This window comes from Coleofasciculus sp. G1-WW12-02, from assembly GCF_040219735.1.
Lineage (GTDB): Bacteria > Cyanobacteriota > Cyanobacteriia > Cyanobacteriales > Coleofasciculaceae > Coleofasciculus.
The window spans coordinates 1-57,671 of the sequence record NZ_JAVJRX010000076.1 but is presented as its reverse complement, the minus strand read 5'-3'; the positions used below and the strand labels follow the sequence as shown (position 1 = coordinate 57,671).

General features: G+C 45.1%; 53 protein-coding genes, 1 tRNA gene, 3 pseudogenes and 1 CRISPR repeat array (1 of these 58 running past the window's edge). Of the genes and pseudogenes, 36 read left to right on the top strand and 21 right to left on the bottom strand.

The window, feature by feature from the left end; genetic code table 11:
• A protein-coding gene (locus RID09_RS13270; RefSeq protein WP_446336404.1) for a heavy metal translocating P-type ATPase crosses the window boundary here: on the top strand, positions 1-1,608 show its 3' portion. 300 nt of this gene lie to the left of the window's left edge; only the last 1,608 of its 1,908 coding nucleotides appear in the window; its start codon lies off the left edge, out of view; its stop codon occupies positions 1,606-1,608.
• A gap of 1,261 nt (positions 1,609-2,869) precedes the next feature.
• Here RID09_RS13270 and RID09_RS13265 read toward each other — a convergent pair.
• Together RID09_RS13265 and rsmH are read right to left on the bottom strand one after the other, a co-directional pair.
• Entirely contained in the window at positions 2,870-6,928 is a 4,059-nt protein-coding gene (locus RID09_RS13265; RefSeq protein ID WP_446336403.1) for a PAS domain S-box protein, read from the bottom strand.
• A 485-nt stretch (positions 6,929-7,413) separates the two neighbouring features.
• Positions 7,414-8,289, bottom strand: a complete 876-nt coding sequence (gene rsmH / locus RID09_RS13260) for a 16S rRNA (cytosine(1402)-N(4))-methyltransferase RsmH (protein ID WP_446336402.1) — start codon at positions 8,287-8,289, stop codon at positions 7,414-7,416.
• Between the two features lie 254 nt (positions 8,290-8,543).
• Here rsmH and RID09_RS13255 point away from each other — a divergent pair, with 254 nt between their 5' ends.
• Positions 8,544-9,728, top strand: a complete 1,185-nt coding sequence (locus tag RID09_RS13255) for an NAD(P)H-quinone oxidoreductase subunit H (RefSeq protein ID WP_446336401.1) — start codon at positions 8,544-8,546, stop codon at positions 9,726-9,728.
• 177 nt (positions 9,729-9,905) lie between these two features.
• Here the strand turns inward: RID09_RS13255 and RID09_RS13250 are convergent, their stop codons facing one another.
• From RID09_RS13250 to RID09_RS13240, 3 genes are all read right to left on the bottom strand, one after another.
• Positions 9,906-10,325, bottom strand: a complete 420-nt coding sequence (locus RID09_RS13250; protein ID WP_446336400.1) for a NirD/YgiW/YdeI family stress tolerance protein — start codon at positions 10,323-10,325, stop codon at positions 9,906-9,908.
• Between the two features lie 80 nt (positions 10,326-10,405).
• Positions 10,406-11,698 carry a sensor histidine kinase gene (locus tag RID09_RS13245; RefSeq protein WP_446336399.1) on the bottom strand — a complete coding sequence of 431 codons (1,293 nt, stop codon included), beginning with the start codon at positions 11,696-11,698 and terminating at the stop codon, positions 10,406-10,408.
• Positions 11,699-12,385 (bottom strand): response regulator transcription factor, encoded by a 687-nt coding sequence (locus RID09_RS13240; protein ID WP_446336398.1) that lies wholly within the window; start codon positions 12,383-12,385, stop codon positions 11,699-11,701. It abuts the gene before it with no gap.
• 68 nt (positions 12,386-12,453) lie between these two features.
• On the opposite strand from RID09_RS13240, the gene RID09_RS13235 reads away from it, so the two are divergent.
• Positions 12,454-12,846 carry a hypothetical protein gene (locus RID09_RS13235; protein ID WP_446336397.1) on the top strand — a complete coding sequence of 131 codons (393 nt, stop codon included), beginning with the start codon at positions 12,454-12,456 and terminating at the stop codon, positions 12,844-12,846.
• Positions 12,847-12,910: 64 nt separating this feature from the next.
• Here the strand turns inward: RID09_RS13235 and RID09_RS13230 are convergent.
• A pseudogene (locus RID09_RS13230) lies at positions 12,911-14,237 on the bottom strand (RNA-guided endonuclease InsQ/TnpB family protein).
• A 67-nt stretch (positions 14,238-14,304) separates the two neighbouring features.
• Here RID09_RS13230 and tnpA point away from each other — a divergent pair.
• The gene (gene tnpA, locus RID09_RS13225; RefSeq protein ID WP_446336396.1) at positions 14,305-14,709 is read left to right on the top strand and encodes an IS200/IS605 family transposase; all 405 of its coding nucleotides are present in this window, start codon (positions 14,305-14,307) and stop codon (positions 14,707-14,709) included.
• A gap of 114 nt (positions 14,710-14,823) precedes the next feature.
• Complete coding sequence (gene fabD / locus RID09_RS13220; RefSeq protein WP_446336395.1) at positions 14,824-15,705, top strand: ACP S-malonyltransferase; 882 nt, start codon at positions 14,824-14,826, stop codon at positions 15,703-15,705.
• A gap of 171 nt (positions 15,706-15,876) precedes the next feature.
• Here fabD and RID09_RS13215 read toward each other — a convergent pair whose 3' ends face one another.
• Positions 15,877-16,002, bottom strand: coding sequence for a hypothetical protein (locus tag RID09_RS13215; RefSeq protein WP_446336394.1), 126 nt, complete (start codon positions 16,000-16,002; stop codon positions 15,877-15,879).
• 77 nt (positions 16,003-16,079) lie between these two features.
• On the opposite strand from RID09_RS13215, the gene RID09_RS13210 reads away from it, so the two are divergent.
• Positions 16,080-16,718: a lysophospholipid acyltransferase family protein gene (locus RID09_RS13210; RefSeq protein WP_446336393.1), complete on the top strand. Its 639-nt coding sequence runs from the start codon at positions 16,080-16,082 to the stop codon at positions 16,716-16,718.
• Positions 16,719-16,760: 42 nt separating this feature from the next.
• Here the strand turns inward: RID09_RS13210 and RID09_RS13205 are convergent, their stop codons facing one another.
• A complete protein-coding gene (locus tag RID09_RS13205) occupies positions 16,761-17,264 on the bottom strand; it encodes a DNA recombination-mediator protein A (RefSeq protein WP_446336392.1) in 504 nt (167 codons plus the stop codon).
• Between the two features lie 189 nt (positions 17,265-17,453).
• On the opposite strand from RID09_RS13205, the gene RID09_RS13200 reads away from it, so the two are divergent.
• Positions 17,454-17,527, top strand: a tRNA-Val gene (locus RID09_RS13200).
• Positions 17,528-17,620: 93 nt separating this feature from the next.
• On the opposite strand, the gene RID09_RS13195 is transcribed toward RID09_RS13200, so the two are convergent.
• The 3 genes from RID09_RS13195 to RID09_RS13185 form a co-directional block, all read right to left on the bottom strand.
• Entirely contained in the window at positions 17,621-17,827 is a 207-nt protein-coding gene (locus RID09_RS13195; protein WP_446336391.1) for a hypothetical protein, read from the bottom strand.
• Positions 17,820-18,146, bottom strand: a complete 327-nt coding sequence (locus RID09_RS13190; protein ID WP_446336390.1) for a hypothetical protein — start codon at positions 18,144-18,146, stop codon at positions 17,820-17,822. Before RID09_RS13190 ends, RID09_RS13195 begins: the two co-directional genes overlap by 8 nt.
• 326 nt (positions 18,147-18,472) lie before the next feature.
• Positions 18,473-18,700, bottom strand: coding sequence for a hypothetical protein (locus RID09_RS13185; RefSeq protein WP_446336389.1), 228 nt, complete (start codon positions 18,698-18,700; stop codon positions 18,473-18,475).
• A 1,055-nt stretch (positions 18,701-19,755) separates the two neighbouring features.
• Between RID09_RS13185 and crn3 the strand changes: the two genes are divergently transcribed.
• The 20 genes and pseudogenes from crn3 to RID09_RS13085 all read left to right on the top strand — a co-directional run bounded on the left by crn3 (position 19,756) and on the right by RID09_RS13085 (position 39,629).
• Positions 19,756-20,094 carry a CRISPR-associated ring nuclease Crn3/Csx3 gene (gene crn3 / locus RID09_RS13180; RefSeq protein ID WP_446336388.1) on the top strand — a complete coding sequence of 113 codons (339 nt, stop codon included), beginning with the start codon at positions 19,756-19,758 and terminating at the stop codon, positions 20,092-20,094.
• Between the two features lie 254 nt (positions 20,095-20,348).
• Complete coding sequence (gene cas10, locus RID09_RS13175; RefSeq protein ID WP_446336387.1) at positions 20,349-22,595, top strand: type III-B CRISPR-associated protein Cas10/Cmr2; 2,247 nt, start codon at positions 20,349-20,351, stop codon at positions 22,593-22,595.
• A complete protein-coding gene (locus tag RID09_RS13170; RefSeq protein ID WP_446336386.1) occupies positions 22,592-23,344 on the top strand; it encodes an RAMP superfamily CRISPR-associated protein in 753 nt (250 codons plus the stop codon). The genes cas10 and RID09_RS13170 overlap by 4 nt, the downstream gene beginning before the upstream one ends.
• Entirely contained in the window at positions 23,319-24,587 is a 1,269-nt protein-coding gene (csx10, locus tag RID09_RS13165) for a type III-D CRISPR-associated RAMP protein Csx10 (RefSeq protein WP_446336385.1), read from the top strand. Before RID09_RS13170 ends, csx10 begins: the two co-directional genes overlap by 26 nt.
• Positions 24,588-24,589: 2 nt before the next feature.
• Entirely contained in the window at positions 24,590-25,108 is a 519-nt protein-coding gene (locus RID09_RS13160; protein ID WP_446336384.1) for a hypothetical protein, read from the top strand.
• 32 nt (positions 25,109-25,140) lie between these two features.
• Positions 25,141-26,286 carry a putative CRISPR-associated protein gene (locus tag RID09_RS13155; RefSeq protein ID WP_446336424.1) on the top strand — a complete coding sequence of 382 codons (1,146 nt, stop codon included), beginning with the start codon at positions 25,141-25,143 and terminating at the stop codon, positions 26,284-26,286.
• 351 nt (positions 26,287-26,637) lie between these two features.
• Positions 26,638-27,585, top strand: coding sequence for a type III CRISPR-associated RAMP protein Csx7 (gene csx7, locus RID09_RS13150; protein ID WP_446336383.1), 948 nt, complete (start codon positions 26,638-26,640; stop codon positions 27,583-27,585).
• Positions 27,586-27,947: 362 nt separating this feature from the next.
• Positions 27,948-28,568 (top strand): hypothetical protein, encoded by a 621-nt coding sequence (locus RID09_RS13145; protein WP_446336382.1) that lies wholly within the window; start codon positions 27,948-27,950, stop codon positions 28,566-28,568.
• A gap of 30 nt (positions 28,569-28,598) precedes the next feature.
• Positions 28,599-29,561, top strand: a complete 963-nt coding sequence (locus tag RID09_RS13140) for an RAMP superfamily CRISPR-associated protein (RefSeq protein WP_446336381.1) — start codon at positions 28,599-28,601, stop codon at positions 29,559-29,561.
• Positions 29,562-29,709: 148 nt separating this feature from the next.
• Positions 29,710-30,219, top strand: coding sequence for a hypothetical protein (locus RID09_RS13135; protein ID WP_446336380.1), 510 nt, complete (start codon positions 29,710-29,712; stop codon positions 30,217-30,219).
• Positions 30,216-31,241 (top strand): RAMP superfamily CRISPR-associated protein, encoded by a 1,026-nt coding sequence (locus RID09_RS13130; protein WP_446336379.1) that lies wholly within the window; start codon positions 30,216-30,218, stop codon positions 31,239-31,241. Before RID09_RS13135 ends, RID09_RS13130 begins: the two co-directional genes overlap by 4 nt.
• Positions 31,242-31,346: 105 nt before the next feature.
• Complete coding sequence (locus RID09_RS13125; protein ID WP_446336378.1) at positions 31,347-31,982, top strand: hypothetical protein; 636 nt, start codon at positions 31,347-31,349, stop codon at positions 31,980-31,982.
• A 271-nt stretch (positions 31,983-32,253) separates the two neighbouring features.
• Entirely contained in the window at positions 32,254-32,586 is a 333-nt protein-coding gene (locus RID09_RS13120; protein ID WP_446336423.1) for an ArsR/SmtB family transcription factor, read from the top strand.
• A 192-nt stretch (positions 32,587-32,778) separates the two neighbouring features.
• Positions 32,779-33,807: a PstS family phosphate ABC transporter substrate-binding protein gene (locus tag RID09_RS13115; protein ID WP_446336377.1), complete on the top strand. Its 1,029-nt coding sequence runs from the start codon at positions 32,779-32,781 to the stop codon at positions 33,805-33,807.
• 30 nt (positions 33,808-33,837) lie between these two features.
• Entirely contained in the window at positions 33,838-34,986 is a 1,149-nt protein-coding gene (gene arsB, locus RID09_RS13110) for an ACR3 family arsenite efflux transporter (RefSeq protein WP_446336376.1), read from the top strand.
• Positions 34,987-35,107: 121 nt separating this feature from the next.
• Positions 35,108-35,503: an arsenate reductase, glutathione/glutaredoxin type gene (arsC, locus tag RID09_RS13105; RefSeq protein ID WP_446336375.1), complete on the top strand. Its 396-nt coding sequence runs from the start codon at positions 35,108-35,110 to the stop codon at positions 35,501-35,503.
• A 282-nt stretch (positions 35,504-35,785) separates the two neighbouring features.
• Positions 35,786-36,094: pseudogene (locus RID09_RS13100) on the top strand (heavy metal-responsive transcriptional regulator); the annotation flags it as partial.
• A gap of 153 nt (positions 36,095-36,247) precedes the next feature.
• Positions 36,248-36,490, top strand: coding sequence for a thioredoxin family protein (locus RID09_RS13095; RefSeq protein ID WP_446336422.1), 243 nt, complete (start codon positions 36,248-36,250; stop codon positions 36,488-36,490).
• Positions 36,491-36,560: 70 nt separating this feature from the next.
• Complete coding sequence (locus RID09_RS13090; protein WP_446336374.1) at positions 36,561-37,556, top strand: permease; 996 nt, start codon at positions 36,561-36,563, stop codon at positions 37,554-37,556.
• 603 nt (positions 37,557-38,159) lie between these two features.
• Positions 38,160-38,987: a CRISPR direct-repeat array (repeat unit 37 nt; unit sequence GTTTCAATCCCTGATAGGGATTCAGGGGAATTCCAAG).
• A gap of 357 nt (positions 38,988-39,344) precedes the next feature.
• Positions 39,345-39,629 (top strand): hypothetical protein, encoded by a 285-nt coding sequence (locus RID09_RS13085; protein WP_446336373.1) that lies wholly within the window; start codon positions 39,345-39,347, stop codon positions 39,627-39,629.
• On the opposite strand, the gene RID09_RS13080 is transcribed toward RID09_RS13085, so the two are convergent.
• A complete protein-coding gene (locus tag RID09_RS13080; RefSeq protein WP_446336372.1) occupies positions 39,618-39,830 on the bottom strand; it encodes a hypothetical protein in 213 nt (70 codons plus the stop codon). The genes RID09_RS13085 and RID09_RS13080 overlap by 12 nt on opposite strands.
• Positions 39,811-40,260, bottom strand: a complete 450-nt coding sequence (locus RID09_RS13075; protein WP_446336371.1) for a PIN domain-containing protein — start codon at positions 40,258-40,260, stop codon at positions 39,811-39,813. The genes RID09_RS13080 and RID09_RS13075 overlap by 20 nt, the downstream gene beginning before the upstream one ends.
• Before the next feature lie 286 nt (positions 40,261-40,546).
• Here RID09_RS13075 and RID09_RS13070 point away from each other — a divergent pair, with 286 nt between their 5' ends.
• Positions 40,547-41,332, top strand: a complete 786-nt coding sequence (locus RID09_RS13070) for a DUF6816 family protein (protein WP_446336370.1) — start codon at positions 40,547-40,549, stop codon at positions 41,330-41,332.
• 56 nt (positions 41,333-41,388) lie between these two features.
• Here the strand turns inward: RID09_RS13070 and RID09_RS13065 are convergent, their stop codons facing one another.
• On the bottom strand, positions 41,389-41,559 hold the full coding sequence (locus RID09_RS13065) for a hypothetical protein (RefSeq protein ID WP_446336369.1): 171 nt from the start codon (positions 41,557-41,559) through the stop codon (positions 41,389-41,391).
• Positions 41,560-41,999: 440 nt separating this feature from the next.
• Between RID09_RS13065 and arsS the strand changes: the two genes are divergently transcribed.
• The 3 genes from arsS to RID09_RS13050 all read left to right on the top strand — a co-directional run bounded on the left by arsS (position 42,000) and on the right by RID09_RS13050 (position 46,697).
• The gene (gene arsS / locus RID09_RS13060; RefSeq protein WP_446336368.1) at positions 42,000-42,995 is read left to right on the top strand and encodes an arsenosugar biosynthesis radical SAM (seleno)protein ArsS; all 996 of its coding nucleotides are present in this window, start codon (positions 42,000-42,002) and stop codon (positions 42,993-42,995) included.
• 433 nt (positions 42,996-43,428) lie between these two features.
• Positions 43,429-44,181 carry a TVP38/TMEM64 family protein gene (locus RID09_RS13055; RefSeq protein WP_446336367.1) on the top strand — a complete coding sequence of 251 codons (753 nt, stop codon included), beginning with the start codon at positions 43,429-43,431 and terminating at the stop codon, positions 44,179-44,181.
• A gap of 119 nt (positions 44,182-44,300) precedes the next feature.
• Complete coding sequence (locus tag RID09_RS13050) at positions 44,301-46,697, top strand: CPBP family glutamic-type intramembrane protease (RefSeq protein WP_446336366.1); 2,397 nt, start codon at positions 44,301-44,303, stop codon at positions 46,695-46,697.
• Positions 46,698-46,736: 39 nt separating this feature from the next.
• Here the strand turns inward: RID09_RS13050 and RID09_RS13045 are convergent, their stop codons facing one another.
• Complete coding sequence (locus RID09_RS13045; protein WP_446336365.1) at positions 46,737-47,627, bottom strand: DNA cytosine methyltransferase; 891 nt, start codon at positions 47,625-47,627, stop codon at positions 46,737-46,739.
• A gap of 128 nt (positions 47,628-47,755) precedes the next feature.
• Here RID09_RS13045 and RID09_RS13040 point away from each other — a divergent pair, with 128 nt between their 5' ends.
• Complete coding sequence (locus tag RID09_RS13040) at positions 47,756-47,998, top strand: helix-turn-helix domain-containing protein (RefSeq protein ID WP_446336364.1); 243 nt, start codon at positions 47,756-47,758, stop codon at positions 47,996-47,998.
• A complete protein-coding gene (locus RID09_RS13035) occupies positions 47,998-48,792 on the top strand; it encodes an HNH endonuclease (RefSeq protein WP_446336363.1) in 795 nt (264 codons plus the stop codon). Before RID09_RS13040 ends, RID09_RS13035 begins: the two co-directional genes overlap by 1 nt.
• A 238-nt stretch (positions 48,793-49,030) precedes the next feature.
• On the opposite strand, the gene RID09_RS13030 is transcribed toward RID09_RS13035, so the two are convergent.
• The 6 genes and pseudogenes from RID09_RS13030 to RID09_RS13005 form a co-directional block, all read right to left on the bottom strand.
• Positions 49,031-51,115, bottom strand: coding sequence for a thioredoxin domain-containing protein (locus RID09_RS13030; RefSeq protein WP_446336362.1), 2,085 nt, complete (start codon positions 51,113-51,115; stop codon positions 49,031-49,033).
• A 446-nt stretch (positions 51,116-51,561) separates the two neighbouring features.
• Entirely contained in the window at positions 51,562-51,903 is a 342-nt protein-coding gene (locus RID09_RS13025) for a DUF5615 family PIN-like protein (protein ID WP_446336361.1), read from the bottom strand.
• A 3-nt stretch (positions 51,904-51,906) separates the two neighbouring features.
• Positions 51,907-52,233 (bottom strand): DUF433 domain-containing protein, encoded by a 327-nt coding sequence (locus RID09_RS13020; RefSeq protein WP_446336360.1) that lies wholly within the window; start codon positions 52,231-52,233, stop codon positions 51,907-51,909.
• 170 nt (positions 52,234-52,403) lie between these two features.
• Positions 52,404-52,898: pseudogene (gene mutT, locus RID09_RS13015) on the bottom strand (8-oxo-dGTP diphosphatase MutT); the annotation flags it as partial.
• Positions 52,899-53,047: 149 nt separating this feature from the next.
• Positions 53,048-53,383, bottom strand: coding sequence for a DUF760 domain-containing protein (locus RID09_RS13010; protein ID WP_446336359.1), 336 nt, complete (start codon positions 53,381-53,383; stop codon positions 53,048-53,050).
• Between the two features lie 125 nt (positions 53,384-53,508).
• Positions 53,509-54,468, bottom strand: coding sequence for an RNA polymerase sigma factor, RpoD/SigA family (locus RID09_RS13005; RefSeq protein ID WP_446336358.1), 960 nt, complete (start codon positions 54,466-54,468; stop codon positions 53,509-53,511).
• 487 nt (positions 54,469-54,955) lie between these two features.
• Between RID09_RS13005 and RID09_RS13000 the strand changes: the two genes are divergently transcribed.
• The 3 genes from RID09_RS13000 (at position 54,956) to cysC (ending at position 57,478) form a co-directional block, all read left to right on the top strand.
• Positions 54,956-55,594 carry a histidine phosphatase family protein gene (locus RID09_RS13000; protein ID WP_446336357.1) on the top strand — a complete coding sequence of 213 codons (639 nt, stop codon included), beginning with the start codon at positions 54,956-54,958 and terminating at the stop codon, positions 55,592-55,594.
• 12 nt (positions 55,595-55,606) lie between these two features.
• Positions 55,607-56,647: a glucokinase gene (locus RID09_RS12995; RefSeq protein WP_446336356.1), complete on the top strand. Its 1,041-nt coding sequence runs from the start codon at positions 55,607-55,609 to the stop codon at positions 56,645-56,647.
• Between the two features lie 276 nt (positions 56,648-56,923).
• Entirely contained in the window at positions 56,924-57,478 is a 555-nt protein-coding gene (cysC, locus tag RID09_RS12990; RefSeq protein WP_446336355.1) for an adenylyl-sulfate kinase, read from the top strand.
• Positions 57,479-57,671 lie beyond the last annotated feature (193 nt).

Sequence of the window (57,671 nt, the reverse complement as noted above, 5' to 3'; positions counted from 1 at the left end):
TTTGCCATCAGTGGTGCATTAGAAGATTACGCCATGAAACGAACCAGCCGTGCGATTAGCGGCTTGATGGGATTGACACCCGATACAGCACGGGTTATCCTCCAGGGTCAAAACTGTCAGATTCCGATTCAAGACTTAAAAATCGATGACAAAATTTTAGTGAAGCCCGGAGAATTAATCCCCACCGACGCCTTGATTATTGAAGGTGCAAGTAGTCTCAATGAAGCCTCTATCACTGGAGAGTCGCTACCCAGAGAAAAAACCGTAGGAGATGAAGTTTTTGCTGGCACAATTAATGGGGCTGGGGCGTTAATTCTGCGAGTGCATCAACCCCCTGAAAGCAGTTTGATTCAACGGGTTATTCGTTTGGTCAAGCAAGCTCAAACGGAAGCGCCGCCATCTCAACTATTCATTGAACGCTTAGAACGCGGTTATGCGAAAGTGATTGTAGTTTGTGGTATCCTGCTGGCGATTCTCCCCCCTTTTGTTTTTAATTGGGATTGGGAAACGACAATTTATCAGGCTTTGGTTTTTTTAGTCGTCGCGTCTCCCTGTGCATTAATGGCGGCAATTATGCCGACGCTGCTATCAGGAATGACGAATGGGGCGCGACAGGGTATTTTATTTAAAAGTGGCGCTCAGTTAGAGGTAATCGGCAAAATACGAGCGATTGCCTTTGACAAAACGGGAACCCTGACGACTGGAGAACCAAAAGTTATCCAAATTATCAGTGTTGACCGAAACGATGAAGATAAGGTTTTGTTAAAAGCGGCGGCTGTGGAAGCCTATTCCGAACACCCTATTGCCAAGGCAATTGTGCAAGCCGCTATGGATAAATCCTGGACGTTAGCGTTGGCTACGAATGTATTGTCTCACACAGGTTTTGGGATCAGTGGTGATGTTGACGGGGAAGGGATAAAAGTTGGTACAGCTAAATTTATTCAATCCGAAATTGCTCACTTCCCCACAACTCTAATCGCAGAAAGCGAACGCCTCAAACAAGACGGTAAAACCATCGTTTGGGTGGCGGTGGCGGGTAAACTATTGGGAATTATCGCGGTTGCTGATACAGTACGTCCGGCGGCTGCAACTGTGATAAAAGAGTTGAAAAAACTGGGCATCGAACAGGTTATTATGCTGAGTGGTGATAGCCAAAGCACGGCAGGTTACATCGCCCATCAGCTAGGAATTGATCATGTTTATGCCGAACTTTTACCAGAAGATAAAGTTAAGGTGATCCAAAGGTTGAAAAAATACCATGAAACCGTAGCTATGGTTGGTGATGGTATTAATGACGCCCCAGCTTTGGCAACTGCATCTGTGGGAATTGCCATGGGAACTGCTGGGAGTGATGTGGCTTTGGAAACCGCCGATGTTGTATTAATGGCAGATCGTTTAGAAAAGTTAACGGCTGCGATTCGTTTAGGTCGTCGTGTGACTCAGGTTGTTACCCAAAATATTGGGTTTGCTTTGTGTAGTATTGGTTTGTTATTAGTGGCTAATTTTACGATTGGCATTAGTCTTCCCCTCGGTGTTATTGGACATGAAGGTTCTACCATATTGGTGATTTTGAGTGGTTTACGGTTGCTCAGAAATAATACCAACTGAAGTTTAGACTACGATGCGCGACAGAGGGGGTTTCACCACAATAAGGGGAGTGTGAGGGGTGAGATGGATGTCCTCGACAAAGAACACCTTTTTATCAATGGATAATTAATAATTGATAATTGATAATTGATTAATTGGGTCTAAGACCTCTTCGTTTACGAATAAATTAAAAAAGATTTTCCTTAATTTCAATCCTCTTCTTTTAAGGAGAGGTCATTATCCATTGTCAATTTGTGAAGGTTTTCGTCTCACGGCTAACCTCCCCCTTGGACGCATGTATTTTGTTAAACTTATGATAAAAATCATTACTAAGTATTGACAAAAACACAGATGACACAGATTCCAGTTGAAAACTTCCCGGTAGATAGAAAATAAAGCCTTTGGCAAAAATAATCGGGAGTTGAGGTATTGACAAGTTCAGTAGTTCTATGGGAGACTTACTTCATAATGGGAAAATGTGCCTGCCTATAGGGTCGCTTTTTCGTCCAATGGAAAAGAAATCCCCGATTAATCCCTAGTTAGCGCTTATCCCTTCCTTCACGCCCAAAATAGTCCTAAATAGAAGCTAAATATCCCCATCAGTTAAATAAGTCCACACCCGCTAAAGAAGTAGAAGCGATCGCGTATTAGTTACCAAATGCAGATAACCTCCAATGCAGGGGACTTCCAGTTGAAAACGTCTCACTCAGATAGAAAATAAAGCCTTTGGCAAAAATAATCGGGAGTTGAGGTATTGACAAGTTCAGTGGTTCTATGGGAGACTTACTTCATAATGGGAAAATGTGCCTGCCTATAGGGTCGCTTTTTCGTCCAATGGAACAGAAATCCTCACTTAATCCCTAGTTAGTGCTTATCCCTTCCTTCACCCCGAAAATAGTTTCAAAGAGAAGCTAAATATCCCCATCAGTTAAATAAGTCCACACCCGCTAAAGAAGTAGAAGCGATCGCGTATTAGTACCAAATGCAGATAACCTCCAATGCAGGGGACTTCCAGTTGAAAACGTCTCACTCAGATAGAAAATAAAGCCTTTGGCAAAAATAATCGAGAGTTGAGGTATTGACAAGTTCGCTGGTTCTATGGGAGACTTACTTCATAATGGGAAAATGTGCCTGCCTATAGGGTCGCTTTTTCGTCCAATGGAACAGAAATCCTCACTTAATCTCCGGTTGGTTATTATTCCTTCCCTAACCCCGAAAATGCGATACATCCTTTGAGGAGATCGGGGAATGGAGTCAATAGCCATCCCCATCTCTTGATCCTTTACCACTGGGGTAAATTAATCATTAACTGTTCTGCGGCTTGCCGATTTAATGGTTTAGAGAAAAAGTATCCCTGACCATATTCACATCGCCGCCCTCTCAGTTGGGCTAACTGCATATTTGTTTCTATCCCTTCAGCCACAACATCCATGCCTAAATTGTGAGCTAAGGTCACAATCGCTTGCACAATCTCCCCGTTTTCTCCCGCATCCCCCATGCGACTGACAAAGGAACGGTCAATTTTCAAGGCATCAATGGGAAACTGATGTAAGCGACTTAACGAAGAATAGCCGGTGCCAAAATCATCAATGTACAACTGAATATTCAATGCCTTAAGTCGCTCCAGTAAAGCAGCAGCAGAGTCTGAATGTTCCATAATGCCGCTTTCAGTAATTTCCAACTTGAGAGTGCTGGGATTGACCTCTGTCTCTTGAATAATTTGGGCAATTTGCTCAATTAAATTCGTTTGAGAAAACTGTTTCCCCGACAAATTAACGCTCATGGTTAACGGGGGATAGTGGGGAAACTGTCGTTGCCATTGGCGTAGCTGATAGCAGGATGTTCGCAACACCCACTGACCAATGGGAATAATTAAACCCGTTTCCTCGGCTAAGGGAATAAACTCCCCTGGTGAAATCATTCCCTGTTCTGGATGCTGCCAACGCACCAATGCTTCAAACCCAGTAATCTTACCTGTAGCCAGGGAAATAATCGGTTGGTAATAAACCTCAAGTTCTTGACGTTCAATTGCCCATCGCAGTTCGGTTTCCAAGCGTAACTGGGCAAGGGCGCGACCAGACATGGCGGTATCAAACATGACATAACAAGCGGTTCCCTGAAGCTTTGCCCGATGCATGGCGGTATCGGCATCTCGTAGTAAGTCTTCCGCTCGGTTATACCCCATACCACTCAGGGCAATCCCGATACTGGCGGTGGCAAACACCTCATACCCATCTAAATTAAATGAGGATGCCAACGTTTGGTGAATCGATTTTGCTATATCAGTAGCTGCCCCCGTATTGGCGATATCATCGAGTAGAATCGTAAATTCGTCCCCCCCTAACCGGGCTAACGTATCACTAGGACGTAAGCACCCTTCTAGTCGGTGGGCGATCGCAGTCAGTAGTCGATCACCGACCAGATGCCCTAAACTATCATTGATGACCTTGAAACGGTCTAAATCCAAGACAATCACCGCACATAAATAATCCCAGCGTTGCCTTGCCCGTCGCAAAGCATACTCCAGCCTATCCATGAATAATGCCCGATTCGGTAATCCGGTCAATACATCGTGGAAAGCATCGTGGAGTAACTGTTCCTCCATGCGTTTGCGATCGCTAATATCGACCACCTGACTAATGTAGTGCAGGGGTTGACTTTGAGAGTCTCTGACCAACACAACTTTCAAAATGGCATTGACAATCCTGCCATATTTTGATACATAACGACGTTCAGTTTGCAGATGGGAGAGTTCCCCCCGCAACAACGATTGGTGTTGGGTAAAGTCGAGTGTCCGTTCAGTCGGGTGGCTAATTTCCGTAAACGTGAGGGCAAGCAGTTCCTGAGCCGTATAACCCAAAGCTTCACACAATGCCTGATTAACCTTGAGGAATTTACCATCAAGGGATGTCATTGCCATGCCAATGGGAGCCAGTTCAAAGGTAAGGCGAAATTGCTCCTCACTCTTGAGTAAAGCCGCCTCTGCCTGCTTGCGTTTAGTAATATCGGTAGCAATTCCATCCATACGAATGGCAGTACCCCTTTGGTCATAAATCAGGCGGGCGCGATCGCGCAGCCAACGCACTTCGCCATCCGGTCGTACAACCCTATATTCTAGATCTTTACTCCCCTTATGCATCATCGTTTGAGATGCCATCTCTACCCGTTGGCGATCATCAGGATGAACAACGAACTGCCAGAGACTCGGATGAGCGACAAAGTCGGATACAGGGCGACCATAAACCCGTTCTGTCGCCGGATTCAGGTAAATGAACTGTTGATTCTCCAGGGAAGCCGACCAAACCACATCGTCTAGGGAACTGAGAATACTCTCCAGCTTTTCCTCACTCTGTCGTAGGGCTTCCTCTGCCTGTTTCCGTTGAGTAATATCGCTTTGAATCCCGACAAAATGGGTTAAATAACCGTCCCCATCAAAGACGGGCGAAACATAGAGTTCATTCCAGAAGAGGCTGCCATCTTTGCGATAGTTCTGTAAAATGACATGGCATTCTCGTTGCTCTTGAATCGCTGTCGCCAACTGAGTCACCCCGATTTGATTATAATCAGGTTCTTGCCAGAAACGGCAGTTGCGTCCAATCACCTCCGGTGCGGTATAACCGGTCATCGACTCGAAGGCGGGGTTGACGTAAATAACCGGGCTATCCGGTTGATTGGGGTCAGTAATAATCACCCCATTATTACTTGCCGCGATCGCTCGCTGCATCAGATACAGATTCGCCTCTGACTGCTTATGTCCAATCGCCAAGGCTAAAACATTGGCAATCGCCTGGAGAAAGTTAATGTCATCTTCACTAAAGCGGCGCTTGCTGGTAGTATGTGTCCCTAAAACCCCAAATGGTTGCTCTTGACCCGGAATTACCACACTCACACCACTGACAACGCGATGATTGTAGAGTAAAGGAGGTCCACTAAAGCGAGTTTCAACCCGTAGATCTTCGACCACGACAGGTTCTTGAGAGACCAGAGTATAACCGGCTTGGGAATTCCTGTGGGCACCGACTAAGGCATACCCAACCAATCCCGGCGACCAACCCACACCCGCTTTGAGTAAAAACACATTACCATTGGGCAGCAGTTCTAAGATTTTACAATACTCAACCTCTAAGGTTTGAGCAATTGTACTCACCGCTTCGTTCATCAGGGTATTCAAATCAAGTCCCGAAAGCGCCCGTTGGCTCAATTTGGCGACGGCTGCTTGTTGACGCGCTCGTACTCTCAGTTCTCGGTCTGGCTGTTCTTTCGGGGTCTGATCTCGAATAACCAGTTGGGTTGCCCCTTGACCTTGATAAATGGCAGGTAAACGGGCAATCTCAACATCAATAATCTGACCGTCTAACTGCACGAGTTGTTCATCCACTTGAGAGATAAAATCTGACCAAGGTTTACCGATAACTTGGTTTTGACTAACGCCTCCCAATAGTTTGACACCTGCAGGATTGATGTAAACCAGTTTTCCCTGACTGTCGAGGGCAATGGCATTAGGAGACTGTTCGACCAAAGTCCGATAGCAGGCTTCACTATCGATGATAGCGGCTTTTGTTTGCTGGAATTGGGTAATTTGCTGATAGGTATCGCTGATATCATTGAATATACTCAGAATCGCTTTTTCTTGATTTAAGGTCAAAACCTGCATCGATACAGTTACCCACAAAGGTGTATCATTGATTTTATGAATACGAACTTGAGTATTCTGTACAGAGCCATTTTTTGCTAACGTTGCTAACAGGGTTTGCCAGTCAGTAGGGTTTTCATAAAAATCTGGCATTGAGCAACTGAGAAACTCTGAGGTGGCGACACCAAACATTAAGCTGGCGTGGGAATTGCAGTAAACAATTTTGCCATCGGAAATTCGTGCGATCGCGACAGGTACAGGAAGGGCTTGCACGATCGCCCGAAACTGTTCTTGGCTCTGTTGCAGTTCGCCTTGAGTTTGTAGACACTTAGCTATCTCTTGCTTCAGTTCATTCGACTGGGCGATCGTACTGACTTGATCGTACAGTTTACAGGTATGGTCGTCATTCCAGTTATTGTATTGATGAGAAACAACCTCTAGCTTCTTGAGTTTGGCAACAAAAGGTAACCATTGGCACAAGCCGATAAACAGCAGTCCAAATCCAACCAGGTAGACTAGCGTCACTGGAATGAGTGTATCGATTGGATTTGGGTTTATTGTGGTCAAACCAATAGTACGGTTGACTAAATCCATGAACCCATCCAGACAAATTAAGGCATAGCCCGCCAGCATATAGAACCAGCCCGGTTGCCGTTCAATCTGTGATTTTGAACCGATCCACCACAAATAACCAAAAATAGGCATCATTAGGGACACCCTGAGGCTCCCAATTACAATTTCCCTCATAATTCATTTAGGGCAAGCGTGAGTCATCAACAAAAGGAACAGTCTATTTTGGAAGATCCAAAAGTTTGCCAAATGTTTTCTTAAAAACGAAATAACACCAAACATCCACCTGAAGCCGGATAAGGGTAGCACTCCCTGTTGTAAGATTAAGTTTGGTCTGATGCATCTGCCCTGATATTTCTTCGCCAGAGTGGCATGTTCAGCAATTTTTCCGCAACATCTGCTTATGGACACCAACTTGGGGATAAAAAGGAACAGTTGATTGGTGACGACAATTACGTCGCCATCTGTTTGTATCTTAGAACACTAACCCAGTCTTAGGAGTTGACAAATTAGCCATCATCTGCATCGACGAAAAAGTTAGTATTCTATTGTTAGTTTTCCTGATCCAACACCAGCGAAAGAGGATGACTCGACTGACTCTAGCCCTGTAGTCTATTATCCCTTCAAAGACGCTCAGCCAATCTCAACTTGGCAGAACGAGCGCGGGGATTTTCATCCCGTTCCGTGGATTGTGGAGTTATAGGTTTTTTGGTAAGCACCCGCAAAATTGGAGAATCCCGCAAGTGGTGTTTAACCAGACGGTCTTCCAAGCTGTGAAAACTAATAATACCAATTCTGGCTCCTGGCTTTAACCAAGTTGGCGCACAATTGAGAAATTTTTCGAGAGCGGATAATTCTTGGTTAACGGCAATGCGGAGAGCTTGAAATGTGCGAGTGGCGGGATGAATTCTACCATAGCGGTATTTTTTGGGAACGACCCGCGCGATCGCATCGGCTAATTGGGTGGTTGTCTCAAAAGGACGGCGTTCTACAATTGCCCGAGCAATCCGCCGGGATAAGCGTTCTTCACCATACTCATAAATAATCTTTGCCAGTTGGGTTTCATCCCAATGATTGACCACCTGTGCGGCTGTTAGTGACTGGCTCTGATCCATCCGCATATCTAGATTAGCCGGATGGCGAAAACTAAAGCCGCGCGAGGGAACATCCAGTTGAGCTGAACTGACGCCTAAATCGGCAATAATGCCATCAAATAAAGAGTCCGGCGGTTGATAGTAAGCAAAATTCCCCTGCCAAAATTGTATGCGATCGCGATAGGGCGCTAACTTCGCTTCAGCCGCCGCGATCGCGATCGCATCTTGATCTATGGCTGTGACACGGACATCAGGAGCAGCTAATAGGATTAATTCGCTGTGTCCACCCCCACCCACTGTCGCGTCTAAATAATGCCCACCCGGACGAATCGTCAATTCGGCAATTAACTCCTGACTTAACACCGAGCGATGAAAAAACTGCTCCGTTTGCGCCTCAGACTCCATCTGACATTCTCCCCCACTAAATCAAAGATTGCCGAAAAACCTGTGGTTTGGACTGTAGGGGCGACCTGCTTGGTCTAATCAACAACACCACTCCACTCAATTTAATCGGGTCGCCCTCTACTTAATTGGCTATCACTAAACGCGCTATCTGGGGCATAATACTATCGTACCCTGACCCCGGAACCTAACCTGAATGTCTATGGTAAATAAATAGGCGTCATCGCTAAAAGTTGGGTAAACCAAATACATTACTTATGGCACAACTCGAAACCAGAACTGACCCAATGGTTCTCAACTTGGGTCCTCACCATCCCTCCATGCACGGCGTTCTCCGCTTAATCGTCACCTTAGACGGGGAGGATGTAATCGATTGCGAACCGGTTCTCGGTTACCTGCATCGCGGCATGGAGAAAATAGCTGAGAACCGCACGAATATTATGTATGTCCCCTATGTGAGTCGGTGGGACTATGCAGCGGGCATGTTTAACGAAGCGATTACAGTCAATGCCCCAGAAAAATTGGCGGATGTTCCAGTACCCAAACGCGCCAGCTATATCCGCGTGATTATGCTGGAGTTGAATCGAATCGCCAATCACCTGCTTTGGTTAGGACCATTTCTCGCGGATGTCGGGGCGCAAACTCCTTTCTTCTACATCTTTCGGGAAAGGGAATTGATTTACGACTTGTGGGAAGCCGCAAGCGGACAACGACTGGTTAATAATAACTACTTCCGCATTGGTGGAGTAGCGGTTGATCTTCCTTATGGGTGGGTTGACAAATGTGAAGACTTTTGCGACTATTTTGACCCCAAAGTCGATGAATACGAACGCTTAATTACCAACAACCCAATTTTCCGCCGTCGCGTCGAAGGCGTGGGTACGATTACCCGTGAAGAAGCGATAAACTGGGGACTTTCTGGTCCAATGTTGCGGGGTTCTGGCGTGAAGTGGGACTTGCGAAAAGTTGACCACTATGAATGTTACGACGACTTTGATTGGGAAGTCCACTGGGAAACTGCAGGGGATTGTCTTGCTCGGTATTTAATTCGGATTCGGGAAATGCGGGAATCCCTGAAAATTATTCGTCAGGCATTAAAAGGATTACCAGGCGGTCCCTACGAAAATCTGGAAGCCAAACGCATGGCTGAAGGAAAGAAATCTCAGTGGAATGATTTTGATTACCAGTATATTGGCAAGAAAATCGCTCCAACCTTTAAGATTCCTCAGGGTGAACACTATGTTCGCCTCGAAAGTGGTAAAGGAGAACTGGGAATTTTCATTATTGGGGATGATAATGTCTTCCCGTGGCGTTGGAAGATTCGTCCACCAGATTTCAACAACTTGCAAATTCTGCCCCATATTTTGCGGGGAGTCAAGGTGGCAGATATTATGGCAATTCTCGGTAGTATTGACGTGATCATGGGTTCAGTAGACCGCTGATTGATCAACAGATATTGAGAGAAAGTGGTACGCCAAACAACGTACCACTTTTTTATTGTCTGTCCAATTGTTTATACCAAATTCGCTTCAATAAACCCCTTGATCACTGGCGTACTTTTGCCTCTTGCCTTTTGCCTTTTCTCGACCAAAAAGGGGGTAATTAACCCGGATTTGATATTAGTCATCGAAAATGTAGATGGCTTCTCCACCAGAGGGTGTAATGCTATAGGCTTCAAAATCGTTGTCGTCATCGTATGTACCTGCAACGGTTACCCGATCGCCCGGGTTGAGGTTCGCCTGACGGATGGGGCGCGATTCTGCCTCGACTAAAATTTGCCCTGTACCATCATTGAGAATGAAATCGTCCCCCTGTATTCGCACGACTTCTCCAGATAGAATAATGCTATTCGCCCTCTGCAAATCGGCAATCGTAGTTTGAGCGATCGCATCATCCCTCTGTACTCCCATGACTTCTCCCGTTAGGGTAACGGTATTTGCACCCTGCAAATAGGCAAGTCCAGTTTGCGCGATCGCCAGGAGCGGAAAAGTCACAACAGAGGCAAACACCAGGGTGGGTAGTAATTTAAACTTCATCATTGATCTCCAGACTAGAGAGAGTTGTTGTCCTGATCTCTAGAATGCAAGGAAAAAGTAACATGAAGGTTTCAACGCACCTTTTATCGCCGAGGTAATTTGATTTCAAAGGTAGAACCCTTGCCAACCGTGCTTACAACCGTAAGTTCTCCACCCTGTGCTTCGACAATTTGACGGGCAATCGCCAGCCCCAATCCAAATCCGCCGGTTTGTCGTGAACGCACGCGATCGGCTCGGTAGAAGCGATTAAAGATATAAGGTAAATCTTGTGAGCTAATACCAATACCGTTATCCCTAACCTGAATCACTGCCCAGTGAGATTGAGGCAGCAAACAAAGTTCAATCATGCCGCCTGCTGGTGTATATCGACAAGCATTGCTGAGTAAATTGACAATCGCCTGCCGCAGGAGATCGGGTTCGGCTTGCACCAACAGAGGTTCCTTGGGTAAAGCATTTAAAAATGTTTGTTGGTTTTGAGTGGCATTAACGGTATGTTCCTCAACCAACGGGTGGAGCAACTGCACCAAATCCACTGTCTTGAGCATATCTGGCGAGAGTTTCCCCTGATGACGTGCGAGAAACAAGAGTTGGCTGACTAGCAAACTCATCGACTCAGCCACCTGTGCAATAATTTGCAGCCGGGTATGCTGCTCCTGGGGATCGACAGGTTCCATCAATCCCACCTGAGCATGGCTTAAGATCCCAGCCAGAGGTGTCCGCAACTCATGAGACGCATCGGCGGTAAACTGCTGGAGCTGGTTATAAGACTGGCGAATCGGCTCCATGGCTTTACCGCCCAGAACCCAACCCGTTAAGGCGATCACTCCTAGTGCTAGGGGAACACCAACCACCAAAAACCACCGGAGTTGTTGCAAGGGTTCTTCCAAGGGAGCTAGTGAAGCCGCAATCTGGAGATATCCGATTAAACGTTTTTCTTGATAAACGGGTAGCGTGAGTTGTCGTAATTGAATGGGAGTAGAGGTGAGTTGAGTATTCACAGTGAAGGTTTGAAAACCAGACGGCGTTGCTAGCTGTTGAGGTGGCACCGCTCCAATAAACTGAAGCAGTTGCTTGTGTGGTGTGTACCAGCGGGCAAAAAACAAGTCAGTGCTAAGGGGTAACGTATCGCTGCCTAAGACAGGAACATTCTCTAAATCAGTGTGCTGCTGTCCTTCATAGATATAGTCTTCTACACCGGCTGCCATGATCCGGCTGGTGTTGTAGAGGATTTGATCAAAACTATGCATGCGATCGCGGGCTTCCCGCCAATACAGGATTCCGGCAAAGATGACCAGAATACTTCCCATTGAGAGCGTAAACCAGGTGGCTAAATTGCTACGACTGCGGTTAAACATGACAATCAAAATCCAACCCATTCACGGTTTTGACGGTTCTGGAGTGCTAAGGCAATATCCCATACCATACACGGTCTGTAGCCAATCCTCTGCTCCTACTGCCTGCAATCGCTGACGCAACCGATGAATCAAAATCGTTACCGCTTTACTTTCCGGTATCCTATCCCATTCCCACAATGCCTGTTCAATTTGGTCACGAGATAAGATCTGACGGGGATGACGCATGAGATATTCCATCAGCTGAAATTCTCGTCCTGAAAGTTGAATCTCCTGGTTCTGTCGCTTCAGAATGAGGGTTGTCAAGTGCAATTGCAAATCCTTCAGTGTTAAGATATCTCCTTGCCAGAGGGGCAATCGCCGTCCTAATGCCCGTACCCGTGCCAACAATTCCGTCAAATTAACGGGTTTGACCAGATAATCATCGGCTCCCACATCTAGCCCAATAATTTTGTCTTGAATGGTATCTTTTGCCGTCAAAAAGAGAACAGGCGCACTCTTGCCCAACTGGCGATACTGCTGACACAACTGAATACCGCTCACCTTGGGCAACATCCAGTCAAGGATGAGCAAGTCGTAACTCCGTTCGGTAATCAGCTTCTGTGCTGTTTCTCCATCCGGCACGGCATCAACCCCATGCCCAGATTTAGTCAGTGCTGTTTTTAGAGGTTCTAGTTGAATTAGGTCATCCTCGACTAACAAAATCTTCATATCAGTGTACAGTTAAAGCTGATTAGTGTTTAGAATAGTCAGGAGTTCTCATTGTACTGTGGTTGGCTATGCCTCCTCGTTGGACTGCTGATTGGTTAAAACTAGGCTGGAAGATTGGTCTGTTACTCCCATTCGTCGGGACAGCCTTTTGGGTTATGACAGGATGGATTGATCAGCGTGTTTTGAGTCAAACCCACTCAACAACCGCTCAACTGCAAGCACAAGGACAATATCAAGTCCAACTCTCTTTCAACCTAACGATTGTGTCAATCGATGCAGAAATCAATCGACAGACTCAATTAACTGAAGTCAGCATCCGCACTGTTGGCTCTTCCCTGGAGGAAATGGAATTTAAGTTTCCAGTGACTGAGTTTGTAGCAGTGGAAAGGGCGATCGCTCAAGAATTAGGTCTGTTACCAAACGACATTACTAAATTGATTAGATATCGAATTGACGAATAGATTATCTGAAATGTTGTCATGATGCATTCGGTACATATCTGCTGAGATATTGACGCTCCCCGGTCTAAAGACGCGGGGATTCTGCTGACAAAGTAGATTGTGGCAATGTCCAAAATCTGACTCTCGCTACGGTCGTCAAACACCGTCTACCCAGTCGGTTTAAGTCGATGCCTAACTTTCTGGCTTCTTTTCTTAAAATATTGGCACTGCCGTTTAAATCGGCATTTACAATTGAAACATCGCAACTACGATACAAACCACGCTTTATTCGTCTTCCTGATGCTTTCTACCCATCTGGCTTTTCACCAAACTTAGGCAGGGAGTCTCCATCAAGGTAGCTAGCCTTGCTCGTGTAGGCTTCTTCGGTGATTACCATCTGGATACCGTAAATTTCACACAATTGCTGCAATCGGTCTTTAAGCTTACCCAAGGGCATTTGAACAAATTTCTGATTGTTCAACCTACCCATATTGGCGTTGTCCTTGAAGCTTTCGTTCCACCCCAGAACAATCGTGCTTATGCCGTATTTAAGGCAATGGTTAACAATTAATCTTGCCGCCTTGTTAATACCGTCCCTCATCCGGTGATTGTGCTTGCGGGTTACTCGGTCAAGAAAGGCATCCCAGTATCCTTGCGGCTTTCCTTCCTTTGTGGTAGATACCTGCTTATTCCAATACTGATTAAATGCTTTCATGGCACGGGCATCAATCAGGAAAGAGTTGCCCAAAGTATCAACACAAGCAGCTAGATTATCGGCTGTACCCAGGTCAATCGCTAATGCTTGGTCATCAATACCTACGAATGTTTCCTGTTTGGGTACTTCGTAGGAAGCTTCTAGGTAGAAAACACCATTTTTAGGCAAAATCGTCCATTCTTTGACCTTGGCAATATCAAGGTTACTTGGAACAGGCAGCCTGAAGCTGTCAAGGTCAAACCAACGCCTAACGGTTAAACAAGCGTGAAAACTGAAGTTGACCATCAATCAGCTTAGGCTTTTGCCCTCCTGAATTGGGATAAGCTACCTTGAATAGCTTTGACCCTTTTAGATAAGCGGGTGGCTTGGGTTTATTCGGTAATTGCCCTTTAAACCAAAGCTTACGCAATCCCTTGTAGGATTTGAACGCTTCAGCGACACCTAATAGTGTTTGTTGTGCTGGTGTTGAAGGTAGAGACTGGGCGATTTGACTCTTTCCTATGCTGGGTTCGTAAATCAAGTCGAACTTTCCAGTTAGGATTTTGCCTGTTTTGAAAAATGTCTGACGGGCAAAGTACACACCCATGTTGTAGAGTTTTCCTGATTGCTCACACAGATACTCTAAAATCGCTTTTGTTTCTTTGCTGGGATGTAACAGCATTTGCTGTACACCCCTAGGCTTTTTGTTTTTAGCCATAATTTGACTGGGGTGTTGATTGCTCTATTGTAATCTACAATGGTAACAACAGTCAATCTGGAAATAAATGCGAAAAAATGCATACGAGTATAGGCACTACTACCACGCTATCGGATTGTGTGTGGTTCACCTTCTCTGGATACCTAAGCGGCGCAAGAAAGTGCTACCATCCAGGATTCGTGATAGAATATTTGAGATATTCAGCGAATTAGCTACAGAAAAAGGTTGGCACATTAGATCGCTTGAGGTCGCGCCAGACCCTGTTCACTTGTTTGTTGAGATTCATCCAACAGATGCGATCTACCAAGTAGCAAAAGCTTTCAAGGGACGGAGTGCCAACTATCTCAGAAAGGAGTTTCCAGAACTCAAGAAACTTCCTTCTTTGTGGACAAATAGCTATTTCTTTTCAACCGCAGGTAACGTCAGTGCAGCAACCATTCAAAGATACATCAACGACCCCCATCATGGTTAAAAGCGACAAGCGCTTAAAACCGCTGCCGTGCGTTCCTCCCCGGTCTGAAGACACGGGGTTTCCCGCAGCGGAGGAGTTTTGATGAATACCCTGATCAACGTTAAGGCATAACAAATGACTAAAACCGCATGGGTGTTTCCCGGACAGGGTTCTCAAGCTGTCGGTATGGGAGCGGATTTAGCCGATTTACCCATTGCTCAAGCTAAATTCACACAAGCCCAGCAAATTTTAGGCTGGGACGTACTAGAACTGTGCCAAAGTTCTGAAGAGAAACTGTCTCGCACTCTGTATACTCAACCCTGTCTCTATGTCATCGAAAGCATCTTAGCTGACATCATCCAAGAACAAGGACATCAACCGAACCTTGTCGCGGGTCACAGTTTGGGCGAATATGTGGCACTCTACATGGCTGGTGTTTTCGACTTTGAGGCGGGGTTAAATCTGGTCAAACGTCGTGCGGAACTGATGGATAGTGCATCAGGGGGCATGATGGCGGCTTTAATTGGATTTAACCAGGAACAGCTTGACCAACAAATCCAGCAGCATGATGATGTGGTATTAGCCAATGATAATAGTCCGACGCAAGTCGTGATTTCCGGAACCCCCGATGCCGTGGAAGCGGTATTGAGTCAGGTTAAAGCTAAGCGAGTGGTGCGGTTAAATGTCTCTGGGGCGTTTCACTCACCGTTCATGGCATCAGCCGCCGCCGAGTTTCAGACGGTGTTGGAGTCTGTTCCCTTTGCTGATGCTAAAATTCCTGTTTTTTCCAATGTAGAACCCATACCCGCCACAGAAGCGGCTGTCCTCAAGGAACGCCTCCAACGTCAAATGACGGGAAGTGTGCGCTGGCGAGAAATTTCCTTACACCTGTCAGAGGAAGGGATTGAGAAGGTGTTAGAAATTGGTCCTGGGAAAGTTCTCACGGGTTTGATTAAACGGATGTGTCGGGATATAGTCTTGGAAAATATAGGTAGCTTATCAGATTTGCCCGGTTAACCTATTAACCTATCGTTAACCTCAGGAATCTACTGTAGGTTATATATTTTCCATTTCCCTGTTATATCGCACTACGGGGATATGTTAGGACATTATTCGACATCATTTGTTTAGCAAGTTTGAGAGTGTCGTCAACGCCCTCGACTATGATCAGATCACACCAGATTCGTTTCAGTCGTTCACCTTCACCTGGGAAGCCGCGATCGCTGCGTTACGCGATCGCAGAAGTACTCTCATGGCTAAACCCACCCCAATCTCGAAGTCAACACAGGTAAAGTAAAGTATGAAACCCGACAAAATCCTCAAATTGGTTGTCTCCAACTGATAGTCTAATACAACAGCCCCATCAGGGGGGATTATGTTTAAGATGTTCTGTGACTAGAAACCGCGAACCCTTTGCTAGCCTAATCCTCTACCACGCCTTCAAATGGTCGGTAGTCAGCCCAGTGCTTAACATTTACCTACGAGGTCACATTCATGGTGCTGAACATGTGCCGATGGATGGTCCACTGGTTGTCGTCAGTAACCACGCCAGTGACTTTGACCCGCCCATTGTGTCCAATTGTGTGCGGCGTCCGGTGGCATTTATGGCAAAAGAGGAATTATTTCGCGTACCAGGACTCAAGCAAGCCATTCAGTTGTATGGCGCTTACCCAGTGAAGCGGGGTGCAGCAGACCGGAGTGCCATTCGTGCGGCGATTGAGTGTTTATCACAGGGGTGGGCTGTGGGTGTATTTTTACAAGGAACGCGCACGCCGGATGGTCGTATTCCTGAACCCAAGCTTGGTGCTGCCTTAATTGCAGCTAAAGTAAACGCCCCTCTACTGCCCGTAAGTTTATGGGGGACTCATACCATTTTCCCAAAAGGTTCACCGATACCGCGTCCTGTACCTGTAACCGTGCGAATTGGTCAACCCATTGACCCCCCGGCTTCGACGAAACGACCTGATTTAGCCGTAGTGACCCAGAAGTGTCAAGCAGCTATTCATGCTTTACATGATTTAGGACGATGAATCATATCGACCTATCGCATCGGGTACAGGACGTGCTTGTGCTTAATCAAAATAGAAAATTGTCACAACCTTGCGTTGTTCTTCTGCCTCCTCACAGGTTTTCAGCAAGGTTTTGCTGTCATGAAAGGCGAAGCAGATAAGCTGTTGACATCGGGAAATGATTTCGGAGTTACACAACGCACTAGCTTCTGCCAGAGACAGATGATCATTTTCTGGGTTTTCTACTAAGTGCATGACTTGTTGGAGTTGAACTTGCGACTCCCGTGGCTGACGTTCTAAGCTTTGGGGTAAAATGACCGTCAGCAAATTAGCGTCAGCACGCATTGCACCGCGAATCGCGGCTGAGTTCGTACCTGTGGCGCCAGAGGTCATCAGACGATTGCCAGCTAGAACCAAGGCATAACTCATCATCTCGATCAGATGTTGATGGGTAATGGGTACATGACGCGATCCTAACAGGGCAATCCGCTTAGAACCCGTTTGCTGGATTGTCGCAAGTTCTTGCGCTAAGGTATCTACACCGGAGATTTCTACTGATTGATTCAAAGATGCTGGTTTAAGCTGAACAACCTAGGTATTTTAGCAAAACCAGCGACAGTTAGGACTATTAGCTCGCAAAAAGGTGGGGGAGGGGTACAAGTGCAGGGGGGCGGGGAGAGAAAAACTATTTTGGCTTGATCTGACTTGCTTGCCACTTTTCTAATAGTCGTGCTACATTAAGATACTGTTTGGTTCGGACGCATAGCTCAGTTGGTTAGAGCACCACGTTGACATCGTGGGGGTCACTGGTTCGAGTCCAGTTGTGTCCATTTAATTGTTAATTGCGAGTAGTATCGTGTATCTGGGGAAAAGGACAGACGCGATCGCAAGCCTCACCCATCCCCAAACGCGATCGCACCTTCTCAACTCGCTTTGTTCGCAGCTAATTTTTTTGCTTCTAGGACTTCCATTCGCGCTAGCGTAGTTGCAGCTTCTGCTAGATACAGTGCAGTCACGGCTCGAATTGATGGGTCATTCTCCCGACGCAGTTCTTGGGAGAGGGTAAAAACTCTTGTTCTATAGGCTTCGATAGATTCTGAATCGATCGCGTATTTCATCGGTTTAACCATCCAGGCTATGTGATGTGACTTGGATTCTCAAAAATTGACGCTCGGCTTCTGAATAAATATATCGTACTTCTAAAAGTTCTCTAGCTAAGAGTTCCACTTCCTGTTCGGCTTCAGGTGGATTTAGTGCTGGATGTTTGGCAACAGCTATATAGTTGCCTAATGGCAAGTTATAGAAATGAGCATCAGCAAACCGAAGATTGACAGACTGTTCGTCGTAAATCAGTCCGTCTTTTTTGACAAGTGCGATAACTGCTACACCGTCAATTGAGGTCATGGCGACTCCTGCCTCATTGCGAATCACAATTAATATATCTGACATATCCCCATTTTACAGGCAGGTAGCGCTCTCAATCCATTTCCCAGGTGATTGCACTTTTACTGAATCCCGATCACGCGATCGCACCTTTTCATTAAACAGCTTCTATTCCTGGTGAGATGGTGTATCTGAGGAAAGAGGGAGGCGCACGCTGGGAGACTATCACCTTTAATTCGGGTGTAGGGGCGACGCGCTTGCATTAATTAACAACGGTGTCCGCTTAATTTGATCGGGTCGCCCTTTATTCAATTGGCGGTGTCAAACGGTGTTTTTTGAGCGTTATATGCGTTCCTGGATAGGCTTCCATCCCACTTTGGTGGGGAACGCTTCTATTCCTGGTGAGATGGTGTATCTGGGGAAAGCAGGGAGGCACGATCACAATCCTCACCATCCCCAAATGCGATCGCCCTAGTGCAGCCAGGAACCTTTGCTGCCATAAAAGCATTAGAAGGAATGTGGTGAGGTGTTAGATTATCCCCTCTACGTCCAGTTTTGAGTAAGTCAGCATAGCGTCCAACCGCACCTTCTCCTGGTAGTAATCCCTCTCTATTTAACAAGGTTACACCCCTATTCTCCCCGTAATCCCCGAAAATACAAAGGTTATCATCTTTTTACCGAATCCGTGCGATCGCCTTCCTCTATTCCTGGGCTTATCCAGCATACCGGGTAAATTTTTCAAGTTGTAGGGTGGGCATTGCCCACCTTACTGATACCAGAGTTTTCATCCCCTTTGGGGGAAGTGAGTTTGTCAAGCTACTAACTCCGCTAAGCCTGCGGATGTCTAGGTCTTGCTGTAGGGTGAAATTGTTTCAATCCCCTTGCGGGGAGTAAGTTAGCGGAAACCCTGGAGATCCTCGACGCCGATACAAATACAAAATCTGTTTCAATCCCCTTGCGGGGAGTAAGTTAGCGGAAACCCATGCTATTCTCCATTTTCCCCTGTACCCAATTTTTCCGTTTCAATCCCCTTGCGGGGAGTAAGTTAGCGGAAACCGCGCCGGAAACATCTTTAAGCACCAAGATCTAGCCTGTTTCAATCCCCTTGCGGGGAGTAAGTTAGCTGAAACTCTTATGAGTGCTATGAGTATGGGGCTTATACAGAAGTTTCAATCCCCTTGCGGGGAGTAAGTTAGCGGAAACGAAAGTACACAAGTTATATTAAACGATATTTATGTGCGTTTCAATCCCCTTGCGGGGAGTAAGTTAGCGGAAACCCCGCCATCTGAAACACTTACAGAGAGAGGATTCTACCGAGGATTTTGACGGGACTCTTTTTTAGCCTCATTTCAGCCCCGCTTATTGAAACCAATTCGCAATTACGGCACATTCTCAAACGCTGAAACTATTTAATTGTCAAGGTTATGGAGTTTTTGACGGGAGTCCCGGGAAATCGACCCCGCTTTTAGCCGTCAAAAATGAATTCTTATATACTATAACCCGATGCTCTGAATCATAGCAAGATATCTGACTCACTTGCCCAAGGGAATCCCGACACCAACTCAACTCTCCCCGACGCCAACCCCCTTGTCTTCATCGTCCCTTACTTTTGCTGGAAAAGGGTCTTTCCCAGGGGGTGCTACATTAGCCTCGTACTCACAGAACAGCAAAAACCATGAACGCGATTCAACTTCAACTGCTTCCCCATCAAACCCAAACCGGTTTACCCTATCAACACCTGCATTTCCAGATTACAACAGATGACGGCATTATTTCCCCCCCAGATATTAAAGGACTAAAACTACCAGAAGGAATACCCTTCAACCAAGGTATCGTCATCGAAGGAAAAGGTCCGATTTGGCTGTACAGTTACCTGGTTCACGAATGTCATCCCGCCGCTTGGGTGGGATGTTATGACCCCCGTTTAGGCGTTGTCGTCGTCGCGACTCACACTCACGATGTCTCCGTGGGTGAAGTATTTCCCGTGGAATTACCCGCCGCGCTTTCTCGGTAATCCAGCCATCTAGCGAGGGGGATAATCCGGTTCACGTTGATATAGCTTTCGGCAATGATTAGCTAAGACAATTTTTATCCTTGTCCCCCTTTTTGTCAGTAACAATAGTTACTAAATCACCCGACTGAGGAACCCTAAACCTAGATGCTGTGTGGATTGGGAGTCACAGAGAAAGGAAGGATAGCACAACCTAGACATTCCCCTATCTATTCTCTCTAGTATTTGGATACAATAACTTAAAAGCACGCTCAATTATGACTCATTCTCTACACCCCCTAACTATTGGAATCGCCTGGTGTCTCGCTTGGGGCGAGAGGCGTGAACACCAGTTTCATTTAAGTATCTTGCAGCAAATGCGAGAGGCGTTGCTTCAAGGAAAAAATGTTCCAGAGGAAGTGCGATCGCACGTTGAAGCTGTTGAGCAACTACAAGGGATTCCCAAAGACTATTTTCCCGATAAAATTACTGATCTTAAAGATAATTATCCCAATTTGTGGGAGCAAACCACCCGAATCGGTTTAGTCTACGGCGGTGCAACAAAGATTAAAGGCTATGTATTTGAATCCGCTAAACTTCCAGAAATTCGGGGCGCGTCAGCCTTACTTGACCGAATTAACTTGATTGATATCCCAGCGTTTTTTGACGAAGGAAAAAGAACCGATTCAATTAAGGATTTTTTAAAATATTTCCCCGACTTAGAATCTGCTTTAATCCCAGAACTGATTGTTCGCTCCTCTGGTGCTGTGACTATAGCATTTTGTCCGGCGGCACTGGTTGATGATTTAGCTGACGCAATGGAAAAACGCTACACCAAGGAAACGTTAACTGCTAACTCCTGTGTGGTTGGGGATACATTTAGACTGTTGGAAATTCGTTTTGGGTTGTTGCAAAATAAAATTGACGACACCCCGTGGTTAGAATGGTATCGGCAGAATCAAGACAACCCTTTAGTTAAAGCCTATTTCGATCGCACCGATGTTAACACACCGGAGGAGAAATTTCAGAAACGCAAGAATTTTAACGAAATAATCGGCAAGTTAACAGTTCAATTTAATCAACGACGCAATGGTAACGATAAACCTGGAAGTAATCGCCCCAGCCGCCGTTACCCACCCATGTTTGAAACCCATCCTTATTTACTCCGGGATGATAATACTGGCGCTTTAGCTGCGGTACAAGCCAATACGATTCCGAGTCAACCTTGGTTATCTGAACCTTTAGCGCGGAAGCGAGTTGTGGGATTATTAGCAAAGCGTGCTGTTGAGCCAGACAAGTTACCCAAATGGTACACCGAACACTTTACCTGGAAACCGGAATCTATTGAAGACTGGGTAACGAAGTTCAATGATGAATTCTTAGAAATAAATCACCACTATAAAGAAAAGTACTACCGAAATAAATCGTCTATAACAGTTGAAGCCGCCCAAACCTTGACAGAAATTGGGGATGCTAGTGATGGCTTTGTGGGTTACATTTATGCTGATGGCAATAATATGGGAGGTTACATCCAAAAATCAATTCAAAGTTCTGAGCAATATAGAAAATTTAGTGCAGATATTTTTGAGGCAACGAAAAACTCCGTTTATATTGCATTAGCCAAACACCTAGAACCTCATCAATTGAAAAACTTAGACCCGGATGATGAATCAACCCATAAAAATGGGGAGTGGATTCACCCTTTTGAGATTTTGCTGCTGGGTGGAGATGATGTGTTAATCGTTGTCCCGGCTAACAAAGCCCTGAAAATAGCTCAAACCATTGGCGATGAGTTTGAATCTATACTTTTAGAAATGGGTTACCAGTCATTGCCGAGTCAACAAGAAGCCCATCGATATAAAGGTAAAGTCCCACCCCAAAGCCATTGTGAACTGAGTACGTCTATCGGAGTTTTAATTACCGCTTATAATACCCCCATATACTATGCCAAAAGATTCTATGATCAATTACTCAAATCAGCAAAGAAGAAGGCAAAGGACTTAAAAAAATATTATAACTATCACGGCGGTACAGTTGACTTTCTCACCCTGAAATCAGTAACCATGATTTCCTCAGATATTGCAAAGTTTCGCCAAGAGGGTTTAACTATGCAGGAACAAGAAAAAAGTAAACCAACTCTTAAACTCTATGGCGCACCTTATACCCTACACGAACTCGGCGGATTGATTGAAACCGGGGAGAAAATAAAGCAGTCAGAATTTCCGCGATCGCAACTTTACCAAATCCGCCGTTTACTTGAACAAGGCAAACAGACAGCTATGCTAAATTATCGCTATTTCCGCGTTCGCTTAAAACCAGAAAACCAAAAACTATTGGAGGAGTATTTTGAAAAAGCCTGGTGTGATGCCAAGACTAATAAGGGTAATTTAGCACCCTGGATGTCGTTACCGGAAAAGGATGGTACGACTACTTATGAAACCATCTGGCGGGAATTGGTCGAACTTTATCCTTTTATTGTCGAAACCGCTGAACAACCTAGCCAGACGGAGGCGCGATTACCATGATTTATCTACAAGAATTATTATCCAATCCAGTCGAAACAATCTCCCTAACGGCTATCATTGATACTGCTTTATGCGTGGGTGCGGGAGGTTCTTCGGGTTCTCTAGCCGATAAGCCAATTGTGCGTATTGCGGACAACAAACTTTTGATTCCTGCATCTCAACTTAAAGGGCGTTTGCGCCATGAATGTGAGAAACTAGCACGGGGGTTAGGGTGGGCAATTTGTCAAGCACCCAATCCTCAAACTATGTGTCCCCAGCGTGCAGATTTTCCCGCAGAGGAGGTGAGGCGTTTTCAACGAGACGAGGATTATCGAGTATCTGGAGATCACCGATATCATTGTTTAATTTGTCAGATGTTTGGGAATCCCGCCTTACCGTCACGAGTCATTTTTGATGATTTAATTTGCCAAGAAGAACCCGAAAATCTTCCCTCAGAGGTTCTCCGCCCTGGTGTGACTATTAACCGCCGTCGTCATACTGCTGAAGAGAAAAAACTCTACTTCCTAGAAACCTCACCCGCAAATGTCCAGCTTAAGTTTACTGGAGACATTCATCTTCAACCCAATTATCCTTTCTATGCCAAAGCCTTAATTTTAGCCGGGTTACACCATATTAATGCTTTGGGGGGTTCTAAATCCACAGGATTGGGATGGTTAAAGTGGGAACTTCCCCCAATTCAGGTGGATGAGTCAGTGTGGAATTATTTAGCTAAAGGAGGAGTAAATGAAGCGCATTCAACTGGAAATTAAGGTGTTATCTCCTCTGGCGATTGGGCGGAAAAAACCAGGGGGTTCAGTCAGTGAAGCGGCAGACTATATTCCGGGTTCAGTAATTCGGGGTGCGATGGCTGCTCAGATTCTGCGACAGTCGGGACATCAGTCAACTAATTTTGCAGAAAATGGGGGTGATTTTAAAGCTGTATTTCTGGGCGACAATCCAGCAATTTTTTACAATGCGTATCCAGCAACCATTGAGGGACAAAAACAAACTAGAGTTCAGTCAGACGTTAGAGTTGTACCTGCTACGGCTCTAAGTTCCAAAACTCAGCGCGGTTTTAAATCTAAACCTAACGATTCTGAGCATAATGGTGTTTTTGACACCTTAATCGATCGCTTTTGTGCTGATGGATATGGTCATTTATATGACCCGACTTGTCCTCAAGATGGTGATAGAGTGGATACTTTTACTGGATTTTTCAGTAAAATTGGTAGCAAGCACTACAGCCATTCTGCCAATACCCGCTTGCTAACACGAGTTGGCATCAATCGACGCCGAGCAACTGCACAGGAAGGAGTTCTCTATAGCATTGAAGTTTTGAATGAGTCTCAAATTGTAGGAAAGAAAGAAAAGCCTGTGATTTATACAGGAGCTATTCTAGTCGCCGATGAACTAGCCGAATCCTTACAAAGCTTTATCACTAATCATCAGCAAGATTTCCGCTTGGGTGGTTCAACTTCACGGGGATTAGGAAAAGTAAAAATCACGGCTAATTCACCTGTAGATACCACAGCCGTTAACCCATCCGTAGAGGAGCGAATCAAGATGTTTCAGCACAAACTACATAAGCGTTGGCAGGATTGGCAAATTTTTGGTCAGCCGCAACAAGATTTGCTGCAAAATCGCACGTATTTTACTATTGATTTACAGTCAGATACGATTTTGAATGAAAACTGGCAACGTACCACGGTAATTTCACCAGAAATGCTACAGCATTTTGCAGGTGTTACAGATTCATCCCTGCAACTACACGCGGCATACAGCAGCTATGACTACCTATCAGGTTGGAATTCTGCTTGGGGATTGATGAAAGATGTAGAGTTGATTACTAATAAGGGAGCTGTTTATCTTTTCAGTACGATTCAACCCAATCTCTGGATGGAGAGGTTAGAATATTTGGAAGTCAAGGGAGTAGGCGATCGCACCTGCGAGGGCTTTGGTCAAGTGCAAATTTGCAATGAATTTCATTTAATTTTACGTGAGGAGGCAGTTTAGACATGGATAAATCACTTGATCCATTACTCCAAGAACAACTAACCTTGAGAACAGATGTACAAATAAGTAGGCAAATGGATGATATTATTATTAATGTTAAAACCATAGCCAAAAATTTTTCTATTGCCAGCGAAGATCCCAAATCTCCTTTTAAGAATGTTCTTGCTGCTGCAACTGAATCGAATGCTTCTATTGAATCAATCAAAAACTATATTCGTTATCAAGTGGGTCGTAGTGGAGCGAGTCGAATATGGAAAGTCTCTAAAGATAAAAATCTCTTTGCAACCGCAGTTGTTGAACAGATTGACAGTTTAAAGCAGGATGCACAAGAAATACTGGATAGAGTGAGACGACCAATACCCAAAGACAATCCATTGGAACAGTATCTGACGGATACTCAAAATAAAGCCCAATTTATCAAAAATATTCATCTCAAACTAACTCGCCTGTATCTGGGATATTTGGCAAGAGAACATACAGCTCTGGTAGGAGAGAGTCAAGCTCGTAAAAATAACTATTAAAGACTAAAACAATGAATGATTCTATGAAAACTATGCCTCGTTTAGTAATTTCAACGGTTGGAACAAGTTTGCTAACCAATCAGATTGATGATGAATTTGACTCAGGCTGGAATGAAGAATTGCAAAAGTATGCGAATCTAACCCGTGATCAGGTTAATCAATCTCATCCGGAACTTGTCAATAAAATTGCGGAATTAAAAGAGAAGGCTGAAAAAGTATTATCTACGGGTAATACATTGGGAATCAGAGAAGCTAGTGCAGAACTAAACGGAATTTATGGATTATATGAAGAAGATTTGAGCCAAGGGCAAAAAGATATTCACTGGTTAATTACTACTGACACTGAACAAGGGAGAACTACAGCGGAAATTGTTAAATCATTTTTAGTTGATCAGGGGATAGTTAATACAAATATTTATCCTGAGCCAGGGTCTGGACTTTCCACGGCAAATACTCACAATTTTTCCAAAGGAATTGCTCAATTAATACCTTGGATACAACAAGTCACTGAAGGATATAAAAAGCAAGCCAAAATTTGCTTTAATTTAGTGGGAGGGTTTAAGGCTATCCAAGGTTACATGAATACGATCGGTATGTTTTATGCTGATGAAATAATTTATGTTTTTGAAGGCTCAAATAAATTGATTAAAATTCCCAGGCTACCTATTGAAGTTAATAAATCTGAAGTTGAACCCTACAAAGTTCCACTAGCAATGATGGACTTCGATAGAGAATTATTAACATCTTGGGAAGAAACTAAAAAAGTTACTTCAAACTGGGTTTTAGTCGTTGAACCAGACATGACTTTATCAACTTGGGGACAATTAATTTGGAATCAGTGTAAAGAATATTTTTTATCTCAAGATAAACCCCTTAAATTCCCTAAAATTGAATATACGCACAGCTTTTTAGATGACTATAAAAGTAAACCATCCGATGAAAAAGTGATTTTACAAGAGAATTTAGCTAGAGCAGCTTGCCTGCTGAATAATCATACAGATGGTATCAGCGCTATGAAGCAAGATGGTATTTTTCGGCTCCGTCGATACGAGGGTAAGCATAAAGATATTGATCATTTCGATCTCCCCAAAGCTCGGCGTGTAAGTTGTCTCGCCAAGGATGGTCAGTTATACCTGCGTCATTATGGAGAGCATGATTATGTCAATAATAACCCCTGATATTATGCTCTTTATCAGGTTGTCAAAACTTTTGGATTCAAACTTAAATGAATATGACATCAACTTTTGAGTCTCTGACCCAACTTTCTCTAGCAGATTTCTTCCAATTACCAGCACAGAAATTAGCTGGTTTATTGATTCGCAGTGGCGCAACGAAGGAAGGTAAGTTTTGAGTGGGAGATTGTGTAGGGGCGGGTTTCACTACTATCTTTTCGGTTGCATCCGGATGTAACTAAACCCGCCCCGACGCAGGTTTATAGATTTCCTGTTAAAAGTTAGAGTCAGGGTTGGTGGTGGGGAGGCGAAGGTTTAGGGCGAAGATAGCGCAACTACAAAATGGGAGATAATCTTATGTTTGATCGTTTTAAGAATCGTTTGGAAATTAGCGGAACCTTAACTACAGTAACTGCACTACGAATTAGTTCAGGGCGTTCCACGGAACCGATTGGTTCGGATTTACCGGTGATTAAAGATGCGTTGGGTAAACCGTTGATACCCGGAGCTAGTTTTAAGGGGGCGTTGCGATCGCGCCTGGAAAGCTTCCTCCGTGGTATCGATCCGAGTCTTGCGGCTAATCCAACCCTAGAAGCAGAATCATCTATTCCGGCTAAATCAATACGGGATAGCGATAATCGTATTCTCAGAAGAGGGCTAGAGCAAATAAAGCAAGACATTGAAGAAGAACTTAAAGATGATCCAGAAAAACAATTTAAAATGGACAAAAAATTGACAAAAATTATTATTGATATTTTAAAACACGAGGATTTGACATCTCATCTATTTGGTTCGCCTTGGCTGGCGAGTAAGTTTCAAGTTCGAGATTTGATGGTACTGTCAAATTATTGGTTTGGGCAATATCAAGAACGAGATGGAGTGGCGATTGATAGGGATACGGAAACGGCGGCTGATGGGAAATTGTATGATTTCCAAGTGGTTCCAGCAGGAACTCCGTTTGAGTTTAAAGCGGTGGTGGAAAATGCTGATGATTGGGAGTTGGGGTTGTTAATGATTGGGTTACATCAGTTTGAAACGGAACAAATTCTACTGGGGGGAGGGCGTTCGCGGGGTTTAGGTGTGGTTAAATTAGAGATTGATAAAATGCACTGGTTTGACGCCAGAGATGAAAATGACCCGGATAAGATTGATGCTAATAAGTTACTGGATTATCTCAAAAAAACGGTTAATAATGAGGATTCGGTTTATGAGGATAGTAAAGGGTATAAAGACCAGTGGGTACAATCATTGATTGACCATCTTAAAAAATTGGAAAATCAAAACGCTGAGGTGAATGCGAGGTGATGATGTATCAATTTATTGTCGGAGTGGGTTGAGGGATTTAATTGGGCTGGTTACTGATAATTGAACAACACCACTTTTGTTCAACGGTGCGTTACGCTCCGCTAACGCACGATGGCGGACTGACACAGCTAAAATGGTGGAATAGGTTGTAGGTTGGGTTGACGACAGGAAACCCAACAGAATATAAGAACCAAGGTTCCCTACTACAAGCCGAATCTAATCTATCAAATTAGATGTGCTACGCCACTACTGGCTTGACCCAGCTAAAATAGGGCTTTGTTTGTAGTGAACACTTTAGTGTTCTAACGCCTAGCTGGAGAGGGCTTTAGCCCTCACTACGAACGAAATGTTGTGAGGTGATTATGTCATTTAGCAAGTACACAAGTATCGCGGATGTTATCCAAGAGTTTCAAGTTATTTATACTGAAGCGAATTTTATTGTTGAATCTCCCTTTGAGATTCCGGACTATTTCCGCGAAGATCTCCAGATGGTGATGCGGGAAGGGGTGGTTAATAATTCAGAGTTTGCTATTTGTGAGAATCTCATTTATCCGGTGCTTAAAGAAGTCTGGAAATGTTATTCGAGTAAGTTTATTTTATGGAGTCATGAATCCCTGAATTACGATGAGAATCTTTCTGGATTTCCAGAGTATATTTTAGCTAAACGCTCTCCCCTGGGAAAGGTTGTTTTTGACCAACCCTATTTCTTACTGGTTGAGGCAAAACAAGATAAGTTTAAGGAAGGGTGGGGTCAGTGTGCAGCAGAAATGGTGGCGGCTCAACGCCTGAATCAACATCCTCAGATTCCTGTATTTGGGATTGTTTCTAATGGTGATTGTTGGCAGTTTGGTAAACTAGAAGGCAATGTATTTACTAAAAATATTACGTTTTACAGTATTCAAGAACTCGATTCCCTATTTGCTGCTGTCAATTCTATTTTTCAACACTGTGAAGCCCAACTCGATACCTTAGTTGCGGCTTAAACGATAGGTTTTTTCAGATAAAGTTAGATTATGCACAAACGATTGGTTAATCAATGTACGATTGATTTTAGTTTAATCCCCTGTAGTCCGATTCTGATTAAGTCAGGGCGGGAAGGTGCTGATCCCACTAAGCCGGATATGGAATTTGTGGAAACCTATCATGGGGGAGGGCGTTCGGTTTATTTACCTGGAAGTTCTCTAAAAGGGGCAATTCGCGCCCATGCGGAACGAATTGTGAGAACGGTGGGACGCGATAATCGGAATTCCGATAATCCGAATATGCTTTGGGCAAATGATCCGTTAAATGATACATATCACTATCTGAAAGATAAGTCAGCTTCTGATATCTATAAATTATCCTCTTTTACGGATCAAATGTTTGGTAATACGTCAATTGCTAGTCGGGTGAGAATTGAGGATGCTTATCCCGTTGAATCTCAACCTGTGAAACTGGAAGAACGGAATGGTGTGGCGATTGACCGCGTGTTTGGTTCGGTGGCGGTGGGACCTTTTAATTACCAAGTTTGTACGGCTGGGGAGTTTCGTACTAAACTCCATCTGAAAAACTTCTCATTAGCCCAATTAGGATTAATTGGCTTGGTGTTGCGCGATTTAGATGAGGGATGGTTTGGTTTGGGGTTTGCTAAGTCTCGCGGTTTGGGAATTGTCGAGGTAAAATTAAACGAGGCGGTTGTTCAATATCCAGGTTGTGTTGTTGAAAATCAACGGATTCGTAGTCTGGGAGGTGGCGGTGAATGGGAAGATAATCAACTTTTGGGGGCTGGTATGTTTTTGGTGGAAGAGGAACGAAATCGTTATGGTTTTCCGGCTAATGATATGCAAGATACTCCTCTCCGGGCGGAATCAATGGCGCTGGGGTTTGGAGTACAGTTAAAATGGCAAGGAAAGGAACAAGTTGAGGATTTATTTATGCGGGCGGTTCGGGCTTGGTGTCAGAGAGTGGAAGCCGACTTTTCAGGGTATGTGGCGTAACGTGAGTGTGAATTGTGTAGGGGCGGGTTTCACCACTATCTTTTCGGTTACAACCAGATGTAACTAAACCCGCCCAGACGCGCCATGGCGCGTCTCTACAATAGTTTCTAGACTTCCCGTGAAGAGTCACAGTAGAAGGAGTTGCAGCATGAATCCTTTTGTTGGTGTTTATGAAAAGTTGCTCACCGAAACCCAGTTAAGAGAATTATTGCAACAGCAAGCCACGACGCCGAGTTATTATTTTCTGCGTTGGAGTCATCAAGTGAGTGGAATTGTGGAACAATTACCTGATAATTTTCCCTCTCCCGAAGGACAGATGTTTAATTGCGATCGCGAGTTACGTTGGAAACGCCAAAATGACCGTTATAGCTTACTTGTGTTATCGAATACGGGTGAAGTTCCGCGCTTCACGTCGATTGTAAAAGACACAGAAAATCAGGGAAAATCGGAAGAAAAATCCTATTGGAAAACCGAACAACGCCCCGCTTATGGGTATCCTACAAATGAAACCCGATTCCCGCGATCGCGAATTTACCCTGAAAGTCTGGATGTGAGAAATAGTGCCAACAATAAGCCCAAACTAGCCCAGCGTTATTTTATCGCTAAACCCACCGCAACGGTGCATTTTGTTGCCTTAACTGTGGATATGCCAACATGAGTTATAATAAACCCCGTCCCCACCCTCAGCAATCCCAAATAATTGCCCCTAAACCCTATCACCTCATCCCTTTACCCAAAGAAAAGCCGCAATTACAACATCCCAAAGGGCAAGATCAATATTATCGCGATCGCATCCATGGAACGTTACATCTAAAATTAACCGTTCAAACCGGATTACATGTTTCTACGGGAGTTGTCGCCCTGGGAACGGATGTGGGAGAAAAGTCGATTCCCTTGATTAAAACCATGATTCAGGGAAGCGAAGGACAGTTAATGATTCCCGGTAGTTCTCTCAAAGGCGTGGTACGTTCCACCTATGAAGCGATTACCCGTAGCTGCTTGTGCAAAACGAAGGCAAAACCCAATCAAATTCCCGAAGGCTATCAGGAATGTCGCAACAAAACCCAACTTTGTCCGGCTTGTCGCGTATTTGGGGCGCTCAATTGGCAAGGGTTAATTCAGTTTAGTGATGCTGAGTGTGAATCAACCGAATTTCGTCCCGGATTTATGCCGTCTCTCTATCGTCCTCGTCCTCATGAATATCCAGGTTATTTTAACCAGGGAAAGGTCACTGGGCGCAAATTTTATTATCACACAATTCGGGCTGTAGATAAAGGGCAACAGCAGGGAATATCAGTACAACAAGCGGCGAAAACTTTTGTATTTACCACATCGTTACCCTATCGAAACTTAACCCAAGGGGAACTGGGAACCCTACTTATTGTACTCGGACAAGATAAACTGAATGCGATCGCACTTAAAGTTGGTGGCGGTAAACCGATTGGGATGGGGACAATGACAGTTGAGGTAAGGAGTTTAGAACCTGCCAATAATATACGCGATCGCTATTTATCCTACCAAACCCAATCCCAACCCCTCACCGGAAAACCATTGCAACAGTTGATACAACAGGCGATTCAGGCGGCGCATCGAGAATTAGTGCAATCCCAGCCATTGCAGGAATTAGTCAAGGTGTTGGGATATCCTACTGAGAGAGAACCGCCGGAGGGAATGTATTAGCACCAATGTAGAGACGTTGCATGCAACGTCTCTACAATGCATGCAACGTCTCTACATTGCATGCAACGTCTCTAATAACCTGGAAGAACCAAGGATAAAATCTCTATGGTAATAACAGAAGACTTAACCGAACTCCAGTGGCAAATTGCCGACGCGATCGCGCAAACCTTGGTTCAAGCAGATACAGACGCCAATGAACTAGGAAAAGCGATCGCCTATCTTCGCAATTACGCCAACCAAGATGGAACAAAATTGTTTGATTATCTCAAAACATTGGTCAGAAATGGCAGACAAATTGGACATAGTAAGCGAACCTCTGACTATTACCAAGCGATTGACAATACTTGTAACCAATACCTAAAAGCCTATCAAGATAATCCCCCAGTCATGTTACATATTTTAGGATGGTCTTATCGGCTAATGCGCTATTACCAAAACGCTGAACCCGTTGGCGAAATTAGCGCCCCCGTTGTTGAGTCAGCGCGTCAAGCTGAAATTGCTGAGGTGGTTAGCACTCATGACTTTCGGGTGGGTCAAATCTTGGACGCAACGGTTACAGGCGTTAAAGGAAATAAAGTAACATATACGATTCTGGGAACGATTAAATTAACGGAAAAAGAGCCAAAAAAGGCAAAATCGCTCTCTGAAGGGCAAACGGTTAAGGTTGAAATTGTGGATCTTAAGGAAGATGGAAGTCTCAAAAAGGTTAAATGCGTCGCCAAAAGCGCTGTAAAATCGTAGGGGCGCACGTCGGTGCGCCCAGAAAACGTGAGCGAGTAACCGCAATGGGGAGCTAAATAAACCTCGCCAAGACACTGCGATCGCTCAATAACAAAATCAGCCTGAAGTTTCAACCTACTTAATCCCCGCAAGGATACTCAAACACGAGACGACTTCCGCGATCGCCTTCAGCAATGATGTAAACGTAGGTGTTTAACCCTATTTTAAGCCAATTAAGGGGACGGTACCTTGCACCCCCATTACAATTAAGGGGATGTTTCAAGAAAAGTTGATGCAAGCCACCGCCTCTCCTGCCAATCTGAGCCTGATTACCTCCAGCTTCCATGCTCTATCTGACCCAATTCGGATTAAGCTAGTTGAACTGTTGCGAGAACAGGAACTCTGTGTGTGCGAACTCTGTGAAGTGCTGGAGGTGAGTCAGTCGAAGTTATCGTTTCACTTGAAAACTCTCAAAGAAGCCAGCTTGGTTCGCGCTCGTCAGGAGAGGCGTTGGGTGTATTACAGCCTGAATTTACCTCAGTTTGTCCTGTTAGAACAATATTTGGCAGAATACCGCCGCTTTAGTCCGATTTTACCTGCTCGTCCTTGTTCGGATCAGTCTTAATGCCTATAGAGGTTTTCTAGAATTCCCTTTTCCCCTGCTCCCAGGGCGGGTTTAGTCCTAACATCCTTGGCGGTTGCTATATAAACTTTCTTTGGAGTACATCCCCTCTATCCGGGATATAAGGGCTTGACAAATCAACTTTTTTTGATACGTTAAAAGGAACCCCATAGTTTCCGTCAGGGGTTGAGGTCTATGAACGTTATCCCCAAACCCAAAATCCTGCCAGGGACAAAATTGGCGCTAATTGCCACGGCTACGGCACTGTTGGGCGCATGTTCCCAAGTCCAGTCGCAGTCACCCCAACCGATTCAAATCGATGGTTCGAGTACGGTTTACCCGATTACGAAAACTGTTGCTGAGGCATTTAATGCCACGACAAAAGCGCCCGTCAATGTCACCGTGGGCTTTTCGGGTACAGGGGGTGGGTTTAAAAAGTTCTGTGCTGGCGAAACCAATATTAATAATGCCTCTCGCCCGATTCAAGCCGATGAGATGGCAGCCTGCAAACAAGCCGGGGTGGCTTACATTGAACTCCCCGTTGCCTTTGATGCGATTACTGTTGTAGTCAATCCCGAAAATGATTGGGTAGAGAGTCTCACGGTGGCAGAATTGCAAAAAATCTGGGCACCCGAAGCTCAACGCCAAATCACTCAATGGAATCAGGTACGGGAGTCTTTTCCCCAGAAACCGTTAACTTTATATGGTCCGGGGACAGATTCTGGCACCTTTGATTATTTTACCGAAGCCATCGTCGGTGAAGCTGGGTCAAGTCGTAGCGATTATACCGCCAGTGAGGATGATGAAATTCTGGCACAGGCGGTGAATCAAGACCCCAATGCGTTGGGCTATTTTGGTTTAGCCTATTACGAAACCCATCAAGATACATTAAACGCGATCGCGGTTGATAGTGGCAAGGGGGCTGTATTGCCTTCACGTCAAACCGTTGAGGATGCTGAATATCAACCCCTAACTCGACCCTTGTTTATCTACGTTAACGCGGCGGCTGCCCAGAAAAACCCAGCGTTACAAGAATTTGTGGCGTTTTACCTGGAGAACGCCCCAGAAATCGTCAGTTCGGTTGGCTATATACCGCTACCGGAAGAGGGGTATCACCTGATTAATGTGCATTTCTTTCAAAACAAAGTAGGTACAGTCTTTGACGGCAAATCTGAATTTAATCTCACCATCGGTGAGTTGTTACGCAAACAGAAAAAGTTTTAACCATTAGCGGTTGCAGTTTGATTCATTCCTATGAGTACTAATTCATCTCACGCCACACCATCACCACCCCAAGTTGGGGGTCAACTTAGTTTCTTTGAAAAATATCTCACCGTTTGGGTAGTACTCTGCATCATTGTGGGTATCGCCTTGGGCAAATTATTTCCCGGTGTGGCAGTAACACTGGATGCCATGAGTGTTTATCAGGTATCCATTCCTATCGCCATCTGCCTGTTTTTCATGATGTATCCGATTATGGTGAAAATTGATTTCACCCAAGCGAAGCGGGCAGTGCGTGCGCCAAAACCCGTGATTTTAACTCTGGTGGTGAATTGGTTAATTAAACCCTTCACCATGGTTGCCTTTGCCCAGTTTTTCCTGGGTTGGCTATTTCAGCCTTTGCTATCGGAAACTGAGATCATTCGCGGGGCGGAAGTTACTTGGGCAAATTCTTACATTGCTGGGGCAATTTTATTAGGAATTGCCCCTTGTACGGCGATGGTATTGATGTGGGGGTATTTGTCTTATAGTAATCAAGGACATACCTTGGTGATGGTGGCGGTGAATTCACTTGCCATGTTGTTTCTGTATGCGCCGTTAGGACGGTGGTTATTAGCGGCGAATGATTTAACGGTACCGTGGCAAACGATTGTGTTATCGGTATTGATTTATGTGGGGTTGCCTTTAGCGGCGGGGATGTATAGTCGGTATTGGATTTTTAAACACAAAGGCAAGGAGTGGTTTGAACGGAGATTTCTTAAGTATTTGAGTCCGATTTCGATTACGGCGCTTTTAATTACGTTGGTGCTGTTATTTGCCTTTAAGGGAGAACTGATTATTAATAACCCGCTGCACATTTTGCTGATTGCTGTACCGCTGTTTATTCAGACGAATTTTATCTTTTTTATCACCTATGTGGCGGCGTTGAAGATGAATTTAGCTTATGAAGATGCGGCACCTGCGGCGTTAATTGGGGCGAGTAATCATTTTGAGGTGGCAATTGCGACGGCGGTGATGTTGTTTGGTTTGAATTCGGGGGCGGCGTTGGCGACGGTTGTCGGGGTGTTAATTGAAGTTCCTGTGATGTTGATGTTGGTGGAGTTTTGTAAACGAACGGCGATGTGGTTTCCACGGGAACCGGAAAAGGCAACATTGCGTGATCCGCGTTGTGTTGCGCCTTGATTGGGGGGTTGGGGAGTTGGGTTTTTTAACGCAGAGGACGCAGAGGTTTACGCAGAGGTACGCAGAGGAATTGAGTAGTGTTGAATGAGAGTTTTATGGGGAGAAATATGGGAGTATGGTGATGAAATCTATTATGTTTGTTTGTAAGCAAAATTCTTGTCGTTCCCAAATGGCAGAAGGATTTGCTCGCACATTAGGAGCGGGAAAAATTGCGGTGACGAGTTCGGGTTTGCAGGGGTCTGAGGTGAATCCTACGGCGGTTGAGGTGATGGCGGAAGTTGGGATTGATATTAGTGAGCAAGTGTCTCAGCCGTTAAGTGATTTTAAGGCTGAAGATTATAATGCGGTGATTTCTCTGTGTGGGTGTGGGGTAAATTTGCCTGAATCTTGGGTATTGCGGGAGGTGTTTCAGGATTGGCAATTGGATGATCCGGCGGGTGAACCGATAGAGACGTTTCGGCGAGTACGAGATGAGATTAAGGAGCGAGTTGTTCAGTTAATTGATGCATTGGGTTAAGTCACTCCCTTTTTGTTTGCCATGGCGACTAGAAGTCACTGCTACACAAACAAAGTCCGCCTGCGCGGACTGAATTACAGCGCGATGGCGCGTAAGTGAGGCTGTACCTCATCAACCACCAAATCTGCTGTATCAAAGGGGTAGTTAATCCGGATGGGTTATGAACCCTCCCCGATGCGGGGATGGGCTTTTTGGGGCAATATTTTCTGACTAGGGCTTGACCTTATACCTAGGTATAAGGTTTATGATTAAGGCAGTGGATTCTGAATGAGTTGAGGCAATATGCTTCAAGTTGGTGAAGTGGCGCGTAAGTTGGGACTTAATCCCCAAACCCTTTACTTTTATGAACGGATTGGATTGATTCCGAGTCCGAAACGTACAGAGGCTGGATATCGCTTGTTTGATAACCAGGATATTGAACGGTTGTCCTTTATTAGTCGGGCTAAGGCGTTAGGTTTAAGCTTAGACGAAATTAAAGAATTACTGGTATTGCAAGATGGAGAGTCTCTGTCTTGTGGTGAAGTTTATCAGATGTTGCTGAAAAAAGTTCAGCAAATTGAAGACAATATCCAGCAGTTACAACGGCTACGAACAGAATTATTGCCTTTGCTCAATCGTTGTCAAGAAAATGCTCAACGGTTGGGGGAAGAACGCCAGTGTATTGTCTTCAAGGATGTTGGTTTTAAGGGTGAAGACAATTCTGATAAATTTGAGTACGATGCAAACTATGATGAGGCTTTAATTATGGATACGCTTACGGTAGAAATTCTGGGAACGGGTTGTAAAAAATGCCATCAATTAGAGGAAAATGCCCGAAGTGCGATCGCGTCTTTGGGTATTGAGGCTGAAGTCCTCCATATTACTGACCCTGTGGAGATTGCGAAACGGAGTGTTATGTCTACTCCAGCCTTAGCTGTCAATGGCAAAGTGGTGAGTAAGGGAAAGGTGATGTCGCCAGAACAAATTAAACCGTTGTTGCAGTTTTAGAGGGGTTTTGGCAGGGGTCAATTTAAGTTAATACCTTCTCCGTTTCTCGTTTCCAGCTAAAGGATAAGTTATGTTTGATGTATTTTATCCCTTTGATTGGTTAGCTGCCCAAATTGTTACTAAAGTTTTGGGGTTATCGTTGCATTCGTCTCTGGGGTCAGCGCTACATTTCTTTTTCTACGATGTCCCTAAAGTGCTGACTCTATTAATCGTGATTAGTTTTATAGTGGGAACGGTGCAAACCTTTCTCGACCCGCAAAAGATTCGCTACTGGATTAGTGGCAAGCGGACGATTTTTGGCAATGGTTTAGCGGCAACAATTGGCATTGTCACGCCTTTTTGTTCCTGTTCCGCCGTGCCCTTATTTATTGGGTTTTTAGAGGCGGGTGTGCCTTTGGGAGTCACGTTTTCCTATCTGATTGCGGCACCGATGGTGAATGAAGTCGCGGTTATTTTATTATGGGGACTGTTTGGGCTAAAGGCAACGGTGATCTATATAGCCTTTGGGGTGGGATTAGCGATCGCGGCGGGTTATATTATTGGGATGCTACACCTGGAAAAGTGGGTGGAACCCTTTGTCTGGGCGTTGCAGAAGTCTCGCCAAGGGTCAGATTGTGATCGGGATCAGGGCGATGATATGGAACTGACTTGGAAAGAACGATGGGAACAGGGTTATTATTCGGCGAGTGAAATTGTTAAGTCTGTCTGGCTTTATGTGGTGGGTGGAATTGCGATTGGGGCGGGAATTCATGGGTATGTTCCTGCCGATATTATTACACAGTGGGCGGGGGCGGGGAATCCTTTGGCGGTGCCGATCGCGGTGGTGATGGGGGTGCCGCTGTATGCTAATATTGCTGGGGTTTTACCGATTACTGAGGCGTTGGTGAATAAAGGGTTGCCTTTGGGGACGGTTCTATCGTTTACAATGGCGGTTACGGCGTTATCGTTGCCAGAAATGGTGATTCTCAGGAAGGTGTTGCAGCCTGAGTTATTGGCTGTCTTTATTGCGTTGATGACGATGGGAATTATTGGGGTTGGCTATCTTTTTAATGTTTTGTTGATGTGAATTTAGGCGATAGGGGATTGTTCACTTGATTAATGTATTCGGTTAAGGGTATTTGTAGGGGCTCTTTCATTGCCCATCCGTGTCAACTTAAGGTAAAAAGCACGACTGGCAAGCATTTCACCCTCATCCCCTAACCCCTTCTCCCACCCCCCTCGTTCCCCCCTACGAAGAGGGGGGATGACAGAGGATGCTTCGCTTTTTTTTCATGGGAGAAGGGGAATTGGAACAATCAAGGATGAAAAATGTAGGTGGCTACGCCTGCAATATAACACCTTTCTTGCTCCCCTCTCCCCTCATTCCCCCCTTTCAAAGGGGGGCTAGGGGGGATGGAGAGGGGCTGGGGGTGAGGGGTTTTCCGCTTAAGTTGACACCAATGGGCAATGAAAGAGCCCTTACCATTAATCTGAAGTTCCCCCATTCAGATGTACTACACCCAGGCTAAAGCCTTACACCATAAGGGTTTGAGCGCTCAATACCCTCAAATCGTACCCATGTAGGGCGCGTCAAAAATCGCTGAAAGCCGCACGGTGAGGCAGTTTTGATTTTTTGGTTGGGGGAACTTCAGATTAATTAATTGGGAATTTTGATTTGTCATGGATAAGGGGTTCAATCCCTGATAGGGATTCAGGGGAATTCCAAGCAACCGATCCATCAGCAGATCGTTGGGCTTCCATGTTTCAATCCCTGATAGGGATTCAGGGGAATTCCAAGTTGCCCATGAACAACCACGCGATCGCCCGATAGCAGGCGGTTTCAATCCCTGATAGGGATTCAGGGGAATTCCAAGTTCCCTTGCAAGTAAAGAGATATGATCTTTTTTTCTGTTTCAATCCCTGATAGGGATTCAGGGGAATTCCAAGCAAGGCAAAAGCCATAAAGCCTAACCCTGAATACGTTTCAATCCCTGATAGGGATTCAGGGGAATTCCAAGTTACGATCCTTCATGCCCCAGGAGGGGGATTCAAGTTTCAATCCCTGATAGGGATTCAGGGGAATTCCAAGATTAGGGTGCAAATCTTTATAGTTGATCCCTAACTGTTTCAATCCCTGATAGGGATTCAGGGGAATTCCAAGGTTGGCGATCGCGTTTGTCGTACCAATAGCAAGGGTGTTTCAATCCCTGATAGGGATTCAGGGGAATTCCAAGCAAAGACTTGAAGGGGAAGCCTTTCCATCGTCTGTTTCAATCCCTGATAGGGATTCAGGGGAATTCCAAGTCTCTATCCTCATCTACTTCAGCAAAAAATTGCTGTTTCAATCCCTGATAGGGATTCAGGGGAATTCCAAGGCCAGTTTCAATAGAGTTTGTGCGTCCCAATTTAGTTTCAATCCCTGATAGGGATTCAGGGGAATTCCAAGACTAGAATCATTCCGCTGCGATCGGGCACCCATTCGTTTCAATCCCTGATAGGGATTCAGGGGAATTCCAAGGGCAGCCTCTCAGAACCTATACTGTATTTAGTTTTCAAGGTACAATGGCGACTGGCTGATATAACTATAGCATTTCAGCCATCGCCTTTGACAAGTCCCCTGGAACAAAATAGGCTCAAATCCTTTATCCATAAGCCTTTCAGACTTGGCGACCGCCCCTAAATAATAAAATAGGCGGCAAACCCTGACGGGATTTGGGATACAGCCTCAAATTTTGACTCGTCGGAAAAAACACCCACAGGTGGTCGCATCTAGACCGAGAAATTGGCATGATTGGGTAAAGGTTCACTGGCGAGGTATCCTACTGTGAGAGCGTTCTCTCTTGTTAACCTACACCCCTCGAAGGTCAATTCAGTTGTGGCGATTCTTCCCAGACTCATAGGATTGGGCTTAATCCTAGTCTACTGCTTTTGCACAAATCCAGCACAAGCCGGACAATTATCCGATCGCGTGGCGCAATTCCCCAATTGGCAAACTAAACCCCCGGTGATAGCGGCGACTGGGGATTTGGTTTACCCCGAGAGGACGAATTTGTTCATGTTAATAATACGCAAACGCACACTGGGGGGTTATTTTTGCCGCGCTGGTCTAGAATGTTCCCAACCAATACTTTCGCCGGATCAAGCCACCCTATTTCAATGAATCTTGATAGGCTTTTATTTTTTCGTATAAACTAGCAACAGTTTCTTGTTCAAAAAGCTTGTCTTTGTGCTTAAGATAATTTCCTTCTCCTAGTTTGCAAGCTGCTACGAAACGCGCTAACTTAGCGGGTTCTAGATGTGAAATCAATACGTCTAAGCCATCTTGCAAAGCTTGTTGATCGTTAATTACCTTGATTGTCATCTTCTATTTCCAAAATAAAGTCAACTGGATTAAGAGTTTTTAGGGGTAATCCCTGACAGCGATTAATTAATCGCTTGTCACAGGTGATAAAGTAATCGCTATTGGCGGCTTCTGCACAGGCAACATGGAGCGAATCAATCGCTTTAATTACTTGCTGTTCTAGTTGTTCTGCTCTTTGCCGGATTGTTTCATCAACCTGTTGTCGGGTTGTCGCCATTTGTAGATACCGATTCATGGCTTGCTGTTTAATCTGAAAAGGATTAAGGCTATTTTCATAGTCTAGAACTGAAGAACTAACCAAGTTTATTAATTGGGCTTCCGCCATTTGCAAAATGAGAATAACAGCTTGTGTCTCTAAAAAAATCTTGGGTTGTGTTTGGTCATCGAAGGGGCGATTGTAAACGCTTGTGTCTAGGTAAACCCTGTTCATGAGACAATATCTAACAGTTTCTCTAATTGTTTGACTCTAGTTTCACCGGATAAGAATTTTTGGAGTAGGGTATCGCAGATCGTGGCGAAGGTGCGATTGTCGGCAACCTAATCATATTAAGTGTAGCATTTCAGCCTTCGCTTTTAACTCGTCGGAAAAAACACCCACAGGTAGTCGCATCTAGACCGAGAAATTGACAGGATTGGGTAGAGGTTCACTGACGAGGTATCCTACTGTGAGAGCGTTCTCTCTTGTTAACCGATACCGAGCAAAGGTCAATTCAGTTGTGGCGATTCTTCCCAGACTCATAGGATTGGGCTTAATCCTAGTCTACTGCTTTTGGACAAATCCAGCACAAGCCGGACAATTAGCCGATCGCGTGGCGCAATTCCCCAATTGGCAAACTAAACCCCCGGTGATGGCGGCGACTGGGGATTTAGTTTATCCCGATTGGATGGAGGGAACCTGGAATGTTACCAGCACCCTCGTCGAACAAATTGCACCCTTAGCGCCAGAAGTGATAACACCGGGGATGAAGAGTAATCGCCGCTATTTAAATCAGCCGATGCAGTTTCGGGTACGGTTTGAACGGGTTGATCAGGTGCAATCTAAATCTCGCGATCGCATTATACCCCTTCCCCGACAAAGGGAATCCGGCGTTGTTGCTGATCGAGAATTCAATGGCTTAAATATCGCCCAAGCTTATCTAGGCGATGGCGCTATTCGTTCGGTGAAGGTAGATCCCGCCTCTGTGAATCGGCAAATCACCGAATTGCGATCGGGACGCCAAATTATCTCTATTGTGACAGATCGAAACACAGAAACCCCCAGCCGCGATCGCTTTATTGCTACAGAAGTAACTAATCAATACTTTCGCGGTACAAACCAACCCTATTTAAATCAGGTGGAAACCACAACCGCTTATCATCAATTACCTTCACCCGATTCCGGAATTGAAGCATGGCAAATCACCGCCATCTACCTTTCCCCTCAAGATCCTGATTATTTTAAAGCTTTAGATAAACCCGTCGCCTTGTATCGGTATCGACTCCAGTTAGAACCCATACAATAGTTATAGTCAGACACCATGACATCAAAGTACAGCGCGGAACTTCTCGCCAAATCCAGTTAAAAATCCCACATTCCCATTAAAGTTCCCGGATTAGCAGATGAGGTAATCCACCGACAAGCTAATTTTTTTTTCCTCAGAGGCGTCACATCCATCAAGAAGGGTTTGGTGGTTAATTGCGAACCATTATAAATCGTCTCTTGGCGGGCTTGCTCTTTCACTCCTTTCATTCTTTGGCTCCTGAGTTAATGGCATAAAGTAACCTCAGCTTAACTTCTTTGCCAAGCTTCTTGGTGAAGCCAGAATGAAGGTTGAAGTCAAAAATGTAAAGCTATTATTTTGTCTTTGGAAAGATTATTGATCCTAAATCCGATGAAGTCACCCCCTAGGTCTTTTTTCCTAGTAGAGACGCGCCATGGCGCGTCTCTACAACTCCGGCGGAATGTCTCTACCATAAGATGTGTCCTAACCGCTATGGCGGTTGCTATAGTCAGCGCTTGTTTTATTAACTTTTTCAGTCTAAATTAAGCCGATTTTCAGCAAAAACTCATTGAACTCCTGTTTAATTGCTCCAGAATCAAACTAAATGATTTATTATAGACCCAGCCAGCCGAGATGGGTTTGGCTAGCTAGATACTGAAGTCAAGATGTATTTCCCGGAATTCAACCAATGACACAGACAGCCACATTCGCCGTAACACCGTTTAACCAAAAACTAAGGACACCTTTAACCAAAAATCAAATTACTGTTGTTCAAATTAATCTGGGAAAACGCTGTAATCTAGCCTGTACCCATTGTCATGTAGAAGCGGGACCCAAACGCACTGAAGAACTTACCCCCGAAATCTGTAACCAACTCATCCAACTAATTCATCGCTTTCCTCAAATCCAAACCATTGATTTAACAGGTGGCGCACCCGAAATGAATTATGGGTTTAAACCCTTAGTTGAAGCGGCGCGTTCAACGGGAAAAGAAGTGATTGTCCGCTCAAATTTAACCATTTTCTTTGAACCGGGATTCCATGATTTGCCCGAATACTTTGCTCAGCATCAGGTGAGAGTTGTCGCCTCCCTTCCCTGCTATTTAGAAGAAAATGTGGATAAAATGCGGGGAAAAGGAGTCTATAATGATTCGATTCGGTCAATTCAACGGCTGAATCAATTGGGCTATGGAAAAAATCCCAACTTAATCCTGGATTTGGTCTATAACCCATCATTACCCGTGAGTGAAAACTTTTCCTTAACGCCGAATCAAGTTAAATTAGAGCAGGATTATAAACGGTTCCTTAAGGATAATTTTGATATTGACTTTAACCAGTTATTCACGATTACGAATTTACCCGTTGGCAGAACTAAGTTTTACCTGCAAAGGACAAAGCTATATACGCCTTACCTGAAGTTTCTGGAAGATAAGTTTAATCCGACTACGGTGGAACATTTGATGTGCCGTAACGAACTTTCCATTGATTATCGCGGAAATATTTACGACTGCGATTTTAATCAAATGGAAGAGATACCCGCCAAGTCTCGCACTGGGGAAGCTTTAACGGTGAATAAACTATTAGCCGCAGGAACATTAGATATCATTAACGAAATTCGTACCGCCTCCTATTGTTACGGTTGCACCGCTGGGTGTGGTTCCAGTTGTGGCGGTGCGCTGACTTAAGTTAAGTTTGTAATCATTCGTACAATTCACAAATTGACAATGGATAATGACCTCTCCTAAAAATAAGAGGATTGAAATTAAGGAAAATCTTTTTTAATTTCTTCGTAAATGAAGATGTCTTAGACCCAATTAATCAATTGTCAATTATCAATTATTAATTATCCATTGATAAGCAATTGAATGTAGGGGCGCAAAGCTTGCATCTGTGTCAACTTAAGTTTTGGGCTATTTACCCGCACCCATCGAACTGCTCCACCTTCATCCCCTAGCTCCCATCCCCCCTAGCCCCCCTTTGAAAGGGAAAAGGGGAAAAGGGGAAAAGGGGAAAAGGGGAAAAGGGGAAAAGGGGAAAAGGGAAAAGGGGAAAAGGGGAAAAGGGAAGAGGAGGTGTCATGCTTAGTCAATCGCCAACGGGTAAATTGAGGGAAATCAAATGGTTCAATTGTGCAAAAGCCGCTTTAATTCCAAGCTGAAAAGGGTACTAATGGGGGGTTTGGTTTTCCTTCTGATTATTACCACCCAATATTTGGACATACGGGAACTTATACCCACCTCATTACTTTGGGTAGAAAGCCTCGGTGTCTTAGCCCCCATTGTGTATATGATCATCTACAACTTAGGCACAATGCTGTTTATACCAGGTTCCCTGTTGACAATAAAAGGAGGTTACTTGTTTGGCGTAGTTTGGGGTTCCATCTATGTGATAATCGCGGCAACGTTTGGAGCTATCGGTGCTTTCCTGATTGGACGTTACCTATCGCGGGATTGGGTTTGCCAACAGATTGAAAGTCATCCCAAATTTAAAGCGATTAATCAAGCTGTGCAGAAAGAAGGATGGAAAATTGTCCTGCTGACTCGCCTTTCTCCTCTGTTTCCTTTCAACCTAATCAATTATGCGTTTGGTGTTACCCAAGTTTCCCTCCGAGACTATGTTTTGGGTTCTATTGGTATGGTTCCAGCTACCGTGGTATACGTTTACATCGGTTCCCTGGGTAGGGATTTAGCCACAATTCATAATTCCAATCAACCCACTACGACAGAAACTCAAATTGCCCAGTGGGGGATTCGGATCATTGGCTTAATGGCTACGATTGCCGTAACGTTCTACATAACACATCTTGCCCAGAAAGCGTTAAATGAAACTGTTGTCCAGGAAGAAACACACCCCGCGCTAAATCAGAAATAAACTGTAGTTAATGTGTTTTAATTGTAGTAAAAGTTAATCCTTGACCAAACAAGCTGCAACTAGAAGTAGGGAATGCAGGCTACAATTTAGTCAGAGGGCGATCGCGGGGTGGAGCGGACATGAGAAAGTCTGACGGGTTGGTTTTAATAGCCTTAGGAATAATCTGTGCGATCGCGGTGATCTGTTTTCACCCGAAACCCCAACCTGCTATTCCCCAGGAACCCAATTACGCCCTGAGTCAGCCAACGGGCAATCAATCGTCTTTTTATCCCCTTGAACAAGATATTGATCCGACATTGTATCACTCCGTCGGTGATTGGGTAGGACGATTAATTTTGCCAAATCCTGAAGAAATACAAGCCAATTCAACCTCCGATTGGGTTTGGTTTCAAGTGTACAACGCCCCTACCACCGCCCAGGATTTAATTGGTGAGAAAGTGCGTCTCGAATGGCAGGAAACGCCCCAAATTAAAACCTATCTGGACGCTGTTACCACCGCTATCGAATTTAACCAAACTACCCGCAATAGCCAGAAAAATGGTAATATTCACCCCAATCGCCTGAATGGTTGGTCACAAGTGGGTCCATTGCAATCGTTGGCGGGAGCAAGACCTAAAAATGATGTGATTGTCCGCTTAGAGGAGGTGATTTGGGCGGAAAATAGGCTGAAAATTGCTCGTTCTCCGATTCAAGTCTCCGGGGGATTTTATGGTTTAGTGTCGATTGTCAGCACCCAGGGAGACGGGTTAAGGGTACGTCATTACAACCCCGAATCGGGCAGATTTGACGGTGTTGAAGAAGTCATTCACTTCCCTCAGCATTTGTTCTCAACACCACAACAGCTTGAAGCGTCGCCCGCAGGGGAGGCGGGGTGGTATATTTACGGGGCGAAGGATAAGCAGGGCATTTTTACTGTACAAGCCATTGCGCCGCGATCGCTGTTTCAATTGCAACCGGATCGGGTTATTTTAGGAGCAGATAAGCTGCCAAATTTGTGGGAGAATACAGGCGATCGCCAGGGAACTGTGGCGACAGTGTTAATTGATCCAGAGGCAAAAACTCAACCCGATGCTATTTCAGCTTGGCAAGAAGGCGATCGCGCTTTAATCTTACATCTGTTTGGTGGGATTGGCGGCGAAAATGGCGATCAACAGACGATTTGGGCGACGGTAACGGGTCACTTTTCGTTTGGCGTGGCTGAAATCATTCGTGATCCGTTTACCGATGAGTTGCGCTGGGAGATTGTGTATCAACAAGTTTATGCCCACAACCCTGACGGTATTATTGCCGCAAACGCGACGTGGGCAAATTATATGGGGGATTTACAACGGGGATGGTTGGGGAAACGCCCTGTAGTTGATGTTTTAATCAAACTCGAAGCCGTAACTCAAGACTATAACTTCGATGGCGTGATTCTCTCACCCTTGCAGGCGCTGCAGCAACAGTTAAACGTGATGATGTCCCGCTATCGCACAGGAGATGGAACCGGAAGTGCGATTGTCACCCCGGCTACGTCTTGCGTGCAGGATTCTAACCAAGCCTTGTATATTGCCATTGAGCAGATCAAGGAACAGGTGGCGACGACGCCTCAGATACAGGCTTGGCTACAGCAGCATCCCAATCATCCCCAAACCCAGCGATTTCAGGAGTTAGTGACGTTAGGGGAAGAACTAGAACAGAATTTAACACCCTTGGGGGTAGTGCGTTCTGACTGGAAGCACAACGCCGAAACATTGGCGGGTGTGGGCGATCGCTTTATGCAGGATAATCAGTTATTAGCCGGGATTTTGAGTTGGCGGACGATTATGCCCCGTCGAGGACAGGATATCATTGCTGATTTGTTGCTTGACAAAAATGCGAAACTGTGGGTGTTGCAAAGTTTTCAAGTCCCTGGGGGAGATGGGTCAATTTTCCCGGTTGCGCCAACGGTATTATTGGGAAATATTCCAGTTTTGTCAACACTGTTAACTCGCTTAGTTGCGGGATTAACCACACTACCGAGTGGGTGGGGGTGGCTAATTTGTGCTGTAATTGCCTTAGGGTATGCCGCGATCGCGATTCCCTTCGGTTTGATGACGGGTTTTTTACAATTCCGTTGGGATTTCAATGGGGTTCAGTTCTTTTTAACCTTGGTTTTCCCTGCATTTAGCGAAGAGTTAGTCTTTCGAGGGCTACTGCTTCCCAGTTTCCTGGAAAATGCATCGGCGGGGGCGTGGTTGTTTTGGTTGAGCCTGAGTACAATTTTGTTTATCCTGTATCATCCCTTGAACGCTCGTTATTTTTACCCTCACGGCTATCCAATGTTCCGGGATTGGAGATTTTTAGTCTTAGCGGGATTGTTAGGAATTGCCTGCGCGGTTAGTTATGGTGTGACGCGATCGCTTTGGTCTGCTGTTATTTTACACTGGCTAGCCGTGAATATTTGGCTATTTGTTTTCGGGGGAAAAGGCAAACTTCAAGTTATATCAAGTCCGGTAGCATCGGACTTGCATAGTGAGGAGAGGGTAGAAGGGTAATGCTTTTGGGCAAATATTAGACTAAACCTAAAATGACCATCACCAATCACCACTTCCCACACTCTCTAAAATTTGCCTTCCGAGCCATTCGCTGATTGGGGGGACAACGGCGTTGCCAAGGAGTCTCCCTCGACGACTGTCCATCCGGGGGGAAATCCCATGAGTAGCTCCCACTCTGTCCACGTCAAGTTTCTCGCCACAGAGTATTGGTCGGTCTGAATGACCGCCTTGATGTCTTCCAGTTTGGGCACGTAGCGTGGGGCAGATGCTTTTTGCCAGGGTGTACCCGAAGCCACCGCGACGTTGTACCACAAGCGGATGGTCTGCGAAAGTGCTTTGACGAAAATGGGATCGAGTTTTCGATTGGCTCGATTTTCGCGACGAAGTATCCCTAGACAATTCGCTGCTGTTAGTAAAGAAGTGATAGGCACATTCTGATCTAAAACTTGCGATAAAGAATACTCGGTCTCGGTTGTGGGGTAAGCCCGCATGGAGAGCGTTACACGATACCCATCCCCCCAAATACCCATTCGCTTCCAGCGTGTCGATAACTGTCTCAAGAGCGGTTCCTTGCTCCGCGCAGAGCAATCCCGGCACATTTTCCATGACCAACCACGTTGGCTGAACTTCTCTAACCAAGTCCATAAACCTGAAAAATAGCCCGCTTCGTTCTCCTGTAAGTCCTTTTCGCTCGGTGTTGGCATTGCTGAGGTCTTGGCAGGGCCATCCTGCACACCATAAATCAGAGGGAGGGATAGTTGTTGGATTGAGGGTTGAGATGTCGTCATGAAGGGGTACGTGGGGCCAATGGCGTTTCAGTATCTGTTGACAAAACGGATCTATCTCACATTGAAACACAACCTGCATACCTGCTCTTTCAAAGCCAAGATCAAAACCGCCAATACCTGCAAAAAACGAAGCAACACGCATGATGAAACTAGAGATAAAGCCTGATCGTGACGACCATCATAAATGATTGCTTTGCCAAAATCCACTGTAGACGAAAATCGTCTACGAATAATTTGATTACTCGGTAACATTTCGACCATGGGTTTGAAATGTTCACCGTGGAGAAAAAACAAAACATCAGCGGCTTGAGAATTCGTCAAGTCAGATTACAGCGTGGTTTAGACCAGGTTGAATTAGCAGCGGCTCTAAATGTCGATTACTGGGTCAAGCTGGAGCAATCCGATATTTCAGAAATTGAGCGTCAAGTGCGCTGTGTGAAAGACTATGAACTTAATGCCATCTCCGAAGTATTGGATATCAATCCGGTATGGTTACTGCGGGGGGATAAGTGATGGCTGCAAGTCGTAAACATCGAGGCAGACAAAAGTTTTTATCTCTTGCTCCTATTAGTAAAGCATATGTTCCAGGAAATGTGAGTCGGGAAGAATGGTTAGAAGAAGTATGTCAAAGTTTTGTGTCTCCCAGCAGAGCGAATAAATCGTATTATCGAGTTCTTTTAGAAGAACTGTGGCCCCCCGGACATGGTATTCCCGGACCTCTTATACGTGAAGAGCAGTTGAGAGAAGCTATTGAAAATTTCAGAAAAAGCCAACATTCAGGTCGCAAACCATACAAACCTTACGTCGATGTATTTCGGCGTCTGCGAGAACTCCAAGGAGAAGAAGGAATCACCGGAATTGGACGAGAAGGCAAAACCTATCAACTTGTCAGTTTAAGATTAAGTGAAAAAAGGGTTCCGCGAATCAAGTTATCTGATTTAGATTGGCAAAAAATTCTGGAACAATACAACCATAAATGTGCAGTTTGTGGTCGTTCTGAACCAGAGGTTAGATTTCAGCAGGATCATAAAATTCCTCGGGCTAGAAGTGGTGGCAATGAGGTGAACAATTTGCAACCTCTCTGTGATGAGTGTAACAACTTTAAGAGTACATCATGTCGTGGATGTCAGCTTGAGTGTAAACAGTGCAGTTGGGCATTTCCTGAACGTTTTGCTCCGCTTCTTTTATCTTCAAACAATATTTTAAAGTTGAGACAGTATGCCGCTATCACAAACTCAGATCCTCACGAATTACTGAATCAGGTTGTGAGTGAATTTTTGCAAAATAGGTCGGCTGAAGTTGAATAAACTGGCTGAAGCTAAAAAAATTCTAATTAGCATCTTTTGTCACAAGGGTAATGATAGTTTGGGAGGACACAGTCCTAGACATAGGACTTCTAAATAAGTTGTGAGAGATCCTGTTCCCTGGGGGTGCATATCAACGAGAGTAGGTTGGGTTGAGCAACGAAACCCAACTTATCCGGTTAGCTGGAATATTGCGTGCTTTCCCTAACATGATCCCGTTCCCTGTTCCCTTGAAAAATTACTATCCCCTCGTTTGACTTTTCTGGACTTGCGCCAATAATTGTTCCTGGGTATGAGCCGTGGGTTTACAACTGAGTCCCTGACAAACTAACCCAATCGCATCCTCCGGAAGACTGGTTTCTAATCGATACATGCTTGCCGGAAAATACTGAATCATTAGGGATAAAATCTGATCTGCGCTGGTGCGAATTAGGGTAGAATTGCGGAACCAATCGAGAGCCGTAAACAGACTGGGACAGGATTGGGGCGACTTATTCATCACACTCCCAAACGCATTGAGGGCAAGTTCTGCGCGATCTAGATAGGATAAATTTTCAGTGAGTAACGTCAGACGCACCAAATTCGCGATCGCGACTCCATTCGCCGCAGGTGTGGCATTATCGGTATAACTTCGTTCCCGTACCAATAAATCCCCACTACTATCATTAGCCGCGTTATAGTAGCCTGCGAGTTCTACACTCCACAGATATTCGTCAAATTCTTCTTGTACCTTGATCGCCTCCTCTAACCAGATATCAGGGATTGGCGATTGGGAAGACTCCTGTGTAGTGGCTAATCCTAGTGAAGCTTGATGCAAATCCAATAAGGCTTTAATAAATAAAGCATAATCTTCCGACTGTGCCAATACAGACGCTTGACCTTCGTAATTCAGCCTATGGAAACGCTGATCAACCCATTGATTCTCTAAAATAAATTTAGCTGCCGTTGTGGCTAATTCTAGGTATTCTGGTTTACGAAATACACCATGTGCCTGGGCTAAACCGGAAATCATCAGGCTATTCCATGCCACAATCATTTTCGTATCCGTAACTGGGGGAATACGACCTGACCAATTCCTAGTTTTTGCCTCCTGATTATTCTGGGCTGGGGGGAAGGTTTCTATCGTATTGGGTGGGGAACCATAACGGGCAGTAAACAGTTTAGCTAATGCCGTTTCTAAGGTATCACTTAACTGATCCGAGTAACGGCGCTGCAAAACATTTTGTCCTTCAAAATTGCCCTCAGACGTCACCGTAAATTGTTCTTGCAGTTCTGCCAATTCTTCAGCGGTGAGGAGTTGCTGCAATTCGGCATAACTCCAGACATAAAATGCCCCTTCCTCCGGTTCGACGGCGCTAGGTTCAGTAAAGCTATCAGCATCTTGAGCGGCGTAAAAATAACCTGAAGATGAGGTCATTTCCCTTGTCAGCCATTGCACTGTCCCCGATATTGCCCGTTCAAACGCGGCTTCCTTAATCCCCGCACTCCACAGATTTGCCAGATACTCGACAATCTGCCCATTATCGTAGAGCATTTTTTCAAAGTGGGGCACCGTCCAAGTGGCGTCTACGGTGTAGCGATGAAAACCGCCGGCGACGTGATCATAGATTCCCCCTTTGGCTAAGTCTAACCCACGCGATCGCGAAGCTTGGTAAGCATCAACGTCTGTCGTCTTGTCGAAGCGAATTCCCCGTAATGCTAAATCCGCATAAGGAATCATGGGAAAACTTGGTCCATAACTCCCACTAGCCACAATTTGGATAGTCTTGTCCATCCCTTGGTGGAGTAACTCAGCTGTGAGTTGTCCTGATGCGGGGAGGATAACCGACTGTTGCAGATGACCAAGAATTTCTGCTTTAAAGTTTTGCAGCTTCGTTTTTTCGACATCATAGAAGCGGCGAATTGCTTGTAATACCTGTAAAAAGCCCGGACGCCCATAGCGTGGTTCGACAGGGAAATAAGTACCACCGTAAAAGGGAACTCGATCATCTGGCGTCAGAAAGATATTTAGGGGCCAACCCCCTTGACCGGTCATCATCTGCAACGCCTGCATATAAATGCTATCAATATCCGGGCGTTCTTCGCGGTCTACCTTAATCGGTAAGAAATTAGCATTCATGTACTGCGCGATCGCTGGATCAGAAAAAGCTTCCCCTTCCATTACCGTACACCAGTGGCAGCTTGAGTAACCAATAGACAGGAAAATCGGCTTATTTTCTGCCTTGGCGGTGAATAACGCTTCATCACTCCAGGACCACCAATCGATAGGATTTTCCGCATGCTTACGCAGATAAAGGCTTTGGCATTGGGCAAGGCGATTGGTCATGACAACTCAACTGTGGTTACTCTAGATGCTCTCTGGTTTAGTTTATCGCGGTTTGCGGTTTTGTTCGTAGTTCGTAGTAAGGGATGCGAGCCCTTCCCGTTCGTAGTAAGGGCGCGAGTCACATCCCTTGTGCAACCGAAAAGCTAGTCGTGAAAGTGAACCCCTACACAGGCGATCTCTGATATAGTTTGCTGTATGTAACTTTACAATAACCTGAATTGGATTACAGAAATTTACTATGATTGAATAATCATAGTAAATTTCTTAAAACACTACTTAAAAAATAATCCCAAAAAGTAATCATAGGAAGCCAAGAGCAAATATTAAAAAAGCTTTTTGTGTAAGTTAATCAATTTAGTATTCAGGGTTACGATAACGAAAGTTGAAAATTAATGGGTATTCCGGACAAGCGTGTGCTAAAGTTTATAAAGAATAAAATTCTAGCTTCAACTGGCAGGACGCACGACACGAATTAACTTTCCCCGCAAAGGTTCCTCTCGTGTAACCGCTTCGTCTATCCGAATGGCAAACTGTTCCCAATTGCGATTGTTGGTACAAACAACAATGCCAAAATGATTAGGATCGAGACGATGCAGATGGATGAAATCATCTCGGTTGATTGTCAGAATTGCCCGCTCTTGAGAGATAGCAAACGCAAGCACGGCTTCATCGGGAATTCCTTGATTGGCATTACCCGCTTCCTGAGCCGTCAAAACGTTATGGTCTAAATTGCGTAATAACTCCACTACCGGGAAAGGAAATTGCTCATCGGCATAAAAACGTGCCATAAACTATGCCGCTTCGTTGCGTTGAATGGCGCATTCAATTTCATCAGGGTAGGCTTGTGCATAAGCCCAAGCATTGGCTATATCGGCGGCAGAAAGGGTTGGATAGCTCTTCAGGAGATCATAATCACTATATCCAAGGCGACAAGCTTCCACGAGAACCCAAATCGGAATTCGAGTATTGATGATACGAGCGTCTCCACCACAAACACCAGGAGTTTTCTCGATTCCTTGCCAAGTATTACCCAAGCTCTGAGCGAGTAGTTGAATGGCTTTTACCTTTTCAGACGGACTTAGGGCTAACAGATGTTGTTTTAGCTCTTTGAGAGTCATAGGAATGGCTTCCTTTTCCTTCTTGTTGTAGTGCTTCCTACTCTGAATTTTAATTAAATCATATTGAATAGTAATGATATCATGTCTGGTTAAACAAAAATGCCTGAAACCTTTGCTGTTAAAGCCTTGCAATTATGGGCAATCATCAGGATATGCTATGAATAGCTGAATTAGCCCTCAGCCTCTTGACGCAATGCCGCAATAATCTGACTATTAGCCTTGGGGAACGGAAACTGGTCAATTTCCTCTAGAGTTACCCAACGGATTTCATCACATTCTAAGGCTTGAGGAACACCAGACAGATGACGACAGTGATGAACCATCAACGTCACCCGAAAATGGCTATAGGCATGATCAACCGTGATTACGCGATCGCCTACCTCTACCTCAATGCCCAATTCTTCCTGAATTTCCCGCTTAATACAGTCTGTCACAGTTTCATCTGGCTCAATTTTGCCGCCAGGAAACTCCCATAATCCACCCAGTAACCCCTGAGCAGGGCGGCGGTCAATTAAAATTTGTCCTTGGTCATTCCGAATAACGGCAACACCAATGATTTTGTGAGGTAAGGGCGTAGAGGCTTCACGCATGGGTAACTTAGATGCAACACCTAGATTGTACGCCTGACAGTGAACCTGCCAAGGACAATGAGAACAATCGGGGTTTATGGCGCCTCTCGTGTGTAGGGGCTCTTTTCACGAGTATCTTTTCGGTTCTACAACAGATGTAACTCGCGCCCGCCCCGACTCAGAGGTCTACACTTCTAGGGAGGGGTTTTTCCCCTAGTTAAACCAATCATCCTTTACTTCAGGGCTTACTCTCTGCCGGAGGAATCGGTCTTTTGCAGAGACTTTTCAAACGTCATGCGTTGTTCAGCGTTGCGTAGAAAATAACCACTGACCATTGCTGAGGCTAATAAACGTCCGAGATTCTCGCGGCTAGTATTAATGGTGACATCAAAGTGGTCTGAAGGAATATTCCCCAACAATCCCATCACATTACGTTCGATGACCTGAAACACATCAGCCGATGTGGGTTTGGATAAATGGGAAACGGTTTCTGGACTCAGGGATTGTACGTACTCCCACAAAAGATTATTGTCTCCATTGCCGTCAAAAAATTCTGGTTCGCGATCAGATTGCTTGTTCACCGTTTACCTCCGAGCAATAGCTCTCTATCTGTCATTTAATTTAACAAGGGACTGTTGATCATCAGGTAGTTGGAACCGAACCTCACCTATTGGGTTGTCCCACAAAACATAAGACATAAGACAAACTAACTTACTGCAATATATTCGCGCATTTCAGCTTGGCGCTTGCGAAGCTTAGACAGGGCTTCCCGTTCAATTTGTCGGACTCGTTCACGGCTGATTTTGAGTTGATCGCCAATCTTGGCGAGTGTCATGGGTTGACCATCGACTAAACCAAAGCGTAGCATTAATACCTCACGTTGCTGCTCGCTCAAATCCGCCATCAGCTTCTCCAGATCGACTTGCATGGCTGAATAGGTGGCAAAATCTTCTGGCGAAGGTCCGCTGTCTTCGAGCAGTTCTCCGAGTTCCGTATCTTGATTATCGCCAACCCGTAGATCTAACGACAGAGGTTGACGCGCTTTCTCCAGGTACTCCCGGACTTGCTTTGGTGTCAGGTCTAATTCTGTCGCCAATTCCGATACGGTGGCTGCACGCCCTAGCTGCTGGGAGAGTTGGCGTTGGGCTTTTTTGATTTTGTTGAGCTTTTCTGTGATGTGGATCGGTAAGCGAATCGTTCGTCCTTTTTCTGCGATCGCACGGGTAATGGCTTGGCGAATCCACCAGTAGGCGTAGGTGGAGAAACGATACCCTTTGGTCGGGTCAAATTTTTCTACACCCCGTTGCATACCAATTGTACCTTCCTGAATTAAGTCCAGCAAGTCTACATTGCGCTTGATATACTTCTTCGCCACGGAAACCACCAGACGTAAATTGGCTTCTACCATTTTGCGCTTAGCGACTTGACCCGCCCTAATGCACGCTTGTAACTCAGTTTCCGATAGGGACGAGGCTTTCGCCCACTCACACAGCGTTGGTTCGTAACCCAATTGTTCAAACAGCGACTCCTTGATTTGCTCTAGGGCATTTAAACGCTGTACTTGTTTTCCGTATAATATCTCTTGCTCGTGGGTCAATAGAGGTACACGACCAATTTCTTGGAGGTAAGTCCGAACAAGGTCTGTAGAGGTCTGAGCAGTTTTCATAGCGATCGCTATATCATGAGTGAAGTTCAAGCAACTAAGCTCCTTTTCAGGAGGGTTCACCTCAGGCTTGGGTGAACGCTTCTCTATGAGAGAAATGTTAATTTTTATTTCAATAGGGGGAGAATAGATTGATTAGAAAACTCAAAACATGGATGAAGAGGGTAAGTCAAATCCCCCATCCATAATCCAACTTTAGGGCTGGCTATCCGATTTGTTTGTTTTTGCCTCTGCCTATTTCATAAGTTATCTGCCACAATCCAACACTTCGTTAAATATTGTAACATATCTTAATCAAAAGCCGTTCATCTAAAAAGGAAGACAGGGGTGCAGGGTTGTAGGGGCGGGTTTTACTGATAACGTTTTGGAGAAAACCTCTAACCTCACTAAACCCGCCCTTCTTAGAGAGCAAGAGCGCAGGTTCTTGATGTGCTATGGCGCTATGGCGAGCGGTTTTCCTGGATTTTTTGTATTATCGGTTATTTATATCATGACTCAAACCGTCTGGATTGCCCGACACGGAAATCGCCTCGACTTCGTTAACCCGGAGTGGTTTAACACAGCTCAACGTCCTTACGATCCCCCTTTATCGGAAGATGGCGTTGGTCAAGCACAGGAATTAGGTCAACGGTTAAGCGGTGAGACCATCAAGCATATTTTCGCCTCACCGTTTTTGCGAACGGTACAAACAGCGAACCAAATCGCTCAGATTCTGGACTTACCCATTAAGATAGAGGCGGGTTTGAGTGAATGGCTGAATCCGGAATGGATGCAAACGGAGCCAGAACGACTGTCTGTTGAGGAAATGCAAAAGCGCTTTCCCTGTATTGATTCGGGTTATACCTCCCGCGTCATCGCTCACTATCCAGAAACCAACGAGAAGGTGCTAGAACGCACCGCTCAAACAGCACGCCGACTGACCACAGAATTCACAGACGATATCTTATTAGTAGGTCATGGTGCCTCAGTCGTCGGTGCGACCTGGGGATTAGTTGGGGGTCAACCCGAAGTGAACGCGACTTTATGCTGTTTAGTCAAACTCGTGGGTCATGGGGAAAAATGGGTGATGGAACTCAACGGGGATACATCCCACCTCAGTCAAACTGAGAAGGTAATTCGATTTAATTAAAGTTAAGATTCTATGACATTAATACTGGCAGGAGATATCGGCGGGACTAAAACGATTTTGCGACTGGTGGAGGAAAAACACTCTCAATTGTTGCAGGTTCTCCATGAAACCCGTTATCCTAGCCGTGATTTCCCAGACTTAGTACCGATCGTCCAGAGGTTTCTATCGGAAGCGGGACAAAAGCTACAGCGGAAACTGACCATCGAAAAAGCCTGTTTTGCGATCGCAGGTCCTGTGGTCAATGATACCTCCAACCTGACCAATTTGGCGTGGGTACTGGACGCCAGACGCTTAGAGGAAGAACTCGCAATCGCCAAAGTCACTCTAATCAATGATTTTGCGGCGGTTGGTTACGGGATTCTCGGTTTAGACTCGGACGATGTATGTACTCTACAATCGGTTACTCCCCAATCCGAGGCGCCAATTGCGCTACTCGGTGCGGGTACAGGTTTAGGACAAGGATTTCTGATTCAGAACCAGGACAGGTATCAGGTTTTTCCCTCTGAGGGCGGACATGCTGATTTTGCCCCCCGCACTGAACTGGAGTTCCAACTTTTACAATATTTACGCGAGAAATACGATATCCAGCGCATTTCCGCTGAACGAGTCGTTTCCGGTCAAGGAATTGTTGCCATTTACCAGTTTTTGAGAGATCGGCAATTTGCCCACGAATCCCCAGAAATTGCCCAAGTTGTCAGAACCTGGGAACGAGAAATGGGACGCAGTGAGAAAAGCGTTGATCCGGCGGCGGAGATTTCTAAAGCGGCGTTGCACAAGAGCGATAGCCTCAGTGAACAGACTTTAAAAATGTTTGTGGAAGCCTATGGTGCTGAAGCGGGGAATCTGGCGATCAAACTCTTACCCTACGGTGGGCTATATATTGCTGGCGGGATTGCGGCTAAGATTTTGCCCTTGATGCAGGATGGTACTTTTGTGCGAACTTTTACTGAAAAAGGTCGGGTTAGTTCCCTGTTGGAAAAGGTTCCGGTTCATATTGTGACCAATCCCCAGGTTGGGCTAATTGGTGCAGCAATATGCGCCTCTCGATTATAAATTGCTCGAAACGTTTTCGGGTGTTGCGATCGCGGCGAAACCAGAGCAGCAGGAGAAGCCATGTATAGATGTGCCATGGCGCGTCTTTGATCAGGGGAAACTTGTGGCACAACAGAGTTAAACTATTGTCAAGTCCTGGACTTAGGTTAAAATCTAAGCCTGATCAGCAAACAATCTGTTATTCCAAAAAACAGAAGCTTGACGATTAGTGTTTCACCTGAGAAAACAGGATCAGTTGTACTTACAGTAGGTTTTAGGACAGCGACAGAAATAATTATGAATCAGCGCGGTGTAACAATATGGTTCACAGGTCTAAGTGGTGCGGGTAAAACTACGATTACCCAAGCATTAGCCAAAACCTTGCAAGACAAGGAATGTAAGCTAGAAGTGTTAGATGGCGACATCGTTCGCCAGAATCTTACCAAAGGATTGGGCTTTAGCAAAGAAGACCGCGACGAGAACATCCGTCGCATCGGTTTTGTATCCCACCTACTTACCCGCAATGGTGTAGTTGTTTTGGTATCGGCTATCTCGCCCTACCGTGAGATTCGAGAAGAGGTACGCCAAAAAATTGGTGATTTTTTAGAAGTTTACGTCAATGCTCCTCTGGCAACTTGTGAAGAACGAGATGTCAAAGGATTATATAAACGCGCCCGCGCTGGAGAAATTATAGGGTTTACCGGAATTGACGATCCTTACGAACCCCCCCTCAACCCAGAAGTGGAATGCCGTACTGATCAGGAAGAGTTATCGGAGAGTGTCGCCAAAGTGCTGCAAAAACTGGAAGAGTTGGGTTATCTACCAAAGCAGCTTGCTGCCGAAAGCGCTTAGAGACTAGTAAAAGAAGGCTCCAAGGCTCCAAGGCAGTAATGGGTATCTGCTTTTTAGCTTGCTTCGCCGGAAGCCCCGCACCATAGCGGTACACCGAAGAGGTGTCGGGATGGATAGGCGGTCAATCAAGGGGGTTCAATACCCTTTTGATTGACAATCTCCTAATAAGTTCAAGGGAGCAAGTCATTCTGAG

Coding starts and splice junctions, on each gene's coding strand:
- RID09_RS13030 (WP_446336362.1), bottom strand. CDS start 51,115: ATGACCAATCGCCTTGCCCAATGCCAAAGCCTTTATCTGCGTAAGCAT.
- RID09_RS13245 (WP_446336399.1), bottom strand. CDS start 11,698: ATGGGTTGGATTTTGATTGTCATGTTTAACCGCAGTCGTAGCAATTTA.
- arsC (WP_446336375.1), top strand. CDS start 35,108: ATGAAATCTATTATGTTTGTTTGTAAGCAAAATTCTTGTCGTTCCCAA.
- RID09_RS13000 (WP_446336357.1), top strand. CDS start 54,956: ATGACTCAAACCGTCTGGATTGCCCGACACGGAAATCGCCTCGACTTC.
- RID09_RS13065 (WP_446336369.1), bottom strand. CDS start 41,559: ATGAAAGGAGTGAAAGAGCAAGCCCGCCAAGAGACGATTTATAATGGT.
- RID09_RS13190 (WP_446336390.1), bottom strand. CDS start 18,146: ATGTCAGATATATTAATTGTGATTCGCAATGAGGCAGGAGTCGCCATG.
- RID09_RS13120 (WP_446336423.1), top strand. CDS start 32,254: ATGCAAGCCACCGCCTCTCCTGCCAATCTGAGCCTGATTACCTCCAGC.
- RID09_RS13025 (WP_446336361.1), bottom strand. CDS start 51,903: ATGGCACGTTTTTATGCCGATGAGCAATTTCCTTTCCCGGTAGTGGAG.
- RID09_RS13160 (WP_446336384.1), top strand. CDS start 24,590: ATGGATAAATCACTTGATCCATTACTCCAAGAACAACTAACCTTGAGA.
- arsS (WP_446336368.1), top strand. CDS start 42,000: ATGACACAGACAGCCACATTCGCCGTAACACCGTTTAACCAAAAACTA.
- tnpA (WP_446336396.1), top strand. CDS start 14,305: ATGCGAAAAAATGCATACGAGTATAGGCACTACTACCACGCTATCGGA.
- RID09_RS13265 (WP_446336403.1), bottom strand. CDS start 6,928: ATGATGCCTATTTTTGGTTATTTGTGGTGGATCGGTTCAAAATCACAG.
- RID09_RS13080 (WP_446336372.1), bottom strand. CDS start 39,830: ATGACAATCAAGGTAATTAACGATCAACAAGCTTTGCAAGATGGCTTA.
- cysC (WP_446336355.1), top strand. CDS start 56,924: ATGAATCAGCGCGGTGTAACAATATGGTTCACAGGTCTAAGTGGTGCG.
- RID09_RS13035 (WP_446336363.1), top strand. CDS start 47,998: ATGGCTGCAAGTCGTAAACATCGAGGCAGACAAAAGTTTTTATCTCTT.
- RID09_RS13255 (WP_446336401.1), top strand. CDS start 8,544: ATGGCACAACTCGAAACCAGAACTGACCCAATGGTTCTCAACTTGGGT.
- RID09_RS13235 (WP_446336397.1), top strand. CDS start 12,454: ATGCCTCCTCGTTGGACTGCTGATTGGTTAAAACTAGGCTGGAAGATT.
- crn3 (WP_446336388.1), top strand. CDS start 19,756: ATGAACGCGATTCAACTTCAACTGCTTCCCCATCAAACCCAAACCGGT.
- RID09_RS13240 (WP_446336398.1), bottom strand. CDS start 12,385: ATGAAGATTTTGTTAGTCGAGGATGACCTAATTCAACTAGAACCTCTA.
- RID09_RS13055 (WP_446336367.1), top strand. CDS start 43,429: ATGGTTCAATTGTGCAAAAGCCGCTTTAATTCCAAGCTGAAAAGGGTA.
- RID09_RS13195 (WP_446336391.1), bottom strand. CDS start 17,827: ATGGTTAAACCGATGAAATACGCGATCGATTCAGAATCTATCGAAGCC.
- RID09_RS13130 (WP_446336379.1), top strand. CDS start 30,216: ATGAGTTATAATAAACCCCGTCCCCACCCTCAGCAATCCCAAATAATT.
- RID09_RS13040 (WP_446336364.1), top strand. CDS start 47,756: ATGTTCACCGTGGAGAAAAAACAAAACATCAGCGGCTTGAGAATTCGT.
- RID09_RS13135 (WP_446336380.1), top strand. CDS start 29,710: ATGAATCCTTTTGTTGGTGTTTATGAAAAGTTGCTCACCGAAACCCAG.
- RID09_RS13075 (WP_446336371.1), bottom strand. CDS start 40,260: ATGAACAGGGTTTACCTAGACACAAGCGTTTACAATCGCCCCTTCGAT.
- arsB (WP_446336376.1), top strand. CDS start 33,838: ATGAGTACTAATTCATCTCACGCCACACCATCACCACCCCAAGTTGGG.
- RID09_RS13250 (WP_446336400.1), bottom strand. CDS start 10,325: ATGATGAAGTTTAAATTACTACCCACCCTGGTGTTTGCCTCTGTTGTG.
- RID09_RS13125 (WP_446336378.1), top strand. CDS start 31,347: ATGGTAATAACAGAAGACTTAACCGAACTCCAGTGGCAAATTGCCGAC.
- RID09_RS13155 (WP_446336424.1), top strand. CDS start 25,141: ATGCCTCGTTTAGTAATTTCAACGGTTGGAACAAGTTTGCTAACCAAT.
- RID09_RS13090 (WP_446336374.1), top strand. CDS start 36,561: ATGTTTGATGTATTTTATCCCTTTGATTGGTTAGCTGCCCAAATTGTT.
- RID09_RS13020 (WP_446336360.1), bottom strand. CDS start 52,233: ATGACTCTCAAAGAGCTAAAACAACATCTGTTAGCCCTAAGTCCGTCT.
- RID09_RS13140 (WP_446336381.1), top strand. CDS start 28,599: ATGCACAAACGATTGGTTAATCAATGTACGATTGATTTTAGTTTAATC.
- csx7 (WP_446336383.1), top strand. CDS start 26,638: ATGTTTGATCGTTTTAAGAATCGTTTGGAAATTAGCGGAACCTTAACT.
- fabD (WP_446336395.1), top strand. CDS start 14,824: ATGACTAAAACCGCATGGGTGTTTCCCGGACAGGGTTCTCAAGCTGTC.
- RID09_RS13115 (WP_446336377.1), top strand. CDS start 32,779: ATGAACGTTATCCCCAAACCCAAAATCCTGCCAGGGACAAAATTGGCG.
- RID09_RS13005 (WP_446336358.1), bottom strand. CDS start 54,468: ATGAAAACTGCTCAGACCTCTACAGACCTTGTTCGGACTTACCTCCAA.
- csx10 (WP_446336385.1), top strand. CDS start 23,319: ATGAAGCGCATTCAACTGGAAATTAAGGTGTTATCTCCTCTGGCGATT.
- RID09_RS12995 (WP_446336356.1), top strand. CDS start 55,607: ATGACATTAATACTGGCAGGAGATATCGGCGGGACTAAAACGATTTTG.
- RID09_RS13050 (WP_446336366.1), top strand. CDS start 44,301: ATGAGAAAGTCTGACGGGTTGGTTTTAATAGCCTTAGGAATAATCTGT.
- RID09_RS13145 (WP_446336382.1), top strand. CDS start 27,948: ATGTCATTTAGCAAGTACACAAGTATCGCGGATGTTATCCAAGAGTTT.
- RID09_RS13170 (WP_446336386.1), top strand. CDS start 22,592: ATGATTTATCTACAAGAATTATTATCCAATCCAGTCGAAACAATCTCC.
- cas10 (WP_446336387.1), top strand. CDS start 20,349: ATGACTCATTCTCTACACCCCCTAACTATTGGAATCGCCTGGTGTCTC.
- RID09_RS13045 (WP_446336365.1), bottom strand. CDS start 47,627: ATGCGTGTTGCTTCGTTTTTTGCAGGTATTGGCGGTTTTGATCTTGGC.
- rsmH (WP_446336402.1), bottom strand. CDS start 8,289: ATGGAGTCTGAGGCGCAAACGGAGCAGTTTTTTCATCGCTCGGTGTTA.
- RID09_RS13095 (WP_446336422.1), top strand. CDS start 36,248: ATGGATACGCTTACGGTAGAAATTCTGGGAACGGGTTGTAAAAAATGC.